This window comes from Brevibacillus sp. HB1.2, from assembly GCF_013332495.1.
Taxonomy (GTDB): Bacteria; Bacillota; Bacilli; order Brevibacillales; family Brevibacillaceae; genus Brevibacillus; species Brevibacillus porteri.
The window spans coordinates 1-57,671 of the sequence record NZ_JABMIU010000005.1 but is presented as its reverse complement, the minus strand read 5'-3'; the positions used below and the strand labels follow the sequence as shown (position 1 = coordinate 57,671).

45 protein-coding genes and 1 riboswitch (1 of these 46 running past the window's edge) are annotated in these 57,671 nt (G+C 47.6%); of the genes, 19 read left to right on the top strand and 26 right to left on the bottom strand.

Annotated elements, in window-relative coordinates; genetic code table 11:
• From HPY28_RS14170 to HPY28_RS14130, 9 genes are all read right to left on the bottom strand, one after another.
• Nucleotides 1-331: the beginning of an MATE family efflux transporter gene (locus HPY28_RS14170; protein ID WP_017252582.1), read on the bottom strand. It extends 1,025 nt beyond the left edge of the window; the window shows 331 of its 1,356 coding nt (coding positions 1-331); its start codon is at nucleotides 329-331; its stop codon lies off the left edge, out of view.
• Between the two features lie 135 nt (nucleotides 332-466).
• Nucleotides 467-1,951: a lytic polysaccharide monooxygenase gene (locus HPY28_RS14165; RefSeq protein ID WP_174225296.1), complete on the bottom strand. Its 1,485-nt coding sequence runs from the start codon at nucleotides 1,949-1,951 to the stop codon at nucleotides 467-469.
• A gap of 236 nt (nucleotides 1,952-2,187) precedes the next feature.
• Nucleotides 2,188-3,897: an adenine deaminase gene (locus HPY28_RS14160; RefSeq protein WP_174230786.1), complete on the bottom strand. Its 1,710-nt coding sequence runs from the start codon at nucleotides 3,895-3,897 to the stop codon at nucleotides 2,188-2,190.
• Between the two features lie 18 nt (nucleotides 3,898-3,915).
• On the bottom strand, nucleotides 3,916-4,977 hold the full coding sequence (locus HPY28_RS14155; protein WP_017252585.1) for an ABC transporter ATP-binding protein: 1,062 nt from the start codon (nucleotides 4,975-4,977) through the stop codon (nucleotides 3,916-3,918).
• A 15-nt stretch (nucleotides 4,978-4,992) separates the two neighbouring features.
• Nucleotides 4,993-5,781 carry an ABC transporter permease gene (locus HPY28_RS14150; RefSeq protein WP_017252586.1) on the bottom strand — a complete coding sequence of 263 codons (789 nt, stop codon included), beginning with the start codon at nucleotides 5,779-5,781 and terminating at the stop codon, nucleotides 4,993-4,995.
• A 5-nt stretch (nucleotides 5,782-5,786) separates the two neighbouring features.
• Nucleotides 5,787-6,608, bottom strand: coding sequence for an ABC transporter permease (locus HPY28_RS14145; RefSeq protein WP_007724617.1), 822 nt, complete (start codon nucleotides 6,606-6,608; stop codon nucleotides 5,787-5,789).
• Nucleotides 6,609-6,634: 26 nt separating this feature from the next.
• Nucleotides 6,635-7,564, bottom strand: a complete 930-nt coding sequence (locus tag HPY28_RS14140; RefSeq protein WP_106833504.1) for a nucleoside hydrolase — start codon at nucleotides 7,562-7,564, stop codon at nucleotides 6,635-6,637.
• Between the two features lie 87 nt (nucleotides 7,565-7,651).
• Nucleotides 7,652-8,725 carry an ABC transporter substrate-binding protein gene (locus HPY28_RS14135; protein WP_069849860.1) on the bottom strand — a complete coding sequence of 358 codons (1,074 nt, stop codon included), beginning with the start codon at nucleotides 8,723-8,725 and terminating at the stop codon, nucleotides 7,652-7,654.
• Nucleotides 8,726-8,922: 197 nt separating this feature from the next.
• Complete coding sequence (locus tag HPY28_RS14130; protein ID WP_015893853.1) at nucleotides 8,923-9,279, bottom strand: hypothetical protein; 357 nt, start codon at nucleotides 9,277-9,279, stop codon at nucleotides 8,923-8,925.
• 220 nt (nucleotides 9,280-9,499) lie between these two features.
• A riboswitch (SAM riboswitch) is annotated at nucleotides 9,500-9,602 on the top strand.
• A 102-nt stretch (nucleotides 9,603-9,704) separates the two neighbouring features.
• Here HPY28_RS14130 and HPY28_RS14125 point away from each other — a divergent pair.
• From HPY28_RS14125 to HPY28_RS14095, 7 genes are all read left to right on the top strand, one after another.
• Nucleotides 9,705-10,535: a MetQ/NlpA family ABC transporter substrate-binding protein gene (locus HPY28_RS14125; protein ID WP_017246617.1), complete on the top strand. Its 831-nt coding sequence runs from the start codon at nucleotides 9,705-9,707 to the stop codon at nucleotides 10,533-10,535.
• 42 nt (nucleotides 10,536-10,577) lie between these two features.
• Entirely contained in the window at nucleotides 10,578-11,615 is a 1,038-nt protein-coding gene (locus HPY28_RS14120; protein ID WP_017246618.1) for a methionine ABC transporter ATP-binding protein, read from the top strand.
• Nucleotides 11,615-12,277, top strand: coding sequence for a methionine ABC transporter permease (locus tag HPY28_RS14115; RefSeq protein WP_017246619.1), 663 nt, complete (start codon nucleotides 11,615-11,617; stop codon nucleotides 12,275-12,277). Before HPY28_RS14120 ends, HPY28_RS14115 begins: the two co-directional genes overlap by 1 nt.
• A 149-nt stretch (nucleotides 12,278-12,426) precedes the next feature.
• Nucleotides 12,427-12,861, top strand: coding sequence for a hypothetical protein (locus HPY28_RS14110; RefSeq protein WP_017246620.1), 435 nt, complete (start codon nucleotides 12,427-12,429; stop codon nucleotides 12,859-12,861).
• The gene (locus tag HPY28_RS14105) at nucleotides 12,849-13,142 is read left to right on the top strand and encodes a YxcD family protein (protein ID WP_173623415.1); all 294 of its coding nucleotides are present in this window, start codon (nucleotides 12,849-12,851) and stop codon (nucleotides 13,140-13,142) included. Before HPY28_RS14110 ends, HPY28_RS14105 begins: the two co-directional genes overlap by 13 nt.
• Before the next feature lie 359 nt (nucleotides 13,143-13,501).
• Complete coding sequence (locus tag HPY28_RS14100; RefSeq protein WP_174230785.1) at nucleotides 13,502-14,365, top strand: ABC transporter ATP-binding protein; 864 nt, start codon at nucleotides 13,502-13,504, stop codon at nucleotides 14,363-14,365.
• A 169-nt stretch (nucleotides 14,366-14,534) separates the two neighbouring features.
• Nucleotides 14,535-15,191 carry a DJ-1/PfpI family protein gene (locus HPY28_RS14095; protein WP_017246623.1) on the top strand — a complete coding sequence of 219 codons (657 nt, stop codon included), beginning with the start codon at nucleotides 14,535-14,537 and terminating at the stop codon, nucleotides 15,189-15,191.
• Nucleotides 15,192-15,276: 85 nt separating this feature from the next.
• Here HPY28_RS14095 and HPY28_RS14090 read toward each other — a convergent pair whose 3' ends face one another.
• From HPY28_RS14090 to HPY28_RS14070, 5 genes are all read right to left on the bottom strand, one after another.
• Nucleotides 15,277-16,266: a siderophore ABC transporter substrate-binding protein gene (locus HPY28_RS14090; protein ID WP_035290734.1), complete on the bottom strand. Its 990-nt coding sequence runs from the start codon at nucleotides 16,264-16,266 to the stop codon at nucleotides 15,277-15,279.
• 104 nt (nucleotides 16,267-16,370) lie between these two features.
• On the bottom strand, nucleotides 16,371-17,129 hold the full coding sequence (locus HPY28_RS14085) for an iron ABC transporter ATP-binding protein (RefSeq protein ID WP_017246625.1): 759 nt from the start codon (nucleotides 17,127-17,129) through the stop codon (nucleotides 16,371-16,373).
• Nucleotides 17,126-18,067 carry an iron chelate uptake ABC transporter family permease subunit gene (locus HPY28_RS14080; RefSeq protein WP_017246626.1) on the bottom strand — a complete coding sequence of 314 codons (942 nt, stop codon included), beginning with the start codon at nucleotides 18,065-18,067 and terminating at the stop codon, nucleotides 17,126-17,128. The genes HPY28_RS14085 and HPY28_RS14080 overlap by 4 nt, the downstream gene beginning before the upstream one ends.
• Complete coding sequence (locus HPY28_RS14075) at nucleotides 18,064-19,017, bottom strand: ABC transporter permease (RefSeq protein WP_174230784.1); 954 nt, start codon at nucleotides 19,015-19,017, stop codon at nucleotides 18,064-18,066. The genes HPY28_RS14080 and HPY28_RS14075 overlap by 4 nt, the downstream gene beginning before the upstream one ends.
• Nucleotides 19,018-19,267: 250 nt before the next feature.
• Nucleotides 19,268-20,032 carry a DUF4097 family beta strand repeat-containing protein gene (locus HPY28_RS14070; protein WP_174230783.1) on the bottom strand — a complete coding sequence of 255 codons (765 nt, stop codon included), beginning with the start codon at nucleotides 20,030-20,032 and terminating at the stop codon, nucleotides 19,268-19,270.
• A gap of 200 nt (nucleotides 20,033-20,232) precedes the next feature.
• On the opposite strand from HPY28_RS14070, the gene HPY28_RS14065 reads away from it, so the two are divergent.
• The 3 genes from HPY28_RS14065 (at nucleotide 20,233) to HPY28_RS14055 (ending at nucleotide 21,904) form a co-directional block, all read left to right on the top strand.
• Nucleotides 20,233-20,907: a Crp/Fnr family transcriptional regulator gene (locus HPY28_RS14065; RefSeq protein ID WP_174230782.1), complete on the top strand. Its 675-nt coding sequence runs from the start codon at nucleotides 20,233-20,235 to the stop codon at nucleotides 20,905-20,907.
• 86 nt (nucleotides 20,908-20,993) lie between these two features.
• Complete coding sequence (locus HPY28_RS14060; RefSeq protein ID WP_069849882.1) at nucleotides 20,994-21,356, top strand: carboxymuconolactone decarboxylase family protein; 363 nt, start codon at nucleotides 20,994-20,996, stop codon at nucleotides 21,354-21,356.
• Nucleotides 21,357-21,547: 191 nt separating this feature from the next.
• Nucleotides 21,548-21,904 carry a response regulator gene (locus tag HPY28_RS14055; RefSeq protein WP_017246631.1) on the top strand — a complete coding sequence of 119 codons (357 nt, stop codon included), beginning with the start codon at nucleotides 21,548-21,550 and terminating at the stop codon, nucleotides 21,902-21,904.
• Between the two features lie 51 nt (nucleotides 21,905-21,955).
• Here HPY28_RS14055 and HPY28_RS14050 read toward each other — a convergent pair whose 3' ends face one another.
• Nucleotides 21,956-27,871 (bottom strand): AAA family ATPase, encoded by a 5,916-nt coding sequence (locus HPY28_RS14050; protein WP_174230781.1) that lies wholly within the window; start codon nucleotides 27,869-27,871, stop codon nucleotides 21,956-21,958.
• 129 nt (nucleotides 27,872-28,000) lie between these two features.
• On the opposite strand from HPY28_RS14050, the gene HPY28_RS14045 reads away from it, so the two are divergent.
• Nucleotides 28,001-28,627 (top strand): cupin domain-containing protein, encoded by a 627-nt coding sequence (locus HPY28_RS14045; RefSeq protein WP_174230780.1) that lies wholly within the window; start codon nucleotides 28,001-28,003, stop codon nucleotides 28,625-28,627.
• Between the two features lie 110 nt (nucleotides 28,628-28,737).
• On the opposite strand, the gene HPY28_RS14040 is transcribed toward HPY28_RS14045, so the two are convergent.
• From HPY28_RS14040 to HPY28_RS14005, 8 genes are all read right to left on the bottom strand, one after another.
• Entirely contained in the window at nucleotides 28,738-29,472 is a 735-nt protein-coding gene (locus HPY28_RS14040) for an MBL fold metallo-hydrolase (protein ID WP_173623421.1), read from the bottom strand.
• 201 nt (nucleotides 29,473-29,673) lie between these two features.
• The gene (locus HPY28_RS14035) at nucleotides 29,674-32,172 is read right to left on the bottom strand and encodes a GAP1-N2 domain-containing protein (RefSeq protein ID WP_174230779.1); all 2,499 of its coding nucleotides are present in this window, start codon (nucleotides 32,170-32,172) and stop codon (nucleotides 29,674-29,676) included.
• Nucleotides 32,172-33,437, bottom strand: coding sequence for a TRAFAC clade GTPase domain-containing protein (locus HPY28_RS14030; protein WP_017246636.1), 1,266 nt, complete (start codon nucleotides 33,435-33,437; stop codon nucleotides 32,172-32,174). The genes HPY28_RS14035 and HPY28_RS14030 overlap by 1 nt, the downstream gene beginning before the upstream one ends.
• A gap of 13 nt (nucleotides 33,438-33,450) precedes the next feature.
• Nucleotides 33,451-34,086: a hypothetical protein gene (locus tag HPY28_RS14025; protein WP_017246637.1), complete on the bottom strand. Its 636-nt coding sequence runs from the start codon at nucleotides 34,084-34,086 to the stop codon at nucleotides 33,451-33,453.
• 17 nt (nucleotides 34,087-34,103) lie between these two features.
• The gene (locus HPY28_RS14020) at nucleotides 34,104-35,378 is read right to left on the bottom strand and encodes a vWA domain-containing protein (protein WP_174230778.1); all 1,275 of its coding nucleotides are present in this window, start codon (nucleotides 35,376-35,378) and stop codon (nucleotides 34,104-34,106) included.
• Nucleotides 35,375-37,723: a hypothetical protein gene (locus HPY28_RS14015; RefSeq protein WP_174230777.1), complete on the bottom strand. Its 2,349-nt coding sequence runs from the start codon at nucleotides 37,721-37,723 to the stop codon at nucleotides 35,375-35,377. The genes HPY28_RS14020 and HPY28_RS14015 overlap by 4 nt, the downstream gene beginning before the upstream one ends.
• 34 nt (nucleotides 37,724-37,757) lie before the next feature.
• Nucleotides 37,758-41,147 carry a tubulin-like doman-containing protein gene (locus tag HPY28_RS14010; RefSeq protein ID WP_173623426.1) on the bottom strand — a complete coding sequence of 1,130 codons (3,390 nt, stop codon included), beginning with the start codon at nucleotides 41,145-41,147 and terminating at the stop codon, nucleotides 37,758-37,760.
• A 13-nt stretch (nucleotides 41,148-41,160) separates the two neighbouring features.
• Complete coding sequence (locus HPY28_RS14005) at nucleotides 41,161-42,954, bottom strand: vWA domain-containing protein (protein ID WP_174230776.1); 1,794 nt, start codon at nucleotides 42,952-42,954, stop codon at nucleotides 41,161-41,163.
• Nucleotides 42,955-43,151: 197 nt separating this feature from the next.
• On the opposite strand from HPY28_RS14005, the gene HPY28_RS14000 reads away from it, so the two are divergent.
• The 7 genes from HPY28_RS14000 to HPY28_RS13970 all read left to right on the top strand — a co-directional run bounded on the left by HPY28_RS14000 (nucleotide 43,152) and on the right by HPY28_RS13970 (nucleotide 53,006).
• Nucleotides 43,152-43,301: a hypothetical protein gene (locus tag HPY28_RS14000; RefSeq protein ID WP_007724683.1), complete on the top strand. Its 150-nt coding sequence runs from the start codon at nucleotides 43,152-43,154 to the stop codon at nucleotides 43,299-43,301.
• Nucleotides 43,298-44,233, top strand: a complete 936-nt coding sequence (locus HPY28_RS13995; RefSeq protein WP_174230775.1) for a hypothetical protein — start codon at nucleotides 43,298-43,300, stop codon at nucleotides 44,231-44,233. Before HPY28_RS14000 ends, HPY28_RS13995 begins: the two co-directional genes overlap by 4 nt.
• Before the next feature lie 14 nt (nucleotides 44,234-44,247).
• Nucleotides 44,248-46,011, top strand: coding sequence for an SH3 domain-containing protein (locus tag HPY28_RS13990; RefSeq protein WP_174230774.1), 1,764 nt, complete (start codon nucleotides 44,248-44,250; stop codon nucleotides 46,009-46,011).
• Nucleotides 46,012-46,163: 152 nt separating this feature from the next.
• Nucleotides 46,164-46,796: a LysE family translocator gene (locus HPY28_RS13985; RefSeq protein WP_017246644.1), complete on the top strand. Its 633-nt coding sequence runs from the start codon at nucleotides 46,164-46,166 to the stop codon at nucleotides 46,794-46,796.
• Nucleotides 46,797-46,806: 10 nt separating this feature from the next.
• Nucleotides 46,807-47,439, top strand: coding sequence for a YHYH domain-containing protein (locus HPY28_RS13980; protein WP_174230773.1), 633 nt, complete (start codon nucleotides 46,807-46,809; stop codon nucleotides 47,437-47,439).
• Nucleotides 47,440-47,656: 217 nt separating this feature from the next.
• Complete coding sequence (locus HPY28_RS13975) at nucleotides 47,657-48,274, top strand: class D sortase (protein WP_017246646.1); 618 nt, start codon at nucleotides 47,657-47,659, stop codon at nucleotides 48,272-48,274.
• A 55-nt stretch (nucleotides 48,275-48,329) separates the two neighbouring features.
• Nucleotides 48,330-53,006 carry a collagen binding domain-containing protein gene (locus tag HPY28_RS13970; protein ID WP_174230772.1) on the top strand — a complete coding sequence of 1,559 codons (4,677 nt, stop codon included), beginning with the start codon at nucleotides 48,330-48,332 and terminating at the stop codon, nucleotides 53,004-53,006.
• A gap of 54 nt (nucleotides 53,007-53,060) precedes the next feature.
• On the opposite strand, the gene HPY28_RS13965 is transcribed toward HPY28_RS13970, so the two are convergent.
• The gene (locus tag HPY28_RS13965; RefSeq protein ID WP_174226431.1) at nucleotides 53,061-54,008 is read right to left on the bottom strand and encodes a lipase/acyltransferase domain-containing protein; all 948 of its coding nucleotides are present in this window, start codon (nucleotides 54,006-54,008) and stop codon (nucleotides 53,061-53,063) included.
• Nucleotides 54,009-54,226: 218 nt separating this feature from the next.
• Between HPY28_RS13965 and HPY28_RS13960 the strand changes: the two genes are divergently transcribed.
• Nucleotides 54,227-55,849 (top strand): family 10 glycosylhydrolase, encoded by a 1,623-nt coding sequence (locus HPY28_RS13960; protein WP_174226430.1) that lies wholly within the window; start codon nucleotides 54,227-54,229, stop codon nucleotides 55,847-55,849.
• Between the two features lie 70 nt (nucleotides 55,850-55,919).
• On the opposite strand, the gene HPY28_RS13955 is transcribed toward HPY28_RS13960, so the two are convergent.
• Nucleotides 55,920-56,855 carry an iron-hydroxamate ABC transporter substrate-binding protein gene (locus HPY28_RS13955; protein ID WP_069849913.1) on the bottom strand — a complete coding sequence of 312 codons (936 nt, stop codon included), beginning with the start codon at nucleotides 56,853-56,855 and terminating at the stop codon, nucleotides 55,920-55,922.
• 205 nt (nucleotides 56,856-57,060) lie between these two features.
• Nucleotides 57,061-57,465, bottom strand: a complete 405-nt coding sequence (locus HPY28_RS13950; protein ID WP_017246651.1) for a hypothetical protein — start codon at nucleotides 57,463-57,465, stop codon at nucleotides 57,061-57,063.
• Between the last annotated feature and the right edge of the window lie 206 nt (nucleotides 57,466-57,671).

The window sequence follows — 57,671 nt, the reverse complement described above, 5'->3', positions numbered from 1 at the left end:
AACCACCGACGATGATGACACCGATCGCAATCCCCACACTCAAATATAAGGCCTGCATAACCGTGTAAGGCACCTGATCTCGTTTCCCTGCCCCAACCATCTGCGCAACCATCGGCATGACAGCCATCAAAATCCCCGTCAAGCCTGCTTGAACAGGTGTCCATAGACTAGCCCCGATCGCTACCCCCGCCAAATCTGTCGGACTGGCATGTCCAGACATGATGGTATCAGCGAACGTCATCGAAAATAGCGCCAGTTGTGATATCAAGATTGGAAGCAAAACAGCCAAAAACTGTCGCCATTTTTCTTTTAGCGAATAGGTTTCATTCATTTTTCATATCCTTCTAACCTTATAAGATGGGCTTATCATTCAAATTATAAGTATATCAAAACAAGTAGGAATCGGCAAAATAGTGGCTGCACTTACACAAACAAAGCCCAGGCGGATCACCTGGGCTTTGCACCATTATTCAACCAGCTTCCATACATCGGCTTTCCCTGGCTCTTCGCCTTTGGTCCACCATTTTGCCTCATAAACCTTGTCTCCGTAGTTCACTTGCGCTCCGCCATCATACGCTTTGCCGGAATCCCACGACAGTACGACATCGCTCACCAGTTTCCACGCATCGGAATGGTCTGGCTTTTCTCCAGTTACCCACCATTTTGCTACGAATTCCAGTCCATCATACAAGACGCGGTCTCCCTGTACATACACAGCTGAGGAATCCCACTCGGCGATTTCACCTGGTACTTCAGGCTTTTTCTCCTTTGTGCTTGCAGCAAAAGGTGCACTCTCTTCGGAAATATTTCCTGCGGCATCAACTGCCTTGACTGTATACGTATAAGATGTTCCTGCCGTTAATCCTTTATCGACAAAGGAAGGCTTTTCAACTGTCCCTACGCGGGAACCGTCACGGTACACCTCGTATTTCACCACACCAACATTGTCACGGGAAGGACTCCACATCAGGTCGATTTCTGTCTCTGTTGGATTGTGGGTCATGATTCCTGCTGGTGCAGTCGGCGCTTCTGTATCCACGATATCTTCTGCTTTTGTGCGAACAGTTAGTGCCTTGCTAGCGTTAGACTCTTTCCCTTTGCTATCAACTGCCACAACGGTATAGCTATAAGCCGTAGCAGGCGTCAAATCTTTGTCCGTGTATGCTGTTTCTTTGGTAGATGCGATTAGTTTGCCATCGCGATACACGTCGTACTGCTTGATTCCGTCAGTTGCCACGGATTTTGTCCAGCCAAGCTCAATGCTTGTAGTTGTTTGTGATACAGAAATCACATTACCTGGAACGGTAGGCTTTTCTACGATACCTGTTCCATTGTTAATCAAATTCACGTCAATTGCCTGGTAAAAGGCCATGCCCGTATCGGCAATTTCCCAAACACCCAAAATAATGTGGTAACCGCTACGATCTGTCGGTACATTGCACGAATGCGTTACCGTGAATGGAGGTCTTTTCCCTCCGTCCTGGAATGAGCAGAACAGTTCCAGATCAGCTCGGGAAAGTGGCTTGTTTGGATTCCAATCTTTTTTCGTGATGTAATATTTCCACTCCGCTGTACTATGCGGGGCTGTCAGATTCCACGTAAACGAATTTTGTCCACCCTGCAAGGTAATCTTGGTCCAGCGATCTGCTGTTTGTGTGTAAAGCTCAGGATAGCGACCTGCACCGGTAAATTCACCATCGGCAGGACCAGATTGGGGGAACGAACCGATGCCCTCAACGCTTTGCGGTTCATACTGAATTTGACCGCAGCCTGTGTTTTGCCCCGTCTTACACAAGTAAGAACGACTCGCTGGCGATTCGATGTACCCGTGTGCCGAGGCTTTCTCAGCAAACACGAGAGTAGCTGCGCCTGCCACCAGCATCATAGCCAGCATGAACAAAAGCGAAAGCCCTTTACTGAACAGTGTGTTTCTCAACCCTACGTTATCCATTTATTTATCTCCTCTTTCCTGGATTAGGATCGAATACCATGTTACAGAAAATTTTTCCAGTCTCCCAGATTCTGAATACCTAAACCAAAACCTACCAAATACCCGAATTCCAGTAAGAAAATAGGGAGATGATTCAGGAATGTATACCTATGCATGAAAATTTATATGCTTCTTCCGGGACTATTAGATCAAAAAAAATTGCTTGCCGAAAACTTTCTTTTCAGCAAGCAACTTTTTTACATCAACAGCAATGGAACTATTTTCCCGTCGTTAACATCGATCAACCCCAGATCCGTCAGCTTCAAGGCTGGACTGACCGGTAAGGAATGCGTGCTGATCGACATGATCGGGTTGTAGTGATCGTAACCGAGCGACTCCATGGCACGGCGTAGTTGTTCGACTTCCTTTGCCGTTTTTTCCAATGGTTCCTCTGTCAGAATGCCTCCGACTGGCAAATGAAGGCTCGCGATCACCTTGCCATCCTCGACCACATAAAAGCCGCCCTGGTTGCGGATGACTTCATTAGCTGCGACCATCATATCGTGCGGATTGTGTCCGACAACCAAGAGATTGTGGTTGTCATGCGAATAGCTGGTGGCTACCGCCCCTCGTTTGATCGTATCGCCGCTGATCAAGCCATAGCCACGGTTACCGTTTTTGCCATAGCGTTCAAAGACGGCGATCAAGCCGTACGGGCTCTCCTCCCACAAGAGTTGTCCTTCCCGCACCTCAGCGATTCCACGGTGATCCTCTGTAAAAGTAGAACCGTTTTGAACAAGCATGACCCGACATGGATAACGATTGTCCGGCACCTCTACTGTGACGCGGAAGTCCTGCTCTGTAAGTGGTGATAGCTTGATGCTCTCATAAAAATGCGCAGGAAACTGCTTCTCTTTGACTACTTGTCGGTACTCTTCCTTGACGTCATAAGCTTTCTTCCCATTTTTATAGACGCGTTCGATCTTGAGTTCATGCAGATCAGACAGCAATAGGAAGTCCGCTATTTTTCCAGGAGCAATCGCCCCTCTATCCGTCATGTTCATACGTCTAGCTGGGGTAAATGTACTCGCGTAGATTGCGCGCTCTGGCTGCATGCCCATTTGAATGGCTTTTTTCACGATATGGTTCAAATGTCCACGATTGACCAAAGAATCGGTCATCACATCATCCGTCACAAAACAAAAATGCTCAGAAACATCTTCCTTGATCAAATAGTCCATGACTTCATCCGTCATCGATTTTTCTTGAATCTCTAGAAACATGCCCGCTGCGATTCTCGCTTCCATGCCCTCACGTGTCTGATGCGTATGATCGGAGTCCACTCCCGCATAAATGACGCGATGAAGGTCCAAATCAAGCAATTTCGGGACGTGCCCCTCGATGACGAGCTTTGGATACGTCTTGCGGATATGCTCCAGGATGCGATTCGTCTTGCAGTCAGGGTCCTTGATGATGTCTACGTAATTCATGATTTCGCCAAGGCAAATGATCTCTTCAGAACGCAAGAGCTCGTCCATGTCTGCAATCTCGACAGACCCACCTGTCGTTTCCATTGAAGTAGCTGGTACGGAGCTCGGGATCGCGTACAGCATATCAACGACACAATCACGGCTCGCACGAATCATCTCTTTGATCCCTTCGATTCCGAACACATTGGCCATCTCATGCGGCTCCGGTACGATCGTCGTCACTCCGTTTTGAATCAAACCATAGGAAAACGTCTCCGGCGTCACCATCGTGCTCTCAATATGCAAATGAATATCGACCAGACCAGGAATCATGTAGCGGCCTTGTCCGTCCACGATCTCGGCAGCTTCAAATGTTTCCGTACTCCGCTCACCAATATAGAAGAATCGTTCATCCAAAACAGCGACGTTTCCTTTGATGAACTTTTTAAAATAGCTGTTAAACACTTGGACGTCTTGAATCAACAAATCGACCTTCACGTAAATAACCTCCTGTCTTTAGTCCACGAGTACCACTTTGTCTTTCGGAAACAGCAGATTGACGTTTAGGCCAGTCTTGTACGGCGTCTCCATCTCTTGATTGACCGTGAAGTCACCCAACTCTGTTTCCACGACATATTGATAGCTGCGTCCCAAAAACGTGCTTACCTTTACCGTCCCGCGCAGACGGTTCATTCCCAGCTCGGTGCTCTCTTCTGTCGTCACGAGGAGGTCATCTGGTCGCATTGCGCATTTTTTACCGGACGGATTCGCCGTACCCGGATTTTTGGACGCGGTAAAATGATGGTCACCGACACGCAGGCCGATTTCTCCGTTCTGCTCAGTACGCTCTGCGAAGTCGATGAAGTTGGTAAAACCAATAAAGCGAGCAATAAACTCTGTCTTTGGATATTTGAAAATCGTGGCTGGATCGTCGAGCTGCTCGATCACGCCCTTGTTCATGATCGCCACCTGATCTGAAATGGAGAAACACTCCTCCTGGTCATGCGATACGTATACTGTCGTAATGCCCAGCTCCTGCTGAATGCGACGGATTTCTACGCGCATGTTGATCCGCAGGTTGGCATCGAGGTTACTGAGCGGCTCATCGAACAGCAGCAAGTCGGGCTGAATCACCAGTGCCCGCGCAATCGCCACGCGCTGTCTTTGACCACCAGACAGTTCCTTCGGGAAACGCTTTTCATAGCCGCCGAGACTCACGACTTCGAGAATTTGCTGTACCCGGGTCTTTACCTCTGTTTCATTGATCTTGCGCAGGCGCAAACCGAATGCCACGTTATCGAATACAGAAAGGTGTGGAAACAGCGCATAGCTCTGAAACACAAACCCGAAATTGCGCTTGTTGACCGGAACGCGCGTATAATCTTTTCCTTCAAACATGAACCGGCCATCTTTTGCTTCGAGAAAACCCGCAATCAGGCGCAGCGTCGTCGTCTTTCCGCAACCGCTCGGACCGAGCAAAGAGATGAGCTGTCCTTTTTCGATATTGAGATTGAAGTTTTGCAAAATATATTGATTGTCATAGGCAACCGATACGTTATCCAGCGTGAGCAATGCCATGAGTTGATGCCTCCGTTATCGTTTTGTAAAGTAGGAAAGCCCCATCAGACGTTCAATGATGAACATGAGAATAGCCGTAAGAATCATGAGCAGCACGGAAATAGCGGCGATCGTTGGATCGAAGTTGTTTTCTACGTACGTCAACATCTGGATCGGCAGCGTGCTTACTCCTGGTCCTGTCATGAAAACAGAGATATCTACGTTGTTGAACGACTCCAGAAAAGCGATCAGAATCGCAGCAATAATTCCGGAGCGAATATTCGGCAAGACGACTTTGAAAAAGGTTTCGAGACGACCTGCCCCAAGGCTTAAAGCCGCTTCTTCAATGGCGAAGTCAAAGTTGGACAAGGATGATGCAATGACGCGAATGATAAACGGAAGCATCAGCACCGTATGACCGACGAGAAGTCCCGCATAAATCGGCAAATTGTACACGACAATGACGTATTTCAGCATGGCAAAGCCCATCACAATACCCGGAATCAGGACAGGTGAGATGAAAATGCCATTCAAAATGCCCTTGCCGCGAAAATCAAAGCGACTGAGCGCATAAGCTGCCGGAATCCCCAATAAGAGCGCCAAAAGATTTCCGAGCAAGGAAACGAACATCGACGTCTTGAATGTCGTCATGAACATTTCTACATTAAAAATGTTTTCGTACCACCGCCAGGAAAAGCCCTCCGGCGGAAACTTCAAGACGCTCCCCGGCTCAAACGACGTAAAAGAAATGATAATGAGCGGCCCTAGCAAAAATAGAAAGACGAGAGAGGTAAACAGGGCCAACCCGCGATTTTTCTCCTGCATAGTTTCTACCCCTTCGGATTTAATTTCGTCGCCAGCTTGTTCATGAAATAAATGACGACAAATGTAATGACAATCATGATCGTGGCAATGACGGATGCCAAATGCCAATCATTAAGCGTAATCGCATTTTGATACAAAAACGTGGAGATGACCCGCTGTTTTCCACCTAGCAGGGCCGGCGTGGTGTAGGCAGTCAAGCTTCCGACAAACACCAGAATGCTACCAATGATGAGTCCCGGTACACTAAGTGGCACAATGACCTTCCAGAAGGCAGTCAACTTGGAAGCACCCAAGCTCTCCGCCGCCTTCAGCAAATCTGGGTCGATGTTTTCCATCACCCCTACCAGCGTAATAATAATCAGCGGCAGGAACAGATGAATCAAACCAATCATCATCGCAGTCGGCGTATACAATATTTCCAACGGCTTATCGATGAGCCCGATTGCAAGCAGCGAGCTGTTCAATAAGCCCTTTTTTCCGAGAATAATCATCCAAGAGAACGACCGCACGACAGAGCTGGTCAGCAAAGGAAAAATCGCCAAAGCCAGCAGGATGCCCTTTTTGCGTGGGCCTAGCTTGGAAATGTAGTACGCGGCAGGGAAACCGATCAGGACACACGCAATCGTCGTGACCAGACTGACCTGCAGCGTCGTCAGCATAATTTTCAGGAAGTACGCGTCGGTAAGAAATTGGAGATAGCCTTGAATCGTAAAGCTACCATCTTGATAAAAGGTGGACGCAATCGTCATCACAATCGGAATGACCATGAACAGCGTCAAAAACAGCACACCCGGCAACAGTAATAAATAAAGACCCGTTTTTCTCATCTGATTAACTCCTGTTCACGGTATCGTCAGGCTTTCAATGCGCCGATAAAACGCGCAAAGAACGCATCTGCATCTACGTCCAGACAGACGTTTATGTTCGGTTCTTTTTGTAGGCGGTTTTGAAAGTCGCAAACCGTTTGCCCATCACACAGCTCACTTCTCGTTTCGATATCTACATACAGCTTCTTGGTCGCCACCAGCTTCGGATCGAGTGCGACTGCGACAGCCAATGGATCATGCATGGCGCACGCATAGATGCCATTTCGTTGAAAATAACGATGGAGGTAGTCAGACGTACTCTGTCTTACGTACTCGCCCATCGGTGTATCTCCTAGCTCACGAATATGCTCCTCGTTCAGCAGCACTCTTCGCGTCACATCCAGTCCAACCAGCGTCAATTGTGGGAATCCGGCATGAAACACAACCTTGGCCGCCTCTGGATCGACGTACATGTTATACTCCGCAACCGGCGTCACATTCCCGTGCTCGCGGACCACTCCACCCATGAAAATGACTTCCTTGACGTGTTGGACAAGCTCCGGGCATTTTTTCACCGCCAGTGCCAAATTGGTCAGCGGTCCCGTCATGATGAGCGTAATCTCGCCGGAATGAGCGAGTACGTTTTCCACGATGAAATCAGGAGCAAAGCCAGCAGTTGGCTCCTTGTAAACCGGAACACCTGCCAGAGCACCGCCCAAGCCATCTTCCCCATGCACGGCATGCTCGAAAAACAACGGCCGCAGCAACGGTTCAGATGCTCCACAGACGACAGGGATTTGCTCGCCGACTTGCAAGAAATCGAGAATTTTGCACGTGTTTTCTGTGGCTTTTCGCAGCGACACGTTTCCATTCACCGTAGTAATGCCCACCAAATCGAATTGCCCGCTCTTCACAGCGAGAATGATGCCAAGCGCATCATCAATGCCCGTATCCACGTCAAGAATGATCTTTTGCACGAGTGGTCCTCCTCACGTTCATTTCTCATGAAAACGAGGGTATATCCACAAATGTCTATACCCTCGCCCTTGTTTTTCTATCGCTCGTTATTGCGTGATTTCACGATTCCAACGGTCAATCCATGCTTTAGAGTGCTCGTTAACGAATTTCATGTCCATCATACGCAGCTTGCTTACGGTTTCTTCCCCGTACGTTACGCCTTTTGCTTCTTCTTCTGTCAGTTGAACCGTTTTGTTTACAGGGGAATCGATTTTTGCTTTTGCTGTTTTTTCCTGAACTTCCTTGCTCAGCTGGTAGTTGATGAAGTCTTCTGCGAGTGCTTTGTTTTTCGAGCCTTTTACGATGTTAACCGTATTCATGACCGCATATCCGCCGCTTGCAGGTTGTACGAAAACAGCTTCCGGAACAGCGGCTTTGATGTCTTTGAAGTACATTTCCATGATCGGTCCTACGCCGATTTCTTCTTGTCCAAACATGTTCACGTATTCGGAGGTCTTGTCGTAGAACTTCACTACACCTTGGTTAACTTCTTTCATTTTCGCGAAGGCTTGATCCTCGTTAAATTCCTTGCTGCCCGCTATCTGGGAAGCACTGTCGAGAACCATTGGGCCAGTTGTGGACGTAATGCTTGGCAATGTCAGCTTGCCTGCCAGTTCTGGGTTCCACAAGTCTTTCCAATCCTTGATCTCGGTTTTCACGAGTTTTGGATTGTAGGCAATCCCGAATTGGCCAATCGTGTAAGCTGGACCGTACTCCTCGCCCAGTGGTGCTTTGGCAATATCATAGATTTGATCCAGATTCGGGATGCGGCTGCGGTCGATTTTTTCAAATGCGCCACTCTCAATCCCTTGCTGTGCATAGTAGTCAGAGAGGTAGATCAAGTCTACATCGGAGCTTCCTTGGCGAATTTTGTTCAGGCGCTCTGCATTGTTCCCGATTTCCAGTACGATTTTCACGTTATGTTCTTTTTCAAACGGCTCATATACTTCTTTGCGGAAAAAGTCTTCAGAGAAGCCCCATGTGGAGATGACCAGCTTTTGTGGCTCACCCTTGGCTTCGCCGCCAGCCCCACCCGCTTGTGGTTGATCGTTGCTGCCACAGCCAGCGAGAGCCAGTGACATCATAGAAAAAGACAGGATTCCAGCAAGTAATTTTTTCATCGTAATTCTCCTCCAGTTGGGTTCATTTGATGACAAAATATGGTGGTACAATAAAAAGAAAAGTACCCTTGATTAGAACGTATCATTCTAAACAAGAGCACTTTTCTTCGTAAACAAAGAGAAGTGACACCCGTTTTTACGCAAAGTCTACGGTCTCCCCTTAAGATAGATCAAAAGAGAAAATCCGAACGATTGCGTCAGGTATTCAGTTCTGATTCAGCTAAAATAACATTCGTGATCGCCCACTGCGTAGGCGCATCATAGTCCCGTAGCACGGCTTCCAACGGCAACCCCATCTCTTCCTCCAGTCGCTCTCTCAGTCTCTTCTTATAAAGAAGGGACATGCGAAAATCGACTTCGAGCTTGAGGGCCGGCGCTTCTCCTTCCAACGCTTGTGAGCGCGGAGAGCGGCGATGCTTGGCTTGGAACGTAATCATCTGGTTTTCAATCGTGACTCGGAGCAAAGTCGTTCCAAATCCGAACAACTCTTTTGCTATCTCATTATAGATGGCAGACAGCTTTTTTCTGGTTTCATTGGAGTCCACTAGAGTCATGTCATCACCTACGATAGCTGGTATCGGGTTCATTCGCTCTCATTATACATATGATTTTTTAATTCTTCAATATAATATTCGTATTTTGATCAATTTCACATTTTTCCACCAAGTCATTCGTTTGCAAAAACAGTTGACACCTAAAAATTCAGTCGTTATAATCCAACTATCCAAATAAGAATTAGCGACAATGTTTGGAATGATAATTTCATAGCACATTCTCTTATGAAGAGAGGTTGAGGGACTGGCCCTATGACACCTCGGCAACCTATCGCAAACGATACGGTGCCAAATCCAGCGGAATTTATTCCGACAGATAAGAGAGGTATTGTTGCAGTGTGGTTACATACTCGCAGTTTTCGCCTCTTCTGTCGGAAGAGGCTTTTTTCTTTTCCATCTTACATCCAGAGAAAAGGGGTATTTTCATGAAAAAGACTGGTCTTCTGCTCACTACGCTACTGCTCGCTGCATCGCTCGTAACGGCTTGCGGCGGTAAACAAGAAGCTGCTCCTGCTAACGGTGGCACTGCTGCTGAACAAACCTCACTCAAAGTGGGCGTCACTGGCGGCCCGCACGAAGAGATTCTCAACAAAGTGAAAGAAGTCGCCAAAGGCAAAGGACTTGAAGTCGAAGTCGTCGTTTTCAACGACTACGTACAGCCGAACCAAGCTCTCGATAAAGGAAATCTCGATGTAAACAGCTTCCAAACCATCCCGTTCTTGGCGAAGTTCAATCAAGATCATAAAACAAAAATTGTCGAGGTCGGAAAAACCGTCACGTACCCGATGGGCCTGTACTCCACCAAGCATAAAAAAGTCGAGGACATCCAGGCAGGCGGCGTTGTCGGCATTCAAAACGATCCAACCAACCGAGCACGCGCCCTGCTGCTCTATCAGGCAGCTGGCTTGATTAAGCTCAAAGATGGCGCGGGCGACAATGCAACGCCACTGGACATCGTAGAAAATCCAAAAAATTTGCAATTCAAAGAGCTGGAGGCTGCTTTCCTGGCACGCTCGTTGAGCAACGTAGAGGTAGCTTCGATTAATACGAACTTCGCAATGGAAGCTGGCTACTCCCCGAAAAAAGATGCGATCTTCGCTGAGACGGCTGACTCTCCATACGTGAACATCTTGGCAGTCAACGAAACCAACAAAGACAACCCAGCTATCAAAAAGCTGGTAGACATTTACCGTTCGGAAGAAGTGAAAAAATTCATCGACGAACGTTTTGAAGGGGCTGTACTGCCGTCCTGGTAAGATCGACGCCAGGAACATCAAGAACAACAAGGAGAACTCGTTATGATACAGCTAACCGATATTCATAAGTCGTATCAAGTAGGAAACAAGCAGGTAGAAGCATTGAAGGGCGTATCCCTTCAGGTAGAAAAAGGGCAAATCTACGGGGTTATCGGCTTTAGCGGAGCAGGAAAAAGTACCCTGCTCCGCACCATCAACCTGTTGGAGAAGCCGACCAGCGGTTCTGTGATCGTCAATGGCCACAACATGCTGACCCTCAAAGAAAAAGAGCTGCGGCAAGCTCGCAAAAAGATCGGGATTATTTTTCAACACTTCAACCTGCTCTCTTCCTATAATGTCTTTGACAATGTGGCGGAAATCTTGCGGATGAATCGCGTCCCCAAAGATGTCATTAAGCGCAAGGTAGAAGACCTTCTCGGCTTGGTTGGCTTGTCTGATAAAGCAAACGCTTATCCTTCTCAGCTATCCGGTGGACAAAAGCAACGGGTGGGTATCGCTCGTGCACTTGCGACTGATCCGGAAATCCTGCTCTGTGACGAAGCGACTTCTGCTCTCGACCCGCAGACGACTGAATCGATTCTGGAGCTGTTGCTCGACATCAATCGAAAGTTCAACCTGACCATCGTGCTCATTACGCATGAAATGCAGGTCATTAAAAAAATCTGCGACCAAGTAGCCATCATGGAAAACGGTGTCGTCATCGAGCAAGGCTCTGTTCTGGATGTTTTCAGCAATCCGCAAGAGCAAACGACACGTAATTTTATCAAAACGGTTTTCGACGATCAGGTACCACAGGAGATTTTGTCCAAGATAAAAGAAACCGGACCCGTTTCCAAAATTGTTCGCGTTGCCTTTCGCGGGGATGCCGCTCTCGATCCTGTTCTAGGAACACTCTCTGCACGTTTTCCGATTAGCACCAATCTGTTGTACGGCTCGATTACGACCATTAAGGGAACGGCGCTCGGCATTTTGCTTTTGCACATTTCTGGTGAAGACCAGGCCATTCAGGATGGCATTCGCTTCTTGCGTGAATCCGTCTACCGCGTAGATATTGTGTCACCAGAGGAGGTGCGGAGTTAATGGAGCGTTTGATTGAAATGATTCCGGTATTCGGACAATCCCTACAAGAAACCGTCATCATGGTTGGGTTTTCATTATTCATTGCGACATTAATCGGAATTCCGCTCGGGATTTTGTTAGTCATCACACAGGCGAATCACCTTTTCCCGAACAAAATCATCTATCACACCCTGAATACGATCATCAACATTGTGCGCTCGCTGCCTTTTATTATCCTGATGGTTGCGATCATTCCTTTTACGGAGTTGATCGTGGGCACTTCGATTGGGATTGAAGGAGCAATTGTGCCGCTCATCGTCTATACCTCGCCTTACATCTCACGCTTGATGGAAACGGCCCTGCATGACGTCGATCGTGGCGTTATCGAAGCGTACCAAGCGATGGGCGCATCCCGGACGCAGATAATTTTTCGCATCATGCTGCGCGAAGCACGGCCTGGCATCGTCCTCTGCCTGACGATTGCGACGATCGGCTTGATTGGCGCTACGGCTATGGCGGGCGCAGTCGGTGCTGGTGGGCTTGGCGATCTCGCCTTGCGCTACGGCTATCAGCAATGGGACATCGAAGTCATGATCATTACTGTCGTTATTCTCGTCGTCTTGGTCCAGCTCATTCAATCGCTGGGTAACTGGGCAGCTCGAAAACTGAAAAAGAGTGCGTAAAACGAAGAACCCCTGACATGATCGCTTGTCAGGGGCTTTTTTGTAGGTATTTAGACTGATCGTCACTGAAAGCTCATTGGAATTTCGTCCGATATTCATGTAGACTTATATATACAAGTCATTAAACTGAGAGGGGCTACTCAAATAACATGAAAAAACTCATCATGATGTTGGTTGCCGTAATGCTCGTACTCGCTCCAGCCGGAGGATTCATTGATCATGCCGACGCGAAAGGCTATAAGTCCGGGAAAAAATCCTTCAACTCTAATACGGCTCCTACGAACACGCAAACGCCTAACAAAGCTGATACAAATGTAAATGCTTCAACAAATAAAGGTACAACAACAACTCCTGCTGCTACAGCAAGCAAAAGCGGCGGATTCATGAAAGGTCTCATGATTGGTGGTCTGGCTGGTTTGCTGTTCGGATCCCTGTTCGGTGACATGGGTATCCTGGGCTCCATCCTTGGCTTCATGATCAACCTGATGGCGATCCTCGCTGTGATTATCCTGATCCGTAAAGTGATCGTCTACTTCAAAACCAAGCGTGAGAAAGAACAGGAACTGAACGCATGGAAAAGATAACATTTTCCGAACAAGATATCATTAATGCGATCTGTATTCACGCAGCCTACAAAAAGCAGTTGAAGCCACAAGACATCTCCGTCGAACTGATGTGGGACGAAGAATACGGCTTTTCTGCTGAAGTACACTGGATGGATCGCCAACAAATCTTCATCGAGATGAATATGATTGAAGCGATTCGCTACTATCTGGAGACCCAGATGCAGCGCAACCCTTATTCCGCCGGTATCGAGCTGGTATTGGACGACGAACACGGGATCATCGCTCATATCACCTACTAACACTGGATAATCATTTGTTAACCCAAGGCCAATTTGTTCACGCATGTGAGCAGGTTGGCTTTTTACTTATTGAATTTGACCTCATTACGTTATATACTTTATCTTAGTGAAAATGATTATCATTACTACGATTAATTATAATTCGTGTTCAAAAAGTCGTCTTTTCAGCACCGAGAAAGTGGCGAGAACCTGAAGAAGGAGGAGCGGAGTGTAGGGAACCTACATGAGCACCGGACTTCGAAGGTGAACGCCAATTTCGATGTCGAATACGCTCTCAGGACTACTGCGTGATCAAAAGACGACTTTTTGAACAACCTCGTTACAGGTACATACTTTGCTTAAAAAGGAGTTGGCCCATTGTGGAGCGCTTATATACGCAAAAGCTGGACATCGGATACGGTGAGCTTTCCATTGTCAAAGACTTGAACATCAGCATTCCTTCTGGAAAAATCACTGCACTGGTCGGTGCAAACGGTTCTGGTAAATCGACGATCCTCAAAACTCTCGCCCGGATTATGAAGCCAACAGGCGGACAAGTATTTTTGGACGGAAAATCGATCCACCAGCAATCGACCAAGGAAGTCGCCAAGCAACTGGCGATTTTGCCGCAAAACCCAACCGCACCCGATGGCTTGACCGTGTCTGAGCTCGTTACCTATGGCCGCTTCCCCCATCAAAAAGGCTTCGGCTCTTTGACCAAGGAAGATAAAGAGATCATAAGCTGGGCGATCTCCATGACCGGCATGTCCGATTTCCATGATCGTCCGGTTGACCAACTATCCGGCGGTCAGCGCCAACGCGCATGGATTGCCATGGCTCTAGCGCAAGGAACAGACATCCTGTTCCTGGATGAACCTACGACCTTCCTGGATATGGCTCACCAGTTGGAGGTTCTCAAGCTCCTACAAAAGTTGAATGACGAAGAAAATCGTACGATCGTCATGGTCGTCCACGATTTGAACCACGCAACCCGTTATGCACAGCACATGGTTGCAATCTCTCGCGGTACCGTTGTCGCTGAGGGAAGCCCTGCTGAAGTCATGACGCCTGAGATGCTGCGTAAGGTATTCAACATCGAAGCAGACATTCTAATTGATCCTCGCACGGGTGTACCGCTCTGCCTCCCTTATGAGCTGTCTCATGCAGTAGATCAAAAGCAACCAAGCGAAACCACTACCCAACCTGTTTACACGGAAGAGCGCAAGCTGGTTGGAGCCAGATAATTGTTAGATTCCACAAGCAAAAAGCCGGTTTTCACCACGTTTTATGGTGTAACCGGCTTTTTGCTATACCTACTTGCAGTTAGTCACAACTCCGCCATACATATACCCCGTATATGTATGTTAGTATTTGTTTGCAAGAAAAATATCCCATTTCAAAGGAGAGATCATCATGAAGGTTGCCATCTTGCTTTTCGACGGCATTACCGCATTAGATGCAATTGGTCCATACGATGTATTCGCTGCTACGCTGAAATGTGAAGTGAAGTTTGTCGCTAAGAAAAAAGGGTTAATCAAGCTTGACTCCAATATGGGCTATTTACATGCCGATTACAGCTTCTCTGAAGTTACTTCCGCTGATATTCTTGTTGTTCCCGGTTGCAGTCCGCCCAATTATAAAACCCCTATGAATGATGAAGAAACTCTACAATGGATTCACCACATACATGAAACAACGAAATGGACTACGTCTGTTTGCAATGGCTCTCTGATCTTGAGCGCCGCAGGCTTGTTACATGGAGCTGTAGCCACCACTCATTGGGGGTCCTTCGAACTGCTCCAATCCCTTGGAACCACTCCAACAGAGGAAAGAGTCGTTCGTCAGGGCAAAATCGTTACAGCGGCCGGTGTTTCCTCTGGTATCGACATGGCACTCCAATTAGTTGCATGGGAATTGGGAGAAGATATGAGTAAAGGAGTCCAATTGATTTTGGAATACGATCCCCAGCCACCGTTTGACTCTGGTTCACCTAAGAAGGCACCTGCTTTATTGGTAGAACAAATCAGAGGGATGTTACAGGAGTTTGCAAAACGGGAGCCCCGGGTATAAATCAGCACGTTTTAAAAAATGAAAAGGCGACAGCCCAGGGAATGTCTTACTCCCCTCGGCTGTCGCCACTTTCTGTTCTAGCCTCTTACCACTTAACTTCTTTCAGAACTTCGTCTGCCATGCCAGCGGTAGATACCAATCCGCCACCAGACAAGTACCAGTTGCTAGAATCCAGGTAAATGATGTTGCCAGTTTTGAATGCTTTCGTGTTCTTAATCAGGTCGTTTTCTACAGTTTGCTGTGTAGAAGTAGACACTTCTTTATTCTTAGAAATCGCGTTACCACGATCAATTACGAACAGGTAGTCTGGATTTTTTTCTGCGATATATTCAAAGGAAACGCTTTGACCATGGTTTTCTACAGAAATGTTTTTGTCTACAGGCGTAAATCCGAATTCACCGTGCAGGATACCAAAACGGGAACCAGCGCCGTAAGCGTTCAGCTTGCCTTCGTTAACCATAACGATCAGAGCAGTCTTGCCGCTTGCCGTTGCTTTTGCATTCAATTCCTTGATAGATGCATCAATTTTGCCCAACTCTTCTTCTACTTGTGCTTCTTTACCGAAGATGGTACCCAATGTTTTCATGTTCTCTTTGAAAGATTCCATGTACTTCGCATTGTCTACACCCATGAAGATGGTTGGAGCAATTTTGTTCAGTTCTTCGTAAGCATCTTGTTGACGTCCAGAAATGAAGATCACATCTGGTTTCATTGCGTTGATTTTCTCAAAGTCTGGCTCTTTCAAGCCACCAACGTTTGTGTATTTCGCATCTTTGAACTTTTCCAGGTATGCAGGGATGCTGGAAGACTGTGCAACACCCGCTACTTCGATACCCAATTTGTCCAAGGAATCCAGAACACCGTAGTCAAATGCTACAACGGTTTTTGGATTCTTTTTCAGTTTTGCTTCACCCAATTTATGCTTGATCGTAACTTCTTCGGATGTTTGTGCAGCTTCAGGTGCTTTTGTTGCGTCTGCCGCAGGTGTTGCAGGAGCGGCGTTATTGGAGCCGCATGCAGCTGTGAATACAGCCAACAGTACTGCCATAAACAGCATGAGTAATTTTTTGTTCACTTCTCTCACCTCTATATAGAATGTAAAAGTATATAAAATTATTGATAGCTTGCTGATGAAACCCCCGGCAGGCCATCAAAATTTTAACGATAGGAAAATGGAGCTTACGCGAAATAGACACAGATTTTATTTTCTTCAATGTCTTCGATATGGATATCCATGTCATAGACATCTTTCAAGATCGGTCGTGTGATGATCTCGTCTGTAGTGCCTTCCTTCACGACCTTGCCATCCTTGAGAGCGACGATATAATCCGAATAGACGGAAGCGAAGTTGATATCGTGAATGACAATGACAACTGTTTTGCCCCTTTCGTCTACCAGACGTCGCAGCACTTTCATGATCTGGACGGAATGCTTCATATCCAAATTGTTGAGCGGCTCATCCAAGAGGACGTATTCCGTATTTTGAGCGACAACCATCGCGATGTAAGCGCGTTGACGCTGACCGCCACTCAACTGGTCGAGGTACTTGTGTTGAATGTCCGTGAGCTCCAAATATTGGATAGCCTCGTCTACATACTTCCAATCCTCTTTTGTCAAATTGCCTTGTGAATACGGGAAGCGACCAAAGCTGACCAGCTCACGAATCGTCAACCGCACCGTAATGTGGTTCGATTGCTTGAGAATCGAGATTTTCTTCGCCAGCTCACTGCTCTTTGTCTGTCCAATCTCCTGACCCTCAATGAAAACCTCGCCTTGATCCTTGGTCAACAGGCGACTAATCATCGACAGCAGCGTACTCTTTCCGGCCCCATTGGGTCCGATAAAAGACGTGATTTTCCCCTTGGCAATCTTCACAGAGACATTTTCCACGACATTTTTGCTACCATACTGTTTTGTGACATTCCGGACTTCTATCACGCTTTATTCTCCTTTAACAGAAGATAGATGAAGTAAACCCCACCAATAAAGTTGACGATGACACTGAGCGTCGTGGAGAACGCAAGTACACGCTCCACAATCAACAAACCGCCAACCAGTGCAATCACACTGATTAAAGCCGAGCCCAGCAGCAAGTATTTATGCTGATAGGTTTTCATAAACTGATGGGCGAGATTCGCTACCAACAGTCCAAGGAAGGTAATCGGTCCAACGAGCGCTGTCGCGATTGATACGAGAATGGCAATGACGATGAGAAACCGCTTGATGACAAAATCGTACGGAATCCCCAAATTGATCGCCTGATCCCGACCGAGTGATAACACATCCAAGTACTTGATGTATCGCCAGAAGTAAATCATGATTCCGATGACCAGAACAAAGCTCGTAATCAACAGGTCTGTTTTTACATTGTTGAAGCTGGCGAACATTCGGTCTTGCACAACCAAAAACTCATTCGGATCAATCAATACTTGCATGAACGTGGACAAACTGCTGAACAATGTGCCCAAGATCAATCCGATGAGGAGCAGGAAGTAAATATTTTGCCCTTCCCTTTTAAACAGGAATTTGTAGAGCAAGCCTGCGAAAAGCACCATCCCACCTGTCGAGATTAGAAAGTTCACGTTGTTGTTCATCAAGGTGAAATGGGTGGAGCCAAACACAAAGATCACAAATGTTTGGATGAACATATAGAGCGAATCGAGGCCGATGATGCTAGGCGTCAAGATTCGGTTGTTCGTGATTGTCTGGAAGATCATCGTAGAGAAGGCGATGATGCAACCGGTTAAAATGACGGCAAGAATTTTCTTAGCCCGCCGAGGAAGGACATAATCCCAGTTGCCACCGGCGTCAATCATCATAAAAATGGCTATCAAAGCAATGGCCACAATCGACAGGGCACCTATCTTCGCTTTCATTGTTCATATGCCTTTCTTCTCATGAGTAAGTACACGAATATCCCGCTGCCTATGACCCCAACCATCAAGCCGATGGAAATCTCGTATGGGAAGATGATGAGGCGTCCCAGGATATCACAAGCAAGTACAAACACCGCGCCAAGCAAAGCGGTATGAGATAAGCTTTTTTTCAGGTTATCTCCCAGGTAGATCGTAACCAGGTTGGGAATGATCAGCCCCAAAAACGGGATTGTCCCTACCGTGAGAATGACTACCGAAGTTACACAAGCGACGATGACCAATCCAATGTTGACGACATGCTTGTAGTTCAACCCGAGGTTGATGGCGAACTCTTCACCCATCCCCGCAATGGTGAATTTGTTCGCATACAAGTAAGCGACAATCACCAGCGGAATACTTATGTACAAAAGCTCGTAGCTGCCTTTCATAATGGTGGAGAAATCTCCATGCAACCAAGCAGACATGTTTTGCATCAGGTCATGCTTATAAGCGAAAAACGTCGTGATGGATCCGACGATGTTTCCAAACATCAGTCCCACTAACGGGATGAATATAGAGTCTTTAAATTTGATTCTTTCAAGAATCTTCATAAAGACAAAGGTTCCAAAGAGAGCAAATGCAAAAGCAACGAGCAGCCTCACCCATGAGCTCGCATCAGCGAACACCAAGAGTGAAACCAATATTCCGAATCGAACGGAGTCCTCTGTCCCTGCTGTCGTTGGAGAAACGAACTTGTTTCGGGTCAGCTGCTGCATGATCAATCCGGCGATACTCATGCTGATCCCTGCGATGATAATGCTGATCAAACGCGGAATCCTGCTAATCCACAGCACTTGCACTTTGTCATCTGTGAGATTGAACAAATCCCACGGAGAAATATCTTTCACACCAATAAAAAGTGAAACGAACGATAGCAAAATAAGTGCTACAATCAAATATCTCTTTTTCATCGCGTCCCTACTCTTCTTACTTTTTCCTGGAGTAATGTTCCGTATTGACTCGAGTATTTACGAGAGAGAATAATTCTCATCATCATTAATAAAGAGATTCATTCTCAATTAGAACTACCTTTGTTATATTAGCACTTCTTTATCGGAAGGGAAAGCTTTTTTTCATTAGTCGGCTAATTTTTCCCTCAACCTGTCAAAATACCGACAAGAACAAGAAAACCGCCAGGGCAAAAACCCTGACGGTCCTGATTTATTTAGATGTGAACGAGCCTTTTATGTTTAGAACGGTTCGCTCTCCGCTCCCGTCATTCTCAATTCGTACATTTCCTTCGACAGTATCAATGACCATGTCGCCGCTTTCGTCGGATATCTTTATGTCGCCCTTATGATTTCGAATAACCATATCGCCCGATTGATCGTGAATCTCTACATTTCCACCCGTATTTTCCATGAAGATATCACCCGAGTCATCCTCGATCAGTTTGAGGGCAGACGAATCCTTGATCGTAATGTCACCGGACTGATCGCGAATCTCTACCTCTCCGTTCGTATTCGTTAATTGAATATCACCGGAGTCATCCTCAATCGTAAGCTTTCCTGTTAGATTCGTCATGTCAATATCTCCTGATCCATCAGTAAGGGCTATCGGCAGCTGGGCAGGAACGATTACCGTTAGCGTCATATCCACATAGTTAACACCGATATCTGTGTTTATTTCGGATCGTAGTGTTGCGGTATTCCCATCCTTCTCGAGTGTAAGGATGATTTCTTCGGGTTTGACATTTTTCGATTTGATATCCGCCTCTACATGAATCACGGTTGCTTTTTCATCACCTTTGACGATCAAATCGCCTGAATCCGTAAGAATCTTCAACGTCTCGATGGACTCCGCAGGTAATTCAATCTGTCTTTTTTCTTCATCAATCTTGATCACGTTATTGTTGATCGTGCATCCGGCCAAACCGATTCCTACAGCGATGAGACCTACTCCTATCCACTGTTTCATTTGTTTCATTTTTGTTTCCCCTCGATACTGGTTATTTTTACAAGATAAGTTCTATATCATCGTAGCAAAACAGCGTAGAAGAGAAATCAGGCTACAGCGTTGTTCTCTCGTCAGTCTGCAGACGGATATTCCATTGTATAGATCGCGTCTTTTCCCTACACTATATGTATGAATATTTTACCAATTAAGTTGCCGCGGAGGGTAAAACAATGGACTTGAATCGAATCCACTTTGTGAAGGATGCTTTTCCGTGCTTTTCCCTTGTTCCGGAAGGCGCATGGCGCCATCCTGACATAACAGTGGAACGCTTTTCTCCCCAGCTTACGATGCAGCAGGGTCATCTGTTTGCCCACGCTGCTTTTGTATTGTCAGGCAAGGTCCGCATCTATATCATCAGCGAGTCAGGACGCGAGGTTACGTTATATCGGGTACAACGCGGGGGAGTCTGTGTCCTCATGATGGCAAGTATTTTAGGCGAGACGGGCTATGAAGCGTCCGCACAGCTAGAAGAGGAAACCGAGCTGCTGCTTTTGCCTGTAGATGTCTTCAAAGAATGGATGGATCGCTATAAGGACTTGCGTCAATTTATTTATCGAAACATGATTAACCGAATGGTCTCCGTCACGTCTCTGGTCGAAGATATCGCGTTTAAGCCGATCAACGCCCGCATCGCCGAATTATTGCTCCGTCGTACCACTGATTCTAGCAACCACCTATCGGTTACCCATGAAGCGATTGCCATTGAACTCGGGACTGCCAGAGAAGTAATCAGTCGGTCACTCAAGGAGTTTGAGAAAGCCGGATGGCTTCAATTAGGACGAGGCCGAATCGCTGCTATTCGCCGTGATGCCCTCCAGGAAAACCTTTTTCCTGGTGATTGGTGAGAATGGTGAGTAAGTTACAGAAGCAAGTATCTTCCCTCTCTACAATGAAGTCGTAGCCACTACCCATGGAATGGAGAGGATGTTTCATGTCAAAAGCACGTTCGTATTATGAATCAGCAAATTTGTCGCATATCCCTGAATTGATGAAATTGGCCCCTGAGGCTGCCGCTTCTTATTTTTCTCTCGAGCGACAAATCTACCAGCAATCCCACCAGCTCCCGGTCAAAACGAAAGAGTTGATTGCCATTGTGGTCGCTCACGTGACTGGCTGCCCCTACTGCATCGATGTTCATGTCAAAAAGTATAAAGAGCTAGGCGGCACCATGGAGGAAATAATGGAGGCTCTACTCGTTGCCGCAGTGACACGTTCCGGTGCCATCTTAAGTCATGGGGTCAATGCCTTGCTCGCCTATCGTGATGCTCCCGGCAAGCCAGATTGCTTTTGCTAACCCAACTATATCACCCATTTGGAAAATAAAACAAACAAATCCAGTTTCATCACAAACTGGAATTCGTTTGTTTTTTATATGTTCATCTACACTTTTTATGATCAAATGATTGCGACATTTTTCCTATCAGTGTTATGGTAAAAGTAGACTACTTACTAAGAATAACTAACCGTTTCGATACAGGAGGTTTTATGGCTCGTATACTGATTGCAGACGACTCCCTTGTAGTACGAGATTACATGAAAATCATTTTGGAACGGGCGGGCCATCAAGTCATTGCAGAAGCAACAAATGGATTGGACGCCTATCAAAAGTATGCGACCCACCTCCCCGACGTGGTGACGATGGATATCAATATGCCAGGAATGAATGGCATAGATACTGTCAAAAAGATCATCGGCACCTTCCCCGACGCCAACATCATTATGGTCAGCACCAACGGATTAAAGCCGCTCGTTTTTGAAGCAATCAACGCTGGAGCGCGCCATTATATTCTAAAACCGATCGATGAAGAACGACTTTTGGCTTCCATTACGAATTCTCTTTAGTCGATCAAACAAAACAACTGAGGCACGGTCGCCTCAGTTGTTTCTATGGGTCTAGCGAATGTCTTCCAACGGGATTCGGAAGGTAAAACGGGTGCCCTCACCTTTTTGAGTATCAACCTGAAGGGTTCCACCCAACTGCTCAACCTCTTGCTTAACAATGGACAGGCCAATTCCTCTGCCCGATACGAGACTCGCATTTTCTTGCACCGTGGCATGCTCCGCCATTGCCAACTTTAGCTTTTCCCTATCTCCGCCCCGCCCATCATCACGAATCGTGACGCACAAGGAAGTATCCTCTTGCCAAATGCGGCATTGAATCTTGCCGCTGCGTTCTTTTCCGCATGCCAATCGTTCTTGTTCTTCTTCCATTCCATGATCGATGGCATTGTTGAATACGTGAACCAAGCTCCTCGCAAAATTCTCGAATCGCTCCGGATCCACCAGTACTTCTTCTGCATCCCATTCGACCGGATCGATGGTCTTATTCAAACGGATAGCGAGCTCACTTACATAGTCTTCATACCTTGACAACATGTCCTTCATAGGACGATAGCGAAGCTTGCGGATGCGGTGGAGCAGCTCCTGCTGAGCTTCCCCCTGTATCAGACTGGTGATCTCATGCTCGAAGCTTTCCCATTGCTCTTTTGCAATGGTGTACACATGCTCGTTATGATCCAGGAACCCGACCCCGAGCTTGTGCTGCATGATCGACAAATCTTGTTGCATCGCAGCCTGAACCTCTGCGAATGACTGCTGGGCGCGCACATCCTCGTCGGAGAGGCGTTCTTCGGACTTTGCCCATTGAATCAACCACGATTCCAAATCATGCAGCTTTTGCGGTGTATGAATCAAGTGTAATTGGCTGAAGTCACCTTTAAATTGATGAATCTGAGCGACCAATTTGAATAGTTTCTCGGAATCCGGGATCTCTTCTCCGAGGACTCGCTTCCACCCATCCTCAAAGAAAGCATCAAAAGCTCGCAGTACCTTTTGGAAGAGCGGGAGACTAATCGCTACAGTTACGACCATATTCAACCTTTGCCATTCTCGCTCCATCTTGGATTTGAGCGCCCGTTGCTCACTCATATCAGTCAGGATCAGCATCAAGCCCTCTGGCGAATCTCGCCGATCTTCATAAATCGGCTTACATGCCAGCTTCAACGGCATTTGATTGATCTGGATTTCCGTAGGAAAAAGACTGAGATACAGCTCTTTTTGCCCTTGGTCTTTTGCTTCAAAGTACTTTTCCAAAAGGGATTCAATAAACATGCTGTCCTCTGGACGATCTGGGTATAGTAGCTCAGCGACCGACACCCCAGCCAGTTCTCGACCAAAAATTCGTAGACATTCCCGACTGTATTCGGAATGGACCAGCAGGTTTTTGGAAAAAGACAGAAAGCCTTGTCCCGCATTGTTTAACAGATTTTTATTCGCTTGCAAAAGGGCCTGAATTTCATTGGTACGCTCTGTCACGATCTTTTCCAAGGATTGATTCCATTGCTCCAGTTGATGATACAGTCTCGCATTTTCAATAAAGGTCGCAATTTGCGAGAAGATCAGTCTGAGCGGCTCTGAGCGTTTTTCGTTGAACATATGTGTCGTTTCGTTGTTCTCCAAATAAATGATGCCGATCATTTTTCCTTGCTGCCAGAGCGGGGAGCATAGAATCGATTTCGGCTGGTGCTTCGCAATGTAAGTATCGCGGAAAAAGACCCCTTCAACCGAAGCGTTGTGGAGCACCAGCATCTCTTCTGTACGAATGGTGTAATTCACGACGGCGACAGAGAGCATCCCGCTATGTTCATACGGGACAGACTGCATGATCTCCACGTCCAAATCGACAGAGCCTGCCGCTTCGATGAGCCATTCACCATCTTTTTTCAGCAGGAGGATTCCTTTCTCCGCACCTGCATTGCTCATCACCGTGCGCAGCATCGTGGCCAGCAGCATTTCCAAGCGGAGCTCGCTAGCAATCGTTTGCGATGCCTTGATGACACTCATTAAATCGACGAGGTCTGCTGTCTGGTCAGTCGTGGCAATCTCGGCGGAAGCCCCCAAGTTTCTTACCCGTTGCAAAAGATAAGGGTACCGTTCCCCAATCTCTCGTGCCTTGGCAACCGCTCCCCAAAGCATGTAAACCTCGTGTGCCTCAGTCATGTATACCTTCGCAATCGTATCGAGTCCGAGTGCCAAGTAATGCTGGGCAGCCAATTCATTTGCCATTGCCTCGTTTTGCAAGAAAACATCTTTTTTGGCGAGTTGAACCGCTTGTTCATAAAAAGGACCTGCTTCTTGTTTTTTCTCAGTGACACGCAGCCACTCAGCATGCATCAACAACCACTTGTGCTGAAAATTTTCCGGGCATTCCTTTGCCCACGTCTTCATCTTTTTGATATTTGCTTTGATTTTTTTCCCATACTTCGATTTGTCCTGTCGGTTGGCGTTCTCATAGAGCCCCGTCAATGCCAGTGTTTGCATAAAAACTTGCTGGCTGACAAGAACTTGTCCGCTGACTGAATCCATCCATTGCTCTGCTTCACCCAGCAGCTCTGCAGCCTCCAGGTGGTTCCCGTACATGAGATGAACCATCGATTTATAGTAGTGGTACATGTACCGCTTGTAGCTGTTTCCTTCTTTTTGCAGGTTGCTTACATATGCCGCTTCGTCAAATCCATCATGGCAAAACGCCGTTCGTTCCTTGTCGGTCCACCGTGTAAAAGTATGCAGCGCCTGGCGCAATAACAGGAGTCGATCATCGTGATCAACGACCTTGATTTGTTGAATCATATCGCTGTATTCCTCGATTTGCTGCTCCAATTCTTCCACTGGCACACCACAGTAGAGCATGGCCTCCAAAAGCCCATGGGCATTGTAGGCAGCATAAATGTTGCCGCCACCATCCAAGCCGAGCTGAATCGCTTTTTTCAGGAGAGGGATATTCGTCCGCGCATGCTCGCACCAGTGATTGATCAGTAAGGCAAACGCACCATACGCCTTCGTCATGGCGATCGGATCGGCGAAGCTGTCTGCTACACGGCAAGCCAATTGCCCAAATTCGTAAGCCTCTCGATAATTTCCGAATTGAGCAGCTTGTACGATCCCGTAACCGGTATAACCGTTCGCCGAGGCGACCGCGTTTCCGTGTACGAGCGACAGATGAAGGGCACGCAAAATCGTTAAAGCAAACCAATTGAGATTAACATAGTAAGCAGATGGGCCTGCGTAGCTGATGATGCTCATCGCCATCTGATAATTTTCATCGGGAACATCCGGCAAATACAGCAGCTCATCTATTTTCCGGCCTTTGAGGCGGCGTTTGATGTGAAACATTTCCTTAATGATATCGAGCTTGCCAGGCTTTTTGGGAATCGGTACGCCCAATAACCCCAAGGCTTCGCTTGCGATCTCCATGACACGAGGAAATTCAGCCAGTCGTGTATACATGCGAATTTCCATTTCCAAAATGCGTACTCGTTCTCGGTCTGTTTTGGCATGCTGCATCCCGCGTTCAAACAATTGTTTTGCCTCATCCAATTGGTTACAGAGGTACGTCGTCTCCGCAGTCAACGCACACAACTCCATGGTCAGATCATGATTTTGCTGCCAGCCCTCTTCCCCGACCAGCTCGAGACCACGTTGGAAGTACTGCAAGGCGGACTCAAATGCCGCAGAGAATTTCGCTTTTTGACCAGCGAGTAAATGACAGTACGCTACATGAATACGCTCCGCCTGATCCTCCAGTATCTCTTTGCCCCGGTACATATGATCGCAAATTTCGAACAGGGAGCCAGATTCGCTCCCTTGGGACATTTCCCACATCATCCTGCCCAGCTTGACGTGAGTCTGTCCGCGCTCTGCCTCTGCTAACAACGAATAGGCGGCCTGTTGAATACGATCATGCACAAAGCGGAAACGAATCTTCATCTGAGACGCCACTTCTTCTTCCACGAGCGCAGCGTAATTCAGATATTCCGCTCCTTCAATCGGATAGATGAGACCTTCCTCAATCGCAGGCCGTATATGCTGGATGGCTTCTGACTCCGTTTGATTGCGTGACTTGGCTATCAAATGAAGCAAAAACGAGTTACCCAGACAAGCAGCATAACCGAGCTGCTGCTGAGTGGAATCAGGCAATCTTCTCATTTTTTCTACGAGAAAATCGGCCACGTTTTCCGTAGTACCCAGCTTCTCGATTTCTGCCAAATCCCATTGCCAGTTCCGTTCTTCTCTCACATAACACAGCAAGTTCCGATCATACAGCGTTTTAATGAATTCTCTTACATAAAACGGATTCCCAGCAGTTTTCTGCATGATAATCGTAACCAGCGGCTTCGTCATATCCGGCTCACTATGCAACGCATCCGCTAGCATCGCATTGAATTCGGGTTCTCGAAGCGGCAATAACGTGAATTGACGCAAAATGCGGCTCTTGATGCCTGTCTCTGTCAAAAGGGCAATCAACGGATTCATCGTACTGCCATCATGCTCACGATAAGCGCAAATCAGCAGAAAATGACTGATCTGCATATCCGCAACCAACTCTCGGATCAGGAAAAGCGAAGAAGAATCCGCCCACTGCAAATCATCTAGGAACAAGACAAGAGGATGGTCTGGTCGCGCCCAAATCCGAATAAAGCGTTGCATCACCCATTGAAAGCGATTTTTTGCTTCTGTTGCAGGTAGCTCAGGTACGGCAGGCTGTTTGCCAATCACTGCCTCAAGCTGTGGAATGACATCCACGATCACTTGACCAAGTCCTTGCATGGCGTCGAGTATCATCTCTCGCCAAGTGAGCAACTCGCGTTCGTGGCCTGCCAAGAGCTGCTTGATCAAGTCCTGAAAGATTTGAATGATGGCCGAATACGGAACGGCCTGATTATATTGGTCGAACTTTCCTGAAACAAAACGTCCCCGGCCTCTCAAAAACGCTTTTTGCGCTTCTAGCACGAGAGCAGATTTACCTACGCCTGCAGAGCCACTGAGGACAACCATCCTCGTAGCGCCGTTCGTAACTTGCTCAAATGCATCGATGAGCATCTGGATTTCTTGCTCACGTCCATACAGCCTCTCTGGAATCCGCAAGTGATCAGCACGATCTTCTAAAGCAAGCGGAAAAGGCGTAATCAAACCGTTTTGTTCAAGCTGGTCATAGCAGCGCTGCATGTCTGCCAGTAAGCCAGACATGCTAAAGTAGCGATCCTCTGTATTTTTTGACAGACACTTCATCACAATGTCCGATAGAATCTCTGGAACGGATGGTTTTACACTGGAGGGAGCGAGCGGCTTTCTCGCCATATGAGCATGTATGAGTTCAAGCATGTCCGAAGTTAAAAAGGGCAGCTTTCCAGTCAATAACTCGTAGAGCGTGACACCAAAAGAATAAATGTCGGAGCGGTAATCGACGGTGCGATTCATTCTCCCCGTCTGCTCCGGTGAGACGTAGCGAAGATTCCCCTTCCATTCTTTTGGATTCATCACACTTTGGTATTCTTGGTGGCATTTAGACGCCAACCCAAAGCTAACAAGCTTTACCTCATAGGTTTCAGGATGAACCAGGATATGATCGGGATTTACATCCTTATGAATGATTCCGTGCTGATGGATTTCTTTCAAGCAGGAAGCCATACGGACCGCAATGAAGAGCATCTCCTTCAGCGACAGTCCTTTCATTTTCATAAGCAAGGAGAGCGGCACTCCCCCGAAATCTTCCGTAATCATTACCGTTTCACGGTTGTGAGTAACGAGTTCGATGATCGTTTCCACTGCATGGGATTCCAATGATTGAAGAATGCGATATTCATGCTTCAATTTCCACAGAGATTCTTTATGGGAAGATCCTTCCATCGGTACTTTGAATAAGACAGGGAGATTGTCGTTATTTCTGTAACCCCGATAAATTCCCAATTTTGAATGAGTGGAAAGAAACTCTACCACCCTATACCCTGGAACCACGATCATGCCGCTCATACTATCCACTCCATCTTTAGGTAGAACATCCTATCTTTTTAATTGTTGCCCCGGAACAAATAATCTATATTTAATCTATATTCTGTCTTAAAATAATCTCTTTTTACTATTTTTCAAGGAGGTATAGTTTTGTCAAATCTAAGTCGCAGTGTAAGTAACCCACACAATAATGAAGTAGTTACCTTTTTGAAGACAACGGAAGAAACGAATGGCGAATATTTGTTATTCCGTACCGATCTTCCACCGGATAACGGGATTTTTCTACACTATCATACAAAACTTGTCGAAACCTTTGAAGGTGTAATTGGAAATTTAGAGGTAACCATTGCTGGAAAAAAAGTAATCCTGAAGCCGGGAGAGAAGCTAACCATTCCGACAGACAAGATTCATGGGTTCCACAATCCCTCTAACGAATTCGTCAGCTTCGATGTGGAAATCCGTCCGGCAGGTACTTTTGAAGCGTTTGTCCGCTGTGGATACGGGCTCGATACAGATGGGCGCAGCTTTTATTTGCCGATTATCAAGCAGAATATCCCGAAAAATATTCTCCTCTTGGGAACGATCTTTCAGATGGGTCAGTTTTACCTCCCAATCATTCCACGCTTCCTGCAAAAAGGCATGTTCGCTGTGTTCGCTGCACTGGCTCGTTGGACAGGTTCAGAAAAGTCGCTGGAAAAATACTACAAAACCTCTACAGCTACACCAGTCTCCCATACCGAAATCGAGCAAACAGCGCAAAAGACGTTGCAAGGATAAAATGGGAAAGACACCATAGGATTACTCCAGCTTGGTGTCCTCCACGCTTTTTATATCCACATATTCCAACCTGGATTCATTGTTTTATCGTGTAAGCTCGTGTAACTGCTTCACCGTATCAGAGCGTGAAGCTGCTCTTGCACGTTGTTTTGACACATGCCTCCATGATAACAAATGATACTAGTAATTTCCAAGTTCTCGAATTTTTTTAATGAGTTTACTGCCATTTCCATATCGAGAGTGTTTTGCGGAATCGGTCCTCGCAGTGCTTCGTTCATGTAGACCATAGCATCACCTGCTATCAAGGTCTTGCTATCTTGTACATAAAGGCTGATATGCCCCGGCGTGTGTCCGGGAGTATGAATGATGCGAATTCCCCCACAATACGGCAGAATCTCTGCGTCTGCTAGTGTCTTGTGCACCATTGCCTTTGGCGGATTTTCGCAAAGCCGTTGCAAGTGCTCGCGTTCCTTTTCAGGCAACATCGCAAGTAATGGGGCCATGCTTTTGGGGTTTGCTTTGAGGAGAGGGCGTGTGCCTTCAATATACGGCTGATCTAGCTCATGCGCGTATATTTCAACCTGTCCGCCAAGCTCACGAACGATTTCTGGAAGACTGCCGATATGATCAATGTCCTGATGTGTCAAAATGATAGCCTGTAAACGCTCAGGTGGTATGCCAGCACGGCTCATCTCCTGACGAATGGTCTCCCATGAACCAGGCATTCCTGTATCTACTAATACCGCTTGATCATCATCCCAAAGCAAGGTGGGATAGATCACCATCGGCTTGCCAAATGCCTCTCCTTGTAACGGAATCATTTTCACACCTGTGTTAGCTTTCATACCCTATTCCTCCTCACACCATTTCATCGCACAACTACTTTTTATCACGGAGCGAGGAGTTATTTCAACAGAAAAATATTTTATTATATCACAAATAAAAATATTTGTCAATATATTTTCGAGGCATTTTCTTGTACAACAACGACCCCCGAAATACGCGGTCGCTCCTACCAGAGCAGACCGCGTTGGCGTTTTATTTACTTAAGGTGTCGTTGTCTGAACAGGCTGACCGCCCGTTGATGCATCTTGGCTTCGCTCCCCAAGAACGCCACGAACAGGTTGGATGTCAGGCTCGTCCACCATCAACCGATAAACCGGTACGAACACAGCCGGAGGACGGATCGGTTCAGGCTTTGTTTCAGGTGGCTGTACATGCGTACTCGTACCTCCCCAAACCATGTAGCCTCCCCACGCTCCAGCACCTAGCAAGACAACTACGCTGGATATCACCGTAGCTTTGTGCCGAAACAGCTTCACGAGCGGATTGGCTGTTTCGCTGCGTACCTCGTCCAAAAGCTTGCGGAAATCAGCATTTCGGATCGCATACCACCGTTTTCGCCATTCTTTGTCCCGCAATCTCTTACCTTTCTCCTCAAGGAAGAAGGCCTTCAGTGCTTGTCTGTATGCAGGCAGCAAATACTTCCCTTCGAAAAACATCCGCTGGCTCATTGTCCATTGGATAAAGGACAGTGTAACGGATTCCCCACCATTTTGCTGAACATACTCCAGCAATTCTGCAAACTGGAAGCCTTCCTGACCAAAATGATCTTCCCGGTAAAAGACCAGCGGCACCTGCGGGAACTCGTCCGCATGGAGCGGTTTACTCAACATATTCTGGATCATTCTTTGCTGCACGGAAATCGCTTCCCGATCCCATTTCCGGAAAAACTCCGCCGGGTGTGGCGTGCTTCTCTCTTCGTGCAGCTTCGCCAGGTTCAAGAGCATTTCTTGTTTGTGGCGACTCTCCATATCCAGCGTTCCGAAAAAGCTCTGTGGCTTCTCCTCCAAAAGGGCGATGAGAACTTGAAAATCATCCTTGGATAGCGTGTCTAGCGCGACGAGCTTCATCAAGGACTTGTCCAGCTCATCCAACAGCTCATCGGCATAGCTGCGTGCCCCATCGATGCTTTCAAAGAACTGATGGATGGTAATGGCGGCAGTGAGCTTTTGACGTTCACGCGCAAATAGACGCAATACTTTTTCCGTCGTGGTAGCAACAAAAACGGCATTGCGCATAGCTTGCGGTTCTGTTTCTGTCCAAAACCGAATTTCTTTTAGCATCTGGTCCAAACTGGTCACGGCGGCTACCCGCTCGGTCATATAAGCCTCAAAGAGCGGCTTCACCAACTGTGGATAGCCAAAAATCGTCCGCATCATGAAGCCAAACAGCTCCCGGATGCTGGACAAATGCTTGTACACTTCTGCCACGTAGCTGCTCTGTCTCGAGGTCTTGGCCTTCATCAACACGTCCATCAAGAAGCGGATCAAATCCATTTGCAGACGTTCCTGCCTGGTGACACGGTAGGACTCAATCATTTGCTTGATCGTCTCGCCGTCAGGCAGCTGTTTGGACGAAAGCGCCTCTACCTCGATCCTCATCAGCATTTCCTGAAGCTCGATCATCCGTTTCTTGCGTGTCAGGCTGCTGTGTCCCAAATAGCTGTTCAACGCCTGCCAAACGCCCGCCCGCTTGCTCTCATACACGGACGTTCGTCCCTTTTCAATCAAATACAGGGCACACAGCTCATAGTACGTGCGAATGTTCAAGGCCAGTGCATGGTCTGCTCCAGCCAGCACTTCCTCACAAAATTCGTGGAACGCATCCAAAATCCGTGGCTCATTCACATACTCCCAAGCAAAGTCGAGGTATTCGTGTCCTCCGTCCTGCAAATCGACGTTCTGAACGCGACCAAGGGCGAAGTCGAACAAAAAGTCTTTGTCGCTGTGCCCCCCGCCTGGGCGTATGCTTCCTTTTTCCACGAACGTGACGTGGATATGCTTCTTGCTCTGCGGCTCGTTGCTAAAAGTGAGAAACCCAAAATGTCTGCGCATCTCATAAGGCAGACAACTGTACAAAATCTCCAACAATTGAGCAGCACTCTTGGATGAGGCACTAATATCCACATCCAGGCTGATGAACACCTTCTTTTTCGCTGCAAGCGAGGACATCACCGCAAAGAGGAGCTGTTTGAATAAACGCTCATCGACGCCCAGTTGCCCAAGCAGCTGTTTTCGGTCTTGCGATAAGCCTTTTTCAGAAGGGATGTCATCGACGGTAGGAAGCTCCTTGCCCGCTGCATCGTCGTGACGATTCGTAAAAGAGCGCACTCCAAAGATCTTGCCCGGATTCTTGATAAACTCATCCCGACGCTCTACCGGAATGACATAGTTGTGGCTAAAAAACGTATTGCGCTGACCGGTAAAATCCGCTCCGACAAATACACTTCTACCGAGAACCATCTCTCCTGATTCGGCCTGGAAGCTGACAAGCGCCTCCGGGAAGAGCGCCAGATTGCTTTCCGCCCGCTCTTGAAGCTGTCGCGGCGCATCGTACACGCAAAACGGATGGAGCGCCTTTTTAATGAATTGGTTATCCAGCCCTGGCGTTTTGGCGACAGTATCGTATCCTTCGTTCGAACGGAAAACCCCTTGTCGCCCGCGGGTGTAGTACTGCTGCAAAATGGGCTGACGGTTGCTCACTACCGCTCCCTCCCCTCGATGTAATCAAGCTGGTGCATCAACCAAATAAACGGTTCATCGACGCGAATCGGCGTCACGACACCACTCACCCTTTGATTGACGGGATTGCTCCCCAGCGCAGATACAGCGAAATAGGCCGTATTCGTAAAGTAAACATCCAACGCGTCTTTAAACGGTCTATCCACCTTTTCGATGAACCGGCGGATCTCCCCATCGATGTTCTCAAATTCAGTCGTATTTAAATATTGTTCATGGACAAAATTGCGGAAAACGTTGCTGTTGGACTTGATGTATTCGCCGTCGTCTTCCTTGATCAGATGCAGCATGTCGCTCTTCGTCAATACGACAGCAGTCGGAATATGTGTCTTGCTCTGCTCCTGATAGCCGATGAAGTTCTCAAACAGCGTAATAACGACCTCACGCGGCTCGTCGTACCTTGCCGTGAATTCCCCGGGCTCATCCCCTGCTTGCAACATGACCCGATCGCGAATTGTCTTGATTTGCAGCGGATCAACCAGGAACAAGATGCCTGATGAGTTTTTCACATGCGCCGCATACAGCTCCAAATACTCGCGGTCGACCATTCCCTCGCCCGCTACGTCAAAAAACACCAGGATCAACGGTGCCTTGTCGCTATCCTTGAAAATGAACTGGAAGATGAACGGCTCCTGACGCTTTTCTTTTTGCGTAGAATCAAGCAACTGTCCGCGTTCAAACAAGGGTGCCTCATAGTTCTCCCGGAACTTGCGGCTAATCTGCGCATTGAGCGGCATACACGCTGCATCGAAGTGATTCGCAGTCGTGTTCTGCAAGGTATGGATCAATGAGGTCATGTAAACGGACTTCCCGACTTGGGATGCCCCGACAATCGAAATAATGTTGCTCGGCGCTTTGCCCGCTGTAATCGGCAGCTCGTTGTGGCATTTCGGGCATAATCTGCGCTTGGAAACCATGCCATACCGATCGGTCACACCTGCGAGGACGTTATCAACGTACAAATGGTTTTCCTCCGGGATGGATTCAGGATCGATCACCGCTTCCAACTCATCGACGGCATCGAGTCCGAATTTATCCCGATACGCATTGAGAATCTCATCCTCCTGCAACGCGTAGTCTTCGTCGTCCTGACGATGATGTGTGGCACGGAAGACAACTTGGTCTGGTCCGTATTTGGCGAAGCAGTACGGACAGACAATATCGTAAAAAGGAAGCCGTTCCTTGACCTGCGGCTTCTTTTCAAACATGTTTTTCAAAAACGACAGCATGGCGCATCCCCTCCTATTCAGGAATCAGTTCGTACATTTCTCCGTATTTTTTCCCGTCCGTAAAAAACAGGCGGACAACGTCTTTTTTCCTGACCTCGATCTCCGGCATCAGATTGACACCGGGCTCGAGATCGCGAATGAAATTGTATCGGGTACCATCATCCTTGTGGGCGGGAGGAGAGCCTTCTTTTTTTACGTAGCAGAGTACGTCCCGCGCGATCGGAATCTCTGAAAAAATGCGAATCTGCAACGATTGATGCTTGCTAAACCAGCTTCCGCCCCGTTTGAACGAGTAGTAGATTTTGGCCTTTCCTGTGCTGACGTGGATCACATGGGCATCCCCGTCTGGCATGAGCAGAATCGGCTTTCCATTTTCCAATCGGCAAGGAAAGATGCGGTATGTGTACCGGCCGATGCCGTCCGTTTTTTCCCGCAGCCCTTTGTGGACTTTGTATTCCTCTCGGGTATACAGCTTGAACTGACGATCATCCAGTTCGTTTACGTCAAAAGGGGCGCCAAACTGCGACTTGTGCACGTACACGCACGGAATATCCTGCGCCCAATGCCAATTGAGCACGTATTCGTTCCCTTGATACTGGCAGGTGACGTCCTTGATGAAGGTTTCTGTTGTTTCCTCCCGATTAATCATGATTCATCATGCTCCCTTTACTCAAACCGCTTGCTGCTTTGGTTCCCGGCGTCCAACGCGCGAGGGTTTTGTCTGGTGTTCAGTCTGCGCTTTGCAAAAGACGATCCACCACTCGTGGAAGCTGGCACAAAGAGAGTGAACAATGTCAGGATGACAGCGAGCAAGGAGCACGCCAGCAAACGTACAACCATATCGAGCAAGTCGATTGACGACAGTCCCATTTCCAAAACGAGTCCAGCTAACAGTCCTGATACCGCCCCGCCAATCGTGAAGCTTTTGGCCAGATGGCGATTGTCAAAAATCAGACCCAGCGCCAAGCCGAGCAAAGCACCGATGATCAGAACACTGACCACACGGGTAATGGCGTAAAACATGCTTTCTTCTGTCGCTCCTGTCCGCTCGGAAACGATATTGCGGTCTGTTCGGCTCATATCGTAAATCTGACCAAAAATTCCTGTCATTTGATCAGCGTGTTCAACATTGAAGTAGCTGCCGCCAGTCTCAGCAGCGATCTTTTGAAGCAACGCCGTTCCGTCTGCATCGATTTGGCTCATGCCTACGGTATGGACAATCACTTGGTTTTGCTTGTAGGGTGCAAGTGCAGCAGGGACATCCAGATCACTATAGCCGTCTGACATCAGCACGACCGTACTATTCGCCATTTGATTGGCTTGCAGCTGATCTAGCCCCGCTTGCAGAGCCAGGTCGATCCGGGTGCCTCCATCCGTTCGCGGATATTGAAGCAGCTTCTTCACAATCTCATCCTTCACGGACTGGCTGCTCAGCTCGGTGAGGGGTTGCAGCACATTCGTTTGATCGTGAAACGTAACCACTGCTATGTTCATGTCACTGTCCATGCGCTGCACCATGTCGGCTGCTGCTTTGAACAATTGGTTATCCGGGTCAGACGACTGCATGCTGCCTGACGTATCCAGAACCATGACAATATTGTTGGCCCCACTGGCCTGTTGAAATGATGACCCGTACAGCAGCTGAAGCAGCATGGCCACTACGCCCACCATCAAAAACGTGCTGGGCACGAGCATTTTCCAGGAAAAGCCCAGATAGCGTTGCTTCCAACCGACTCCATTCAGTCGTGGCGAGATCATTTCCGCAATGAGGCACATCAGTCCTACGAAAAAGGCATATTGACCAAAATAAAGTCCCATTAACAACCATTGCGGTATTTCTCCGGACAGCTTGCCGAGCATGACTTCCCCGACCAAAAATCCGATCACGCCACCTACCAGACTACAAACTAGCATGAGTAAGCTTACCCTTCTCTGACTCATGACGACTCATCTCCTCCCACGCGGCGAAAGACAAACCCGCTGTCCTCATAGGAAGCATGGTATTTCTTGTTATTGCGGTAGAACATCAACTCTTCCATGCCGAATCCACCCATCAGGTTCATTTTTTCTATCCCGCTTTTTTGTTCCTCGTGGATGCAGCCCAGCTTGTAAGTTCGTGTGCTCTCATCTTTGTGCAGCGCATATTGGACGAAGTCGTTGTGAATATCGGCAAACAAGTACTTTTCCTCATAGCGATGCTTCTGCAAGAAATGGAACACTTCGATGTGAACCGCTGCGCGCTCTTCCAACACCAATGCGAGATCGAGGAACAAATCCTCCTTCGTCAGCACGGTTCGGTTATCATAAGCAGCCCCGACGTTGGCACGCGCAAGCAGCTCCGCCTCAAAAGATAAAGCAAATGGCGCTCGGGTGAGAATCTCGTTCCGGCAAAACTGACACAGCCTCTCCACGAGTCCGGCGAGTCGATTCCCGCTGAGCAGAGCGCCGCTACCAATATACCGTTGTTCCATGTAAAAATCACTGCCGCGCGAAGCTTCCAATGACCGGATTGTTTCATGGACCACCGATTCGTAATATTCGTCGACGTTTTTGCCCAAGTAGTCAGTCGCTTCTCGAACACTCGTCTGGGCGATTTCCCGCAGTTGCTTATGCAAGGCTTCCAGCTGCTCGACTTGCTCACCTAACTGCCGGTGAATCTGCTCTGCCTGTTTCTCATAGCTCACAAGGATGGAGAGCATCATCTCCCAATCCAGCAGCTCCAGCTTTTTGCCATAAACAGCGTCCAGCAAATGGCGAATGAAGGTCCGCACACGCTCCTTATCCCGTGTGAAAAATCCTCCTACGCGAATATCCTGCCGCTCCACTCGCTCTTGGTAGAGATCGACAAGCTCGGCTTTAATCTGTTCAACCTGTCGAGATGTCTCTCGAATTCCTGTGCGGAGCTCATCCAGCAGGTTTGCTCCATTGGCGTGTTCGGCTGTGAGATAGTAAGCTGCATACAGCCCAAGCCGTTCATCCTCGATAATTCCTTTCTGAATCAAATCAGCCAAGGACTCCTGAGACAGCATGTGATCCAGACGTTTACGCGCCCCGGAAACGACATTCGCCTCAAAAAAGGCTTGGCTGCTACCGTCAAACAAAGCCAGCTCCGCTTCACGCATATTCATACTGCAAAGCTCGCTGTAGCTGATACCAGAGGTCATGAGCCCCGTCATTTCCTCCAGGATGTGATCCTCAGGGAGAATGCCAGCCAATTTTCGCTGCAAATCATGCGCCGTCAATCCGAGCTTTTCTCTCGCTTTTGTTTTCGGCAATACCTCGCCGTCTTGTAGTCGCTCCCAATAGCGGTCAAATACGGCGGATAGTACCGTCAGCGCAATCGCATGAGTTGGTCGCTTCACTTTGGATAGTCCAGCAGACGCGAGCTTGGTCTGCCCATGATCAACTGTGATGCTGCGCATAAATTGCAGCTTGTTATAGCCATCATTGCTTTCATGGAACTCCGACTCTACCTTTTTGTTGTTCAAAAGCACCAGCTTGCTGATCAGCTCATAATTTTCCTGCATGCCGCCTTCGATAAACAAGCCATGCTCTGTCTTGTCACTCAATAGGTACGCCAGTGAAAATAACGGTGCGTTCACATGCTCCACAGGCAGTTTCACGAGATCCTCCGTTACCAAGAGATTCGCTCGATAACTGTAGTCGCTCCGCTGATAGCGATTGACCTCTTCCAAAAAGCTGACTGAGAGCGCTGTCGAAAACCCGAATGCTTCCCCGTTGTTCTTTTCTTGAAGCAGGACGTACAGGTCAACAGATACGTTTTTAAACAGCTCGTTGAGGTAGCCCTTAAGTAACAACGTCAGCTCTGGCAAAAGGATCGTGGCAGGATCATCCGCCCTTGCCACGACCGCTATATTGACTTGCTGAAAAGCAGTGAACAACTTGCCCATTTCCGCTACCCGCACGCTTGCCAGCTTCATCACCTTGTTCAGCTCCATGGTGACAGTTTCATCGAGTAAAAAACGCTCGTGGATCGAAGTACGCATCTTTTTCTTGTCGGCATCTGCCTGCGGCAAGCGGCACCCGATTACTTGCGGATGCTCCCACGTTTTGTCCTGATACGCATGGACATAAAGAACACCGTGACCATTTTGCCAATTGCGCTCGTTGTGGGCACGAACAGCTTGCAGTGCCTCTACGCTCTTATCCCCGAGAAAAAGGAAGAGCACGGGGTTTTGAATGCTTCGCTGTCCGTTTCCGCTATCCAGTTGTCTTTCCAAATCCGTAACGTATTGGGTCGCGAACTCTCCAATCAAATCCCTCATGCGTCCTCCTCGGTTATCAAACAATCTTGACTGTTTATTGCAGCGTCTTGCGCATATCGTTTACTTTTGACCAAACCTTTTTGTAGAACTGGAACAGCTCTTCACCGTTTACGTATTCATCGCGGTCGTATTCCAGATCGTTTTTCGTTTCTTGGAAGGTCGCCGCAATTTCATCGAGTTTTACCAGCAGTTGCTGCGTATCCTCTGCGGAGGTCATCGCGTCACTGCGTTTTGCAGCCTTGCGCTGGATGGTTGCCATGTTCTTGTGATCCAATGCGCGGAACTTTTCATAGATAGCGAATTCGACGTGCTTGTTGACCTTCATCAGGTTGATGAATGGCTCCCACGCATCTTCTTCCTCATCCTTGTCGTAGACGTAGAGTGCACCGCGCTTGCAGATGGTGCTTGTGTAAAGTGCTTCGATGAATCGGGTCACCAGCTCTTCTTCGTCCTTGATGGCACCTACGATCTGCTCCAGCTCCTGGATTTTGGCTTCGATTTCTTCGTATTTGCGCACTTCCTGTTCGATCAGGCGAATCTGCTCTGGATAGCGAATCAGGTTTTCTTTCGCCATCTCTTCATTGATACTGCCGAACACATCACGCGTAAATTCTTGCTCCAGACCATCTCTCAGGAAACCTTTGAGCTCAACCAATGCACGCTTGATCTCGCCAGGGCTCAGCTTGGTCGCGTCTCCTTGCGCTTGGTGCTTAGCCAAGAAAGTGGCCAGCGAGAACGGCTTCGTCACGATGGATTCATAGCGGTTGCTGGTCTTGCTGTCGCTGCCTTTTTCGCGGATAGCTCCATAGCGCACCGCACGGTCAAACAGTTCGCGTACGTTGGCGTTGTACGCTTTGATTCGCCCATTTTGGTACGTATCTCCCCACGATTTTTCCGGAATAGGGGATGGGAGGTACGCCCAGTTGTTCTTTTCGGTTTGAACGAGGTGGCGTCCGATACCCTCTCTATCCAGAATGGTACGTTCGTAGCTTTCCTCGTAGACCTTCAGCGGTGTGTAAGCAAACAGTGGAACACCGTTTTTCGTATTCAGCCAGAAGATGCGGTTTTTGACTTCGCTTTCTTTGACGGTAAAGCGCGATCCGCTAATCGCTGTGTTTTGATAGTTTTTAATCCCCTTCAAGATCGATGGTGCTTTCAGCGGCACGGATACAAAGCCCCAGGAAGGGAAGTGCATATTGCCGAGATTGTTGCTCAGATGGAAGACCGGGATCGCCTCTTCATCCAGCTTGCTCGCAATCTTGCGCTCTACGATGCGATCGAGTGTCTCGTCCTGACCGTATTTGATCACGAGGAATTCTTCCATCGACTTGGTGATCAGCTCACCGAATTTCTCCGAGAGGAATTCGGAAATCGAGCTGACGATATCCAGCTCCTGCTCTTTGACCCACTGATCGGAGTGTCGCAGCAGCTCGCTGGTGAAATCGCGGATCAGATCATCCGCATCTTTTTGTTCCAGGATGTTGCTGACTACCTTGGAGATATCCGGCACACTGACGATGTTCCAGTAGTATGTCTTGTTGCCAGTGCGGTCGCTCTCTTCGCCGCCTTTGATCAGGATGTCGCCGTTTTGCTCGAAAATTTGATTGAGTGCGTTCAAAATCTCAGTAAATACGTTATAAATGCGGTTGTTTTCTGCATTCAACAAACGGTGCAGCTCTTCGTAGAATTCGATCATTTGCTCCAGCTTTTCTTGATCAGCCAGGAGCTGGTATTCGTTGATCTTTGCTTCGATGTAGCTGTTTTTCTTCTTCTCCTTGGAGATAAAGGCACTGCGGGCATCGCCCAGCTTTTCATTCGCATTTTCGCGCGCACCCTCAATCTCACGCGGGAAGCTCTCCAGATTCGCCTTGAGGCTCTCGATGTAGGAGAGGATCATTTTCATCAGGCAATAGCCTTTGTCCGAATGAATCAGACGGGACGCATAGAATGGTCCTTGCTGCGGGTGCAGGAACACGCGCGTAATCATTTCGCCGAAAACAGAGATCATGTCGCCTGGCGTCTGCTTCTTGCATTTGATGTACGCTTCGCGCGCTTTGGCGAGATAACCCTGCTCCAGCTCGTGGTCGATGCTCACGACTTGCTGAGTGATCACGTTGCTGTAGTTCAGACGCTCGCTGTTTTCATAGCCTGGCAACGGTTCAGGAACGCGCTCCTCGAACTTGCGGGAAATCGAGTCGATGTCGATTCCGAGTTTGCGGGCGAATTTCTCCGCATCTTCCTGTGTTGGTGCTACTGTGAACATTTTTTCCATCTTATTAAACAAGCGATATGCCAAGTATGTTGTCATCTCTTCGATCGGCAAGACAGCAGAGGAAGCACCGATGACGTTGTATTGGTAGTTCGCTGCGTACGCTTTTGGCATCTGGTTGATGTTCGTACGGATGTTGCTGATATAGTCGTGGATCGCAAACTCTTCACCCGAGCGCTTTTCTTCGCTCGCCATGAAGTTCGTAATGTTCTCCGCGGTTACGTTCATGCAGTAATCGTAGGCGTTTTCCAATGCTTTGCCTTCGAGATTGGTCGCAGAAATCAAATGACACAGGTTGAATGGTGGCATTGGCGATTGGACAGTGAGTACAGTGCCGTATTGCTGGCGGAAACGCTCATTTCGCTCATCCGCATTCATCCAGTAGTCCAGCTCTTTTAATGCCGCATAACCGTTTTTCATGATGTAGTCGCGTGTGTGCGAGCTGAGACTCTTGTTCGACAGGTTGACGTCAGGCGTGAACAGGTAGCCCAGCGTATTCACCTTGTCTACCCCCGCACTGCCGAAGTCGCGCTCCAAAATGCCTCGTACGATATAGGCGATGTCGAGGAAGCAACCGCTCCCCGTTCCCCCGGACAATCCGCTCAACAGGAATACTGTCAGCTTTTTGTTCGTGCCCTCGCACAGCATCTTGACCTTTTTCTCAATGGTTTGTACGACTTGCGTAATTTTCGTAAAGAGAAGAAGTCGACCTGCCTGACGAACACCCGATGCTCCGCTGATTCCATCCGTAATCGTCAGCTCTGGTGAGAGCCAGTCAGTGATATACGGCTCCAGAATGCTGCGATTCTGCAACACACCGCCGATCTCAGGATTGGACAGGAGTACGAACTCCGTCACTGGATCGAGTCCGATGCCCTTGTACTTTTTGTTACGGTCATGTTCATTCGTTTCAAACGCGATGAATTCAATATTGTCCGGCTTTTCCTTGCGCTTCTTAGAAAGCTGGTCTACCGGCAGCTTGAAGCGTCTGTTCACTTGGTATTTCAGGCGCAATAGCGCATCAATTCCTGTACCGCCAAGACCGATGACGAGCATCGGGTTATCAATTGTATCTACGCGAATCTTGTCACTGACGATTCCTCCGCCGAGGGATACGTCCAATTGTTGAATGTGTTCTCTCACAACTGCTTTCATAATCGACTCACTCCTAGACGATGTAATCTACATATAAGGACTTGTTCACATTCGTTAACGAAATTTTGATGCGATCGTTTTTCTTCAACTCTTTGCCTTTGCTTGCATCGAGCACACGTCCGGCCTTTTCGATTCGGCAGCTTGAACGGTTTTCGATGATCAGCGTATCGTTTTTCCCTGGTAAAAAGATGACTTTCTCTGTCTCCGCAAACTCAGGGGCGAGCTGCAAGAGTTGGTGCAGCTTCACTTTTCCTTTGAACGCGTTCAGTTTCTTGTACTGCGGATTGGACTTTTCCCCTGTATCCTCATCCACGATCTCGATGGCGATTTGGCCCGCGAAGCCCTTGTTCGCCTTGCGATAGATCGACAGTGCGTACAAGCCTGCACCGATCAACAGGATGAGAACCACGGTACCTCCTACTACGGTCATCCATGGAAATGGTTTCGATTCTGCCGCAGGATCAGTAGTTGTGTTCGGCTTGCTCGCTCCAGAGCCTGCCGTTTTGGAAGCATCTACAAGGAGTGGTTTTGTCTCCCGGTAAAAGCTGGTGTCTTCTGCCTTGATTTTGATCTCATACGCATGGTCAGCCGGGATTGTGAAGCTGCCTTCGAACCCGCTGCCCGTATTGTTCAGGATGACCTCATTCGTCTTATTATCCGTCTTGTCATTGACGATCAGTGTCGCCTTCATCTGCTTGTACAGATCAGGACTCGCTACCTTCTGTCCGTTTGAAACAAGTGCAGCCTTGATCGGTACGACATCGCCAGCCTTGAAGCTCTTGGCTGTGACTGGCTCCATCTCCAATTGCAGATCGTAGTTGAAGATGAGGTTAATATCAATTTTTTCCTTCGGGGCACCCTTTACCTGTAGCTTCCAATCGCCCTGCTGTGGCTTGACCAGCTTGACCATCGTGTACGCATTGGATTTCGACAGTCTGACCTGGTTGGAAGGGATTTGTACTTCCTTGCCTGCTGGGTCATACAGCTTCACTTCCACTGCTTTTTGCGACATGATCGAGATGTTGGCTTCCATGACGCTGCCATTCGGGATTGGGATCGGAATCTCCTGAGCCTGACCGTTTGCAACGAAGCTTTTCACCGGGACAACCTTCAGCTTCAAGTGATTTGCAAAGATTTCGCTCAAGATTTGCGGGAGCTTGTCCGCTGTGCTTGTTTCGAAAAATTTACCATTTGTATCCGCAGCAATCTGTTGCAGGGTCGTGCGGTTAAGCTGACCGTCTGCGTTCAAGCCAATCGTGTAAATCGGATAGCCTTTATCTTTGGCCTCTTTCACTGCTTGCTGTAGCTCTTGATCAGATTGTGCTTGGGTACGGCTTGATACTTTGTTCAAATAGTTGTTTCCGTCTGCCAACAACACGATGATCGGCGCATTGTTTGGATTGCGTCCCGCATCCAGGATTTTTACTGCTTCCGTAACCCCTACAGCAATATCGGTGTAGGCTCCTTTTTGCAGGCTGTCGATGAAGGCTTTGATATCGTTCTTGTCTTCTTCGGAATTAATCTCAAGCAGTGCCTTTTCCCGCTCGATCTTGTCGGTATAGGCGACGACACCAATCTTGTTCGCTTGGATCGACGTCATGTCGACGAACATTTTCATCGCTTCGTTGCTGACTTTGTTCTTATCGCTTTGGGTCATGGAGTTGCTGACGTCCACGACCAGGACAGCGTCCATATTGTTTCCGCTCGTTTGCGCAAAGCCTGGGTGAGTGACGGAGAGGACACTGACCAAAAGCAGGGCAAGACATGCTACGTATCGACATAACATTCGGAATCGTATTATTTTCATGAGAGCTCCTTTTCTTGTTCGTTACAAAGAATTTGTGAAGTGTTGCAAAGGAAGTAAGACTATGACACTATTACCACTAGATTCAAGAAGTAGAAGACAGATGATAAAAAAGTACTAGAATGATTGCCCCTTACTCGTAATACGATACGACATGATTCTTTGTTACAGATTTCGACAACTTCGTTAGGAGAAATTTTATGTTAACTTACTTTCTGTTGTTTGCGGCTTTTTTGCTGCTAGCGGTCCGATTCCTCAAGCTGCTGCGACTAAAACGGCGCAATCTCTCCAACGCCGAAATCGATCAGCATCTTCATGCCTTACTGAATGAGAAGAGGGATTCACCATGAGAAAACGAATCGGCGTCCAATTCCGCAAAACCCGTAAAACCACTCATACGTATGAAAGAATTCAAGCGTGCACGCGATGCCATACGTACCATGTCCTGTGGGAGACACATTGTGAGACCTGTGGGAGAGCCTACACACCGATCCGCCAGGTTTCCCACGCTGTGACGCGCCGTTATGTGCAGACGCGCTTTTTGCTCTTGGGCTTGTTCGTCTGTCTTGCTCTCCTTTCTGCGGATACCCTTTTGCAATTAGCTCTCGCAGGAGGTATTGGCTGTGTGTTGTTCGTCCTGTTTTTCGTGATGCAGAAAAAATACGGCACCTATGAAAGAGACATACAATTTCAACACTTTTTGACAAAGGAACTGGATACGTTCAAGAAGTCACTCCTCCGTCATTTGGAGGAAGTGGGAAACGACGTCAAAGAAGGACATCTCAAGGAAGCTTATGAAAAAACGAGAGAGATCGGGCATTTCGTCGATTCCGATACGATCAAGATACGCAAGATCATGTTCCTCAATCATTACGTCCTGCGAAAAGACATGGAACTGGAGCTCGAAACGCTCATCCCGTCTATGTACGACAAGGACTTCATGGAATATGTGCGCGAAGTCATCAAGGTCCAGCCTTCGCTCGTCAAAAAATCTGTTCTCAATTATGTCAGACGTTATAAAAATCAAATATTGTTACTAGAAAATGGGGATCAGCTCATCGGTCAAGTGGCAGGTGCAGCGCTCCGCATGAAGTCTTATGTGGATGAATATCAGGATCTGATTATCGAATTTATCGATTTTTTGCCTCGCGAGCGCCTTCTGCGATTGGCAAAAATGGTACAAACCCATAAGGATGAAGGTTGGGAACAACTATATCATTCTACCAAAAACAGGGTGGATACGCATTACGCGTTTGACCCGGATTTCAAAGGCTTACTGTGAAGGAGGAGCCTTTCATGCTGCCTATCTCTCCCTATCATAGGTCCCTCTGGGTCCGTAATATTTTTCTTGGTCTCTTTGCCTTGGGTTTGATCGCCGTTCTGTTCAAGCTCGGATTTGGGTACAAGCAGATTACGTTATATAAACAGGCAAAGGCGTTTTATGAACAAAAGAACCTGCTGCAAGCCGAGGAAACCTTTTCTCGCGCGCATGATATGGCTGTCCTGTCCTACGGGGATGACGAATGGAATTCCATCATGTTCCTACTGACTTCTATCCGTGCTGAACTAGAAGGGCTTCACCTGCATTCACGTTCTGCCATCTCGGAAAAGAAGGTCGCAGAAATCGGTGTAGTCTATGAACAATACCAAGCAGTCAAACAGAAATACCAGAATCAAAAGGACGTACCAGGGATGTTTTTCCAGCAATTGTCCGCTCACTTGGGTATGGATAAGAGCTTTTCCGATTATTACTTGAATGCCTTGCAAACAGCCAAGGCTCAGGCACAATCGAATCTCGAAAAGGAAAACTATCAAGACGAATCTTTCATCGAAACACTCCTTGTCATTCCGGATGAATACTACGGCGGCAAAAAGAAGAAGCAGGCTGAGCTCACGGCCTTGTTCCAGGACTATGAAAAGACCAAGCTGCGGGCGCTGATCGCTTCGGCTCCTTTTGAAGAAGTCATCACCAAAACGGCTACAAGCATACGCCATTACGAAAAACTGGGTATCGAGACAGATTGGTTAGTGGGTCAGTTGGAAAAGTATGCACTAGCTGAAATCAAGGAAGTTATCCGTTCGAAGGATTTGAGTGCCTTCGTGGACATGGCAGCCGCCTATCGCAAAATCGAGGATGTGCTCTCTACGGATTCGCCTGTACTCGATTCGATCACCCGCTATCTGGAGGGCAAGCTCAAACAGGCAGAGCAATATATCAAGTCGCTCGAGTTCACCAAAGCGCGTGAATTGTACGAACAGTTAAATCCGCTCCAGGATACAGCTACACTCCTGTCCGATCTGGAAAAACTCTGGTTGGAATACGATCCCGCACGCTTATTGCAATTGAGATATCCTGACAGAACGTTCACCGACATGCTCTCCGGCACAGATCGCTGGGGAGCAAAGCTTTACGCATTTGGACTCTCCGAGGCAGATCAACGTCTTTATTTCGCAGCGAAAATGCCAAATGACTCGCTCCTCTATCTGGATCAGTCGCTCGATGTGGACATGAAATCGGCAAAGGCTAAGATCGACGATACGCTCGGAAGTAAAGAAAAGCCTGTGATTATCGTGAGTGCATCCGGCAAGGAGCGTGCTAACGCCTACGCGGCACTCTCTCCGAATTTGATAAAAGAGTCACTCGATAAGCGCTTTTCGGTGGAGGCGGATGAACTCAGCGTAGAAGACTCCGAGCATCTGATCATGAAAAATGCGGTAGGCAAAGGGGAAAGGGAAATCGCTCTGTTCAAGCTCGAGGACAATGGCTTGGATTACATAGAAAAGCTGGCTGACTTAGAAGAGAATCCCGAAGAAACGACCGAGGGTAACGAGTCAGGAGAAGCGACCTCCCCCGCTGACGGCTCAACTGAAGGGACGGATCAAACTCCCCCTGCGACTCAAAAAATCGATGTTTTTGTGGGGCCAGGTGATGAATATGAGAAGATCGGTCAGGTAGTAGCAGATGGTTCCCTCCAAGTCATCGCCGATCTGAATGGCTGGTACCAGATTGTATTTAATGGAAAAGAAGGCTGGATACGCGCTACTGAATCGACGCCGTAATCCGTTTACTTGAATAATGAGCTCCCCGCGCGATCATGATACACTTTCTTTGATCTGCGTCAGGAGCTTTTCCTCATTTTTCGCATTGCTTTAAGTGTCAGATTATTCTATAATCTATTCTTATTTTATAGATAGACAAGGAGTGGGAAGCGATGTTTGGAATCGTTCATTATGAAGCATTTCTGATGACTGCAATCATGTTGAACCTGATACCGGGCTCAGACACGATGTACATCATCACCCGCAGCATTTCGCAAGGAAAACAGGCAGGAATTCTTTCGGTTCTCGGCATTTTGACAGGCTCACTCATTCACACACTCTTGGCTGCTTTCGGCTTGTCGCTCCTTTTGGCGCAATCCATCGTGCTTTTTAACATCGTCAAAATATTGGGGGTCGCCTATCTCGTCTATTTGGGCATTCGCATGCTCATGACGAAGGAATCACCAGCTTTTGATACGGCCGATTCCAAGAAGCTGAAGGGTGAAAAGGTCTATCTGCAAGCGATCCTGACAAGTGTTACGAATCCAAAGGTCGCCCTGTTTTTCATCGCCTTCCTCCCGCAATTTGTTAGCGCGACGGAAGCAGGACCACTCCCTTTCCTTATTCTTGGCCTGACTTTTACCGTTACGGGTGGCATCTGGTGCAGTCTCCTCGCCTTGTTTGCTTCCTTCGCTACGCAAAAATTGCGCAATAATCAGAAGTTCTCTGTCATACTCAACAAGCTGACGGGGATTGTTTTTATCGGGATGGGGTTGAATCTGTTGCGGGCGAAAGCCAATCCTTAGGAGGTTATCTATGAAAAAGATTATTTCTGTACTCGCACTCATTCTTTGCTTTGCTTTTTTACCTGTTCAAATGATTGAAGCGCATCCAGGCAGAACAGATGCAAATGGTGGACACACCTGTAGAACAAACTGCGAAAAATGGGGATTAGAGTATGGAGAATATCACTATCACAACGGCGGCGGTGGTTCTTCTAACAGCCAAGTGAAAAAATCGGCTCCTCCAAAACCATCGCCCCCCCGTACACAACCTAAAATACTACCTTCGAAAACAATTGTAGCCGTAGACAATGCTAACGTTTATTCTGCTCCATCCCTTGACTCTGTCGTTACTGCAACCCTATGGTATGGTTTTGAAATCAAAGCATCAGGTACACATCCGGAATTTATCTCCATGGATCAAGGATACGTTTCCAAAACAGTGGTCACCTCGTATACACCGATCACTCCGAAGACTGTCAAAATTCAAGGAGAGAAAGGCTACTTCTTCTCGACCCCTTCGACAGAAAGTCCAGGCAGGGGCTACGCTGTCAGTGATGCACTTGTTCAAGTAGTCGGTGAACGTGGCGATTGGTATTACGGCTCCACTATCGATACAAATGGGAAAGTCTTAGTTGGATTTGTTGCAAAAAGCGTCGCCTATTAACCATAGAATGAGACCGAAAAAACCAGCCAGGAGAGTCTTTCTCCTCTGGCTTTTTTCATGTTCAGAAATTGTTTAGGTCGAAAGATTATGATAGCTCTAGGCATTTTTTCACAATTGAAACGAATGTCCTTGCCGAAAAAAGTTTAGTGTAACTAAAAATTAGGACAAGGGGGGAAAGATGAATTGAGTTAACGGTGCGAAAAGGGAGTTGAAGAATGTGCGAGTGCTGTTAAGTGCTGGGTTTATCCTGGCAGGCTTATTCCTCCTTTTCTATCCTCAATGGGAAACGGCGGTATCTGCACAAAAGCAAGAACAGCTCATCGAAGCGTTCGAACAACTGAGCAACGTCAGCGAGCAAATAGAAACGGCTGCATCAGAGGACCCACCATCTCCTCAGATACAAGAGCCGCTCGCTATGTTGGAAGGTGCCAGAGGCGTGATTCGGATTCCCAAAATTGATCTGGAAATGATGATTTTTGAAGGCGCGGACAAGCAGGCCTTGAGTAAAGGTGTTGGCCTGATCGAGCCAGACAAGGAATTCGGTGTGAACAATGTTGGACTGGCAGGCCATCGCGGGATTACTCATGGCAAGCAATTCAATCGCTTGGACGAACTAGCACCTAACGATGAGATTGAGATCAAGACGAAAACGGCAACCTACCAATTCGTTGTCGTGAAAGCCTTTGTCGTAGATCGTACACAAGTAGAAGTTCTAGAGGATCAAAAGAAGCCATTGATCACCTTGGTCACATGCACCCCTGTTGGAGCAAAAGATCCGAAGGACAGACTGATCGTTCAAGCTGAATGGAAACAAACGCCTTCATCTCAGCCCTAACCCTTCCTACTGAAAGACGGAATGAGCTAGTTTTAATTGAGTACAGGAGGAGCATATGCAAAGGAAATCTTGGGTCGTTGTGGTGGCACTTTTGCTCATCATCCAAAACTTTTTCGGTTTCACGACAACCTCGTATGCCCAAACACAAGGTGAGGTTGTCATTAACAATAGCGGGGAACCGGGTACAGGCGATCCTACTGATCCGGGTACGGGAACTCCTACCGATCCAGGTACAGGAACTCCTACCGATCCAGGTACAGGAACTCCTACCGATCCGGGTACAGGAACTCCTACCGATCCGGGTACAGGAACTCTTACCGATCCGGGTACAGGAACTCCTACCGATCCGGGCACGGGGACTCCAACTAATCCAGGCACAGGGACTCCTGTACCAGTACCTGAACCAGTTCCCGTCCCTCTCCCAGAACCCGACCCCGACGCCAACATCATCAAAGACAGCATCATCACCAGCGTAGTCATGAAGGACAAGGACGGAAACAACATAGAAGACATCCGCCCGGATCAGGGCTCGCGTGTTCAAGTTGATTTCACTTGGCAAATCCCTGCTGGACATCCTTACTCAGAAGGTGCCACCTTTACCTTCCCTCTCCCAGATAAGTTTCGGACCGATCGCAATTTGACCGGAGATCTGAACGGAGGCTACGGCACCTATGAAGTGACAACAGACGGCACCGTCACCTTCACTTTCAGTGATGCCATCAATGACGGCGCAGAGATCACTGACGGAACCTTCTATGTGTGGCGGGAATTCGATGAGAAAAAGTTTGAAGGTGGCACGAGACAGGAGATCGATTTCAAATTCGATGGCATCGCTCCGATCTCTGTCCATTTCAAAGGCAAAAACAACAATGAAATCGACAAGAACGGGAAAGCAAACAAGGGCATGAATCCTAGCTATCTCGACTGGACCGTCGATTTTAACCAAAGTGAAAATCCGATAAAAGGCGTTATCTTTACGGATGAGCTTCCAAGCGGTCTGGATATCGACATGAGCTCGATTAAGGTCTTCCCATTGGAAGTTCAGTTGAATGGCTCTGTTAATCCAAAGGCTGAGGTAACCACCTTCACTCCTGAGAAATTAACAGAAGGAAACGGGTTCAAAATTAACTTTGGCGACATCGACGGTGCTTATCGCGTCGCGTACAAGACCAACGTCACCGGTACGACAGATACAACCTACACGAATAAAGCCACTGTCACAGGAACGAACCTCCCAAAGGATTTAATCGATTCCGCGAATGTCTCTGTCCGATTCAGCCAGCCTTTGAACAAAAAGGCGATTCACTACGATTACAACAAACAAACGATCACCTGGGCTATTCAGTACAACTACAATGAAAAACTGATCACGCAAAGCGATGCATGGCTCGAGGATCGATTCGATACGAGTCATCAAGAGCTCGTGAGCGGTTCCTTTACCGTTCATAAAATGACCATCGGTGACAACGGAAACGGAACAAAAGACGGGGCTGCCATCACAGAGTACAACGTAACCCCATCGCCTACTGGCTTCCGCTTGCAGTTTGACCATGACGTGTCGGCTGCTTACGAAATCACCTACCAAACCAAAGCCAAAAATCGGGTCCACCAAGACAGCTACCTCGTGAAAAATGAAGTAGAGATCTATGATGGAACCAAAAAAGATGCATCCAGAGAGATCAATCAAGCAATCTTCTGGAAGAACGCCAAAAAAGAAAAAGTGAACTACCTGGATAAGACAATCGAATGGACGCTTAGTCTAAACGACGACAATCAGGTGATGGATGAAGTCGTCATTACCGACAGTTATGCAGGTCAAGGGCTAACTCTTCTTCCTGACAAAGTAAAGATCAACGATTGGACAAAGGATTTGGAAGAAGGTCCTGACAAAGACTACAGCATCTCTCCAAACTCAACGTACGAAGAAGGATTCAAGATTACCTTCCACAAACCAGTCACAAAAGGTCTAGTCATTACGTACCTGACGAAGTTCGATCCTACTTCCAAGGACCGTCCATCCGTGTACAAAAACAAGGCTGAACTGAATTGGAAGGAAAACGGGAAAGCACAAGACCCTATCACGAAATCCGCTACTGTTAAACCAGACAACTACACCAACAATAACGGCAACAAAACGGGTACATACGACGCCCGCACAAAAGAAATCACGTGGACAATCGATGTGAACTACAACCTTCACAAGATTAACAACGCGATCATCCGGGATTTTTATACCGGAGAACAAACTTTTGTGAAGGACTCGTTAACCATCCATAAGTTGCTGCTCACAGGTGGAGCAGATGGTGTAAAAGTGGTCGAGGGTCCAGTTGTCGCCACCAAATTTGACGAACTGACCAACGGCTTCGAGCTTCATCTCGGTCCCATCGACTCGGCCTATCGCATCACGTACAAAACCAGTTTGGCTAATCTGCCTGTCGGAGAAGTGTACGAAAACAATGCCACTATGCACGATAGTGACACAACAGGCACTCCACTCTATAAAGGCAAGACGACCGTCAGACCGACATACGGTGGGCAATACGTCCTCAAAACAGGCGTACAAGGTACAGGAGCAGATTCAGAGTATGCAACATGGACAGTAAGAATCAATCCGAGCCAGTCTCATATTTCGGCAGGTGCTGTATTGACGGATACCCTGTCCAGCAATCAACTTCTGATGAAAGACTCCTTCAAACTCTTTACGACATCCGTCTCTGAATCCGGTGCTTTGACTATCGGAAAAGAAATGGCCTCCGAGGACTACAAATTAGAAGTAGTCGGCAATACCTTTAAACTGACCTTCAAAAACGATCTGCACACTGCCTACATCCTGGAGTACCGTTCCTTTATCAATGCTGACCATGGAGAGATCATCAAAAACGAGGCCTCTTTTGCAGGGAAAACAGTTGTAGGTAAAGGGAAAGACGGACAAGAAGGTGTCAAAGTCAGCTTGTCCGGTGCTGGTGGCGGAGCCAGCACACCTGGTAAAGGCGACTTGAAAATCGTCAAAACAGACGCAGATACGAAAAAAGCATTGGCAGGCGCCACGTTTGGTCTGTACGACAAGGCAGGGAAAACCTTGCTGGAAACAGTCGTGACCGATGAAAATGGCATGGCCACCTTCAAAGGCTACAAATTTAAAGCGTACAAGCTAAAAGAACTATCCGCTCCTGTTGGCTACGTCATCGCAGACGAGTACAGAAATGGAAAAGACATTACGTTAAAAGCTCCTGCAGGTGCTGACCCAGCTGTTCCAGTTATAATCGAAATAACCATCGACAACAAGCTGCTCCGTCAAGGATTTGAGTTAACCAAAGTTGACGCGGAGAATGCTGGCAAAACACTGGAAGGCGCTGTCTTCAATCTACAGGTTGAAAAGGGCGGAGCATACGAAACAATCGCTGAGCTGACAACCGGTTCTGACGGAAAAGTCTCCAAAGGCGATCTGGCAGAAGGAAACTATCAGTTAGTCGAAACGAAAGCTCCGAAGGGATACAAGCTGGATGCGACTCCTATTTCATTCAAAATCGCCTCCAACCAGACAGAAATTGTGACCCTTACGAAAAAGAACACCAAAAATATCGGGTCCGTTCAATTGCTGAAAGTGGACCACTACACCAAAGAGCCACTTCCTGGCGTAACCTTTGAGCTTCAAGATGCTGACGGGAAAGTACTGCAAAGTGGACTCACAACGGATAAGGACGGTATCCTTCTCCTCGAGAACCTGAAAGCAGGATTCTACCAGCTCGTGGAAACAAAAGCACTTGCTGGTTATGAGCTTGCTGAACCACTGAAATTCGAAGTAACAGATGAAGGCACGACAGCTCTCACGTTGACCAACAGATTGATCCCGGGATCTGTGAAACTGACCAAAATAAGAAAGGGATACCCAAATCATAAGCTCACAGGAGCTGAATTTACGCTCCGCGATGAAAATGGTCAGGTAACCAAAGACAAGAACGGTCAAGAGCTGACAAAGCTGACAACTGATGCAAACGGTGAACTTCTAGTCGAAGGCCTAAATCCTGGCAAGTACGAGTTTATCGAGACGAAGGCTCCTACTGGTTATGTAATAAACAGCAAGCCAATTGCTTTCGAGATTAAACGGAACCAAGTAGTTGGCGAGCATGTGCTTGTTACTGCCGAAAATGACGTAACCTCTGGTGGAGGCGGCGGTGGTGGTGGTGGTGGAGGCGGAAATCCTGAACCAAAACCTGAACCAAAACCTGAACCGAAGCCAGAACCTAAGCCAGAGCCTAAGCCTGAGCCTAAGCCGGAAAAGCCCGAGAAACCGGATAAACCAGACAAACCAGATAAACCAGATAAACCTGGCAACCCAGACCAACCTGGCAAACCAGACCAACCTGGCAACCCAGACCAACCTGGCAACCCAGATCAACCTGGCAATCCAGACCAACCTGACAAACCAGACCAACCTGACAAACCAGACCAACCTGACAAACCAGACCAACCTGGTACTCCTGATGCAAACAACAACACTACGAACCCCAACACTTCGGGAGAGTTGAATCAAACAGGAAATACAACCAAACCGAACGATTCGGGAGCTGCCAATAACTCCAACGTCTTGGAAACCAACAACGAATCTCCAGCTACAGGCAAAGTATTGCCTCAGACGGGAGAACAGGCTAACCCACTCCCTCTCGTTGCAGGTATCGTTTCGATCTTGATCGGTATTTCGATCATGTATCGCAGAAACAAGAAAGCGTAGCTCATCTAAAGGACCAAGTCCAGGGATTTTCCCGGCTTGGTCCTCTTTTTTCCCCTACTCTAGCAATTGCCGGAGAAGCGGTTCACTTTTATACAAAATCTCCAGATGTGTCGCCTCTACGTAATATCGCTCACCTTCGAGTGCGAATACACTGTTTGCCATGACACTCCCATCCCCAGCGTCACTATTGATCGAGCCCACTACTCTTCCATCGACCCATTTATCGGGAGACAGCGAAGGGACTGTTCGCAGGTAATGAATCGTTTCGTGTCCAATGCCAGCTACCAGCGTGACGCGAATATTGCGGGCTGCGATAATCCCCATCGTTGTGTTCAAGTAGTCCATGTATTGATTTTTCACGACCATCTTTTCATAAGGGACGAAGGCTTCTACCCCCTGTTTCTCCAGCAAATAATCGCCATATGCTGCTGACGGGGTAAGATCAAGGAGACTCGGAAAGTGTCTATGAATAGCTTGTATACGATGAAAAGGGATGCTTTGCTCCAAATAGGCTAGATAAACATTCATATATAGCTCCACGACATTTCTTTTGGCCGAAACGGAGCGCGGCAGCTTCCCTCCTGCCCAATAGCTGTAGGCGACAGGCGATCCTGCGTTGGGAGTCGCAAAAATGAGCAACTGATCCACATCGTTTTGATAATATTCGCTTTGGACATAGGCTCTAGCAACAAGGCCCCCCATGCTATGGCAAATGAGATTGACATAAGGGGAACCTGTCGTTTGCTTCGCTCGCTCGATGACAGGCAGCAAAAAGCGCTCTGCTGAAATATCGATCTGCCTTCGCCAATCATAAAAAGCTACAAACAATTGTTCATTGAGGGAGTATCCCATTTTTCCAAGCAAACGGATAAATGGCTCGTAAGCCGTTCGGGCAAACCCGAAGCCCCAGTCACCAGTACCCGGAATAATTTGATCACTCATCGACCCAAAAAGCCCCGGAACAAAAACAATCGGTGCCTTTTGCGCAAGAAAAGAACTCATGCTTGCACTCCTTTCCCTCTCTTTTGTCCCATGACCAGAAGGAAAACAACATATGCTTCTGCCTATGCCAGAGCAGCTTGGGTGGTTCCCTTGTTTCGATCAGTGTCGTCATTTTTTGCCGAAACTTCCCACTGGAGCGTAACAAAGCGATATAATAAAGCGTCAAACGTATTGGCTAATGTTTTAAGCAAATCTATCTTGTCGGAGGATTGGCAAAAATGAAGGTACGCAAGTGGTTTATGCTTTTGCTAATGTTCGTACTATGTATTCCAACGATGGGGATATCCGTGCAGGCCGCGCAGACATCCTCTGGCATCAGCATCTATTTAGACGGGCAACAAATCAAAAGTGACGTCGCTCCGTACATTATTCCAAAAGCAAACGTAACGATGGTCCCTATGCGAGTGATCGGTGAAAATCTGGGAGCCGAAGTAAATTGGGAGCCAAATTCTCAGACCGCAACGATCAGCAAGCAAGATACCTTGTTGTCCATGACGGTTAATCAGAAGAACGCTCTCGTGAACAACAACAGCGTCCCACTTGATTCTTCTGTTCAGAACAAGCAAGGAAGAATCATGGTTCCGCTGCGTTTTGTATCCGAGCAGTTGGGCCTAACGGTAAACTGGGAAGACAAAACCAAAACGATTCGCCTACAAAGCGGCAACGTCGCTACCATGACTCCGCCACCACAGGATGTTCTGAGTGAAACTGGCGGGATGGAACCAAGCACACCTGTCGTGACAAACGGAGATTTGCGCGGGGTATGGATATCGACAGTCTACAACTTGGACTGGCCATCTTCCGGTTCTAACGGAAACCCAGCGAAACAGCAACAAGAATACATACAGCTGCTCGATGAGCTGCAAGCCATGGGAATGAACGCTGTTTTCGTGCAAGTGCGTCCATCTGGAGACGCTCTGTACCCTTCTACACTCACTCCATGGTCGAGATTTTTGACGGGAACCCCAGGGAAAGATCCTGGCTACGACCCGCTTGCCTTTATGGTAGAAGAAACGCATAGACGCGGGATGCAATTCCATGCTTGGTTCAACCCGTTCCGTGCCACTACGGATGCAAAAACAGACCAATTGCCAGCGAATCATGTGATCAAGCAGCACCCTGACTGGATTGTGAATGCCAACAAAAAGTTGTACATCAATCCGGGTATTCCGGCAGCACGTCAGCAAATTATCAATGAAGTAATGGAAGTCGTGCAGCGCTATGAAATCGATGGTGTCCATCTGGATGATTATTTCTATCCTTCCAATGTCGCCTTTGCAGACGATGCAGCATTCAAGGCTTACAACAGCAAGAAAATCGGATCCAAAGCAGACTGGCGCCGCGATAATATCAATCAATTTGTTCAACAATTGAATCAGTCCATCAAGAGCGTCAAGCCTCACGTTCAATTCGGGATCAGTCCATTCGGTGTATGGCGCAACAGCAATGTCGATCCGACCGGCTCCGATACAAAAGCTGGCGTGACTGCTTATGACCACATGTTTGCCGATGTGCGCACATGGATTCAACAAGGCTGGATCGATTATGTGACTCCGCAAATTTATTGGAGCCTTTCCTTCGCCCCTGCCCAATACGACAAGCTCGTTACTTGGTGGGCAAACGAAGTACAAGGGACGAACGTCAAGCTCTACATCGGTCATTCCCCTTACAAGCTGGGAACGGCTGAAGCTGGCTGGCAGAGCGCCCAGGAGATTATCAACCAGTTGAATTACAACGCGATGGTTCCTCAGGTTCAGGGCAGCATTTTCTTTAGTGCCAAGGACTTGCGGAAAAATCCATTAGGTCTGCTCCCAGCTCTTAGCAGTTATTACAACCGCTAAATAAATAGCAAAAACCCCCGAATACTCGTAGCAAAGCATGCTTGCTACCTATGTTTCGGGGTTTTTTCTTCTACGTTAATTTTTCTACAATGAACGTGAGTTGCGCTTCCAATGAGATCGGGTCATTAAAATAGGAGCCTTTCTGATCAATCTGAAAAACCTGGTTATTTTTCACTGCTGACAGGCCCTTCCAAACGTTTGTACCGTATACACTCTCCGGATTGGTATCATCTCCGGACCATGCACTGGTAAAAATGTAGTCTCCCGCAAAGTCCGGCATTGTTTCAAGCGAGACCTCCGCCCAACCGGTATTGCTATCAATGGCTTCTTTTTGTACGGCATTCGGAGCCTTCAACTGGAATTCTCCGTAAAGGATGTCTCCGCCCCTTCCGAAGTTGTGCCCAAACGCATAGATCCCCTTGGCGTATGGCTGCAAAATCGAAACGGTTTTATCTCCTACCGCTGCTTGCACCTTTGGTTTTGCCTCAGCAATTTTCTTGTCCCATTCGGCAATCCACTCATTCGCCTTGTCTTCTCTCCCTGTCATTTTGCCAAACTCCCGCAGTTCTTCGCGGATTGGCTTCTTACCGTATGGAATTACTACCGTTGGAGCTATTTTGGTGAACTCCTCGATATTCTTATCCCCTTCAAACACGATAAGTAAATCAGGATTCATCGCCAGTACTTTTTCTAGCGATGTTCCGTTGCCCACGCTTTCGATACCATCCAGCTTCCCTTTAAAATACGGGTTTTCCATAGCATGGTCCGTGATACCGATAGGCTTGATCCCCAGTGTCAGAAAATGTCCAACATAGCTGTCCGCAAGAACCACAACCCGTTTTGGGTCCTTCGGAATTTTTACTGTGCCATTAAACGCTTGGTAGTTGATATATTCATTGTTACTCTCGTTAACTGAACTTTCCTGCGCAGGCTGAGCAGTTGGATTGGCTGGTGTCTGTCCGCAGGCTGATAACATGCTGATCATGACCATAATAAGGGCTACCATTATGATCTTATCTAAGCCTGATTTTTCTCCTTCTCAAAAAGAACCTCTCCTTCAACGGAACTTGAAATTGATAATCATTCTCGTAAATTTTAGCATAAAGAGCTTGCTCTGCCCATCTTTTTCGTTCTCCGAGATACCATTTTCAATCCGTCACAAAAAAATGCCGCGAAGCATGTTCGCGACATTGGTAGCTTTATTTTTTGGCTTATTTCGTTACTTTGTGAAGACCGAACAGCATGAGGACATCATTATCGTTGGTCTCATACTCTTTCACTTCACCTTTAAAGGAAGTTTCTTTGACAATAATCTTGCTGCCTGTCGCATTTGGTTTCATTTCAATCATATGTGAAGATAGATTAAGATCATCTGCCGTTATACCTAACTTCTCGGAGAGATCTTTAACCGTAGCCTTGTGCTCACCTAGTTGACTGTCTTTAATGGTTACTGCCTGGCCATCCTTAGAAAAAACGAATGCAATCGTCAGGTCTAGGTTACTTTTTTCCGCAACGTTTGCTTTTGCATCTGCTGTTGTGGTTGCATACGGTATAACAGTACCAATCACCCCAGTAAGTAATAAAGCTGATGCAGTTGTCATCCATTTCTTTTTCATTGGTCTCGCTCCTTTTCATTTCTTTTTTTGTGTGCAAGTAAATCTCTTACTTGCTACATATAGGGTAAGAGGAAATGTTAAAAAAAATTGTGGGGTAAAACTAAAGTTTTCCTTAATTCATCGTGCATCACTCGGATCCGTTGGGTCTACTCCAAGCTTTGACCAGTTATTCGATAACCCATAAGGAAAACCCCCGAATCAGTAGC

Excerpts from the sequence above, each read along its gene's own strand:
- HPY28_RS14040 (WP_173623421.1), bottom strand. The coding sequence starts at position 29,472 with ATGAAAGCTAACACAGGTGTGAAAATGATTCCGTTACAAGGAGAGGCA.
- HPY28_RS14095 (WP_017246623.1), top strand. The coding sequence starts at position 14,535 with ATGAAGGTTGCCATCTTGCTTTTCGACGGCATTACCGCATTAGATGCA.
- HPY28_RS14075 (WP_174230784.1), bottom strand. The coding sequence starts at position 19,017 with ATGAAAAAGAGATATTTGATTGTAGCACTTATTTTGCTATCGTTCGTT.
- HPY28_RS14050 (WP_174230781.1), bottom strand. The coding sequence starts at position 27,871 with ATGAGCGGCATGATCGTGGTTCCAGGGTATAGGGTGGTAGAGTTTCTT.
- HPY28_RS14070 (WP_174230783.1), bottom strand. The coding sequence starts at position 20,032 with ATGAAACAAATGAAACAGTGGATAGGAGTAGGTCTCATCGCTGTAGGA.
- HPY28_RS13970 (WP_174230772.1), top strand. The coding sequence starts at position 48,330 with ATGCAAAGGAAATCTTGGGTCGTTGTGGTGGCACTTTTGCTCATCATC.
- HPY28_RS14125 (WP_017246617.1), top strand. The coding sequence starts at position 9,705 with ATGAAAAAGACTGGTCTTCTGCTCACTACGCTACTGCTCGCTGCATCG.
- HPY28_RS13985 (WP_017246644.1), top strand. The coding sequence starts at position 46,164 with ATGTTTGGAATCGTTCATTATGAAGCATTTCTGATGACTGCAATCATG.
- HPY28_RS14000 (WP_007724683.1), top strand. The coding sequence starts at position 43,152 with ATGTTAACTTACTTTCTGTTGTTTGCGGCTTTTTTGCTGCTAGCGGTC.
- HPY28_RS14145 (WP_007724617.1), bottom strand. The coding sequence starts at position 6,608 with ATGAGAAAAACGGGTCTTTATTTATTACTGTTGCCGGGTGTGCTGTTT.
- HPY28_RS13960 (WP_174226430.1), top strand. The coding sequence starts at position 54,227 with ATGAAGGTACGCAAGTGGTTTATGCTTTTGCTAATGTTCGTACTATGT.
- HPY28_RS14015 (WP_174230777.1), bottom strand. The coding sequence starts at position 37,723 with ATGAGGGATTTGATTGGAGAGTTCGCGACCCAATACGTTACGGATTTG.
- HPY28_RS14025 (WP_017246637.1), bottom strand. The coding sequence starts at position 34,086 with ATGATTAATCGGGAGGAAACAACAGAAACCTTCATCAAGGACGTCACC.
- HPY28_RS14135 (WP_069849860.1), bottom strand. The coding sequence starts at position 8,725 with ATGAAAAAATTACTTGCTGGAATCCTGTCTTTTTCTATGATGTCACTG.
- HPY28_RS13955 (WP_069849913.1), bottom strand. The coding sequence starts at position 56,855 with ATGGTAGCCCTTATTATGGTCATGATCAGCATGTTATCAGCCTGCGGA.
- HPY28_RS14155 (WP_017252585.1), bottom strand. The coding sequence starts at position 4,977 with ATGGCATTGCTCACGCTGGATAACGTATCGGTTGCCTATGACAATCAA.
- HPY28_RS14130 (WP_015893853.1), bottom strand. The coding sequence starts at position 9,279 with ATGACTCTAGTGGACTCCAATGAAACCAGAAAAAAGCTGTCTGCCATC.
- HPY28_RS14020 (WP_174230778.1), bottom strand. The coding sequence starts at position 35,378 with ATGAGTCAGAGAAGGGTAAGCTTACTCATGCTAGTTTGTAGTCTGGTA.
- HPY28_RS14030 (WP_017246636.1), bottom strand. The coding sequence starts at position 33,437 with ATGCTGTCGTTTTTGAAAAACATGTTTGAAAAGAAGCCGCAGGTCAAG.
- HPY28_RS14060 (WP_069849882.1), top strand. The coding sequence starts at position 20,994 with ATGTCAAAAGCACGTTCGTATTATGAATCAGCAAATTTGTCGCATATC.
- HPY28_RS13990 (WP_174230774.1), top strand. The coding sequence starts at position 44,248 with ATGCTGCCTATCTCTCCCTATCATAGGTCCCTCTGGGTCCGTAATATT.
- HPY28_RS14115 (WP_017246619.1), top strand. The coding sequence starts at position 11,615 with ATGGAGCGTTTGATTGAAATGATTCCGGTATTCGGACAATCCCTACAA.
- HPY28_RS14055 (WP_017246631.1), top strand. The coding sequence starts at position 21,548 with ATGGCTCGTATACTGATTGCAGACGACTCCCTTGTAGTACGAGATTAC.
- HPY28_RS14150 (WP_017252586.1), bottom strand. The coding sequence starts at position 5,781 with ATGCAGGAGAAAAATCGCGGGTTGGCCCTGTTTACCTCTCTCGTCTTT.
- HPY28_RS14165 (WP_174225296.1), bottom strand. The coding sequence starts at position 1,951 with ATGGATAACGTAGGGTTGAGAAACACACTGTTCAGTAAAGGGCTTTCG.
- HPY28_RS14110 (WP_017246620.1), top strand. The coding sequence starts at position 12,427 with ATGAAAAAACTCATCATGATGTTGGTTGCCGTAATGCTCGTACTCGCT.
- HPY28_RS13965 (WP_174226431.1), bottom strand. The coding sequence starts at position 54,008 with ATGAGTTCTTTTCTTGCGCAAAAGGCACCGATTGTTTTTGTTCCGGGG.
- HPY28_RS13980 (WP_174230773.1), top strand. The coding sequence starts at position 46,807 with ATGAAAAAGATTATTTCTGTACTCGCACTCATTCTTTGCTTTGCTTTT.
- HPY28_RS14120 (WP_017246618.1), top strand. The coding sequence starts at position 10,578 with ATGATACAGCTAACCGATATTCATAAGTCGTATCAAGTAGGAAACAAG.
- HPY28_RS14080 (WP_017246626.1), bottom strand. The coding sequence starts at position 18,067 with ATGAAAGCGAAGATAGGTGCCCTGTCGATTGTGGCCATTGCTTTGATA.
- HPY28_RS13950 (WP_017246651.1), bottom strand. The coding sequence starts at position 57,465 with ATGAAAAAGAAATGGATGACAACTGCATCAGCTTTATTACTTACTGGG.
- HPY28_RS14010 (WP_173623426.1), bottom strand. The coding sequence starts at position 41,147 with ATGAAAGCAGTTGTGAGAGAACACATTCAACAATTGGACGTATCCCTC.
- HPY28_RS14105 (WP_173623415.1), top strand. The coding sequence starts at position 12,849 with ATGGAAAAGATAACATTTTCCGAACAAGATATCATTAATGCGATCTGT.
- HPY28_RS14065 (WP_174230782.1), top strand. The coding sequence starts at position 20,233 with ATGGACTTGAATCGAATCCACTTTGTGAAGGATGCTTTTCCGTGCTTT.
- HPY28_RS13995 (WP_174230775.1), top strand. The coding sequence starts at position 43,298 with ATGAGAAAACGAATCGGCGTCCAATTCCGCAAAACCCGTAAAACCACT.
- HPY28_RS14005 (WP_174230776.1), bottom strand. The coding sequence starts at position 42,954 with ATGAAAATAATACGATTCCGAATGTTATGTCGATACGTAGCATGTCTT.